Annotated in this window: 48 protein-coding genes and 5 pseudogenes (1 of these 53 running past the window's edge); 15 read left to right on the top strand and 38 right to left on the bottom strand. The window is 39.2% G+C overall.

Annotated elements, in window-relative coordinates:
- From WKU33_RS19100 to WKU33_RS11770, 4 genes and pseudogenes are all read right to left on the bottom strand, one after another.
- A pseudogene (locus WKU33_RS19100) lies at window positions 1-69 on the bottom strand (IS200/IS605 family transposase); the annotation flags it as partial.
- A gap of 294 nt (window positions 70-363) precedes the next feature.
- Window positions 364-1,317, bottom strand: a complete 954-nt coding sequence (locus tag WKU33_RS11760; protein ID WP_340454725.1) for a carbon-nitrogen hydrolase family protein — start codon at window positions 1,315-1,317, stop codon at window positions 364-366.
- A complete protein-coding gene (locus WKU33_RS11765) occupies window positions 1,295-2,812 on the bottom strand; it encodes a sodium:solute symporter family protein (protein ID WP_340454727.1) in 1,518 nt (505 codons plus the stop codon). The genes WKU33_RS11760 and WKU33_RS11765 overlap by 23 nt, the downstream gene beginning before the upstream one ends.
- Window positions 2,809-3,057: a hypothetical protein gene (locus WKU33_RS11770; protein WP_156856379.1), complete on the bottom strand. Its 249-nt coding sequence runs from the start codon at window positions 3,055-3,057 to the stop codon at window positions 2,809-2,811. The genes WKU33_RS11765 and WKU33_RS11770 overlap by 4 nt, the downstream gene beginning before the upstream one ends.
- A gap of 136 nt (window positions 3,058-3,193) precedes the next feature.
- On the opposite strand from WKU33_RS11770, the gene WKU33_RS11775 reads away from it, so the two are divergent.
- Complete coding sequence (locus WKU33_RS11775; RefSeq protein ID WP_336253081.1) at window positions 3,194-4,075, top strand: LysR family transcriptional regulator; 882 nt, start codon at window positions 3,194-3,196, stop codon at window positions 4,073-4,075.
- 103 nt (window positions 4,076-4,178) lie between these two features.
- On the opposite strand, the gene purU is transcribed toward WKU33_RS11775, so the two are convergent.
- From purU to WKU33_RS11800, 5 genes are all read right to left on the bottom strand, one after another.
- On the bottom strand, window positions 4,179-5,078 hold the full coding sequence (gene purU, locus WKU33_RS11780) for a formyltetrahydrofolate deformylase (RefSeq protein WP_156856377.1): 900 nt from the start codon (window positions 5,076-5,078) through the stop codon (window positions 4,179-4,181).
- Between the two features lie 151 nt (window positions 5,079-5,229).
- Window positions 5,230-5,568, bottom strand: coding sequence for a cupin domain-containing protein (locus WKU33_RS11785; RefSeq protein WP_336253082.1), 339 nt, complete (start codon window positions 5,566-5,568; stop codon window positions 5,230-5,232).
- A gap of 11 nt (window positions 5,569-5,579) precedes the next feature.
- Entirely contained in the window at window positions 5,580-6,860 is a 1,281-nt protein-coding gene (locus tag WKU33_RS11790; protein ID WP_336253083.1) for a TRAP transporter large permease, read from the bottom strand.
- On the bottom strand, window positions 6,857-7,327 hold the full coding sequence (locus WKU33_RS11795; RefSeq protein ID WP_336253084.1) for a TRAP transporter small permease: 471 nt from the start codon (window positions 7,325-7,327) through the stop codon (window positions 6,857-6,859). Before WKU33_RS11795 ends, WKU33_RS11790 begins: the two co-directional genes overlap by 4 nt.
- 229 nt (window positions 7,328-7,556) lie before the next feature.
- Window positions 7,557-8,558 (bottom strand): DctP family TRAP transporter solute-binding subunit, encoded by a 1,002-nt coding sequence (locus tag WKU33_RS11800; RefSeq protein WP_340454729.1) that lies wholly within the window; start codon window positions 8,556-8,558, stop codon window positions 7,557-7,559.
- Between the two features lie 340 nt (window positions 8,559-8,898).
- Here WKU33_RS11800 and WKU33_RS11805 point away from each other — a divergent pair, with 340 nt between their 5' ends.
- The 3 genes from WKU33_RS11805 to WKU33_RS11815 are packed head-to-tail and all read left to right on the top strand — an operon-like array spanning window position 8,899 to window position 12,391.
- On the top strand, window positions 8,899-10,050 hold the full coding sequence (locus WKU33_RS11805) for an aminotransferase class I/II-fold pyridoxal phosphate-dependent enzyme (RefSeq protein WP_340454731.1): 1,152 nt from the start codon (window positions 8,899-8,901) through the stop codon (window positions 10,048-10,050).
- A gap of 21 nt (window positions 10,051-10,071) precedes the next feature.
- Window positions 10,072-10,743 (top strand): GntR family transcriptional regulator, encoded by a 672-nt coding sequence (locus WKU33_RS11810; RefSeq protein WP_340454733.1) that lies wholly within the window; start codon window positions 10,072-10,074, stop codon window positions 10,741-10,743.
- A gap of 22 nt (window positions 10,744-10,765) precedes the next feature.
- Window positions 10,766-12,391: a M20/M25/M40 family metallo-hydrolase gene (locus WKU33_RS11815; protein WP_340454735.1), complete on the top strand. Its 1,626-nt coding sequence runs from the start codon at window positions 10,766-10,768 to the stop codon at window positions 12,389-12,391.
- A 37-nt stretch (window positions 12,392-12,428) separates the two neighbouring features.
- On the opposite strand, the gene WKU33_RS11820 is transcribed toward WKU33_RS11815, so the two are convergent.
- The gene (locus WKU33_RS11820; protein ID WP_340454737.1) at window positions 12,429-13,595 is read right to left on the bottom strand and encodes a YeiH family protein; all 1,167 of its coding nucleotides are present in this window, start codon (window positions 13,593-13,595) and stop codon (window positions 12,429-12,431) included.
- 207 nt (window positions 13,596-13,802) lie between these two features.
- Here WKU33_RS11820 and WKU33_RS11825 point away from each other — a divergent pair, with 207 nt between their 5' ends.
- Complete coding sequence (locus WKU33_RS11825) at window positions 13,803-14,915, top strand: Rpn family recombination-promoting nuclease/putative transposase (protein WP_340454739.1); 1,113 nt, start codon at window positions 13,803-13,805, stop codon at window positions 14,913-14,915.
- Between the two features lie 469 nt (window positions 14,916-15,384).
- Window positions 15,385-16,356: an NAD-dependent epimerase/dehydratase family protein gene (locus WKU33_RS11830; RefSeq protein ID WP_340454741.1), complete on the top strand. Its 972-nt coding sequence runs from the start codon at window positions 15,385-15,387 to the stop codon at window positions 16,354-16,356.
- A gap of 390 nt (window positions 16,357-16,746) precedes the next feature.
- Here WKU33_RS11830 and WKU33_RS11835 read toward each other — a convergent pair whose 3' ends face one another.
- The gene (locus WKU33_RS11835) at window positions 16,747-17,484 is read right to left on the bottom strand and encodes an SDR family NAD(P)-dependent oxidoreductase (protein WP_340454743.1); all 738 of its coding nucleotides are present in this window, start codon (window positions 17,482-17,484) and stop codon (window positions 16,747-16,749) included.
- An 809-nt stretch (window positions 17,485-18,293) separates the two neighbouring features.
- Here WKU33_RS11835 and WKU33_RS11840 point away from each other — a divergent pair.
- The 4 genes from WKU33_RS11840 to WKU33_RS11855 are packed head-to-tail and all read left to right on the top strand — an operon-like array spanning window position 18,294 to window position 26,350.
- A complete protein-coding gene (locus WKU33_RS11840) occupies window positions 18,294-19,778 on the top strand; it encodes a TIGR02677 family protein (RefSeq protein WP_188856146.1) in 1,485 nt (494 codons plus the stop codon).
- On the top strand, window positions 19,775-20,926 hold the full coding sequence (locus tag WKU33_RS11845; protein WP_340454746.1) for a TIGR02678 family protein: 1,152 nt from the start codon (window positions 19,775-19,777) through the stop codon (window positions 20,924-20,926). Before WKU33_RS11840 ends, WKU33_RS11845 begins: the two co-directional genes overlap by 4 nt.
- Before the next feature lies 1 nt (window position 20,927).
- Window positions 20,928-25,070 (top strand): TIGR02680 family protein, encoded by a 4,143-nt coding sequence (locus WKU33_RS11850; RefSeq protein WP_340454748.1) that lies wholly within the window; start codon window positions 20,928-20,930, stop codon window positions 25,068-25,070.
- Entirely contained in the window at window positions 25,067-26,350 is a 1,284-nt protein-coding gene (locus WKU33_RS11855; RefSeq protein ID WP_340454750.1) for a TIGR02679 family protein, read from the top strand. The genes WKU33_RS11850 and WKU33_RS11855 overlap by 4 nt, the downstream gene beginning before the upstream one ends.
- 568 nt (window positions 26,351-26,918) lie before the next feature.
- Here WKU33_RS11855 and WKU33_RS11860 read toward each other — a convergent pair.
- From WKU33_RS11860 to WKU33_RS11890, 8 genes and pseudogenes are all read right to left on the bottom strand, one after another.
- Entirely contained in the window at window positions 26,919-27,365 is a 447-nt protein-coding gene (locus WKU33_RS11860) for an OsmC family protein (RefSeq protein WP_156856363.1), read from the bottom strand.
- Between the two features lie 226 nt (window positions 27,366-27,591).
- Window positions 27,592-28,629, bottom strand: coding sequence for a lactonase family protein (locus WKU33_RS11865; protein ID WP_188856150.1), 1,038 nt, complete (start codon window positions 28,627-28,629; stop codon window positions 27,592-27,594).
- A 121-nt stretch (window positions 28,630-28,750) separates the two neighbouring features.
- Window positions 28,751-29,080, bottom strand: a pseudogene (locus WKU33_RS11870) (branched-chain amino acid transport system II carrier protein); the annotation flags it as partial.
- A 74-nt stretch (window positions 29,081-29,154) separates the two neighbouring features.
- Entirely contained in the window at window positions 29,155-30,678 is a 1,524-nt protein-coding gene (locus WKU33_RS11875; RefSeq protein WP_340454753.1) for a GGDEF domain-containing protein, read from the bottom strand.
- Between the two features lie 74 nt (window positions 30,679-30,752).
- On the bottom strand, window positions 30,753-32,345 hold the full coding sequence (locus tag WKU33_RS11880; protein ID WP_336252723.1) for a long-chain-fatty-acid--CoA ligase: 1,593 nt from the start codon (window positions 32,343-32,345) through the stop codon (window positions 30,753-30,755).
- 17 nt (window positions 32,346-32,362) lie between these two features.
- Window positions 32,363-33,211 (bottom strand): four-carbon acid sugar kinase family protein, encoded by an 849-nt coding sequence (locus tag WKU33_RS11885; RefSeq protein WP_373290795.1) that lies wholly within the window; start codon window positions 33,209-33,211, stop codon window positions 32,363-32,365.
- 9 nt (window positions 33,212-33,220) lie between these two features.
- A pseudogene (locus WKU33_RS19105) lies at window positions 33,221-33,392 on the bottom strand (NAD(P)-binding domain-containing protein); the annotation flags it as partial.
- Between the two features lies 1 nt (window position 33,393).
- A pseudogene (locus WKU33_RS11890) lies at window positions 33,394-33,972 on the bottom strand (family 4 glycosyl hydrolase); the annotation flags it as partial.
- 461 nt (window positions 33,973-34,433) lie between these two features.
- Between WKU33_RS11890 and WKU33_RS11895 the strand changes: the two are divergent.
- Window positions 34,434-34,880 (top strand): Hsp20/alpha crystallin family protein, encoded by a 447-nt coding sequence (locus tag WKU33_RS11895; RefSeq protein WP_340454755.1) that lies wholly within the window; start codon window positions 34,434-34,436, stop codon window positions 34,878-34,880.
- Window positions 34,881-34,931: 51 nt separating this feature from the next.
- On the opposite strand, the gene WKU33_RS11900 is transcribed toward WKU33_RS11895, so the two are convergent.
- The 9 genes from WKU33_RS11900 to WKU33_RS11940 form a co-directional block, all read right to left on the bottom strand.
- Entirely contained in the window at window positions 34,932-35,333 is a 402-nt protein-coding gene (locus WKU33_RS11900) for an ectoine synthase (protein ID WP_188856154.1), read from the bottom strand.
- 32 nt (window positions 35,334-35,365) lie between these two features.
- Window positions 35,366-36,625 carry a diaminobutyrate--2-oxoglutarate transaminase gene (gene ectB / locus WKU33_RS11905; protein ID WP_340454758.1) on the bottom strand — a complete coding sequence of 420 codons (1,260 nt, stop codon included), beginning with the start codon at window positions 36,623-36,625 and terminating at the stop codon, window positions 35,366-35,368.
- Window positions 36,626-36,662: 37 nt separating this feature from the next.
- Window positions 36,663-37,229 (bottom strand): diaminobutyrate acetyltransferase, encoded by a 567-nt coding sequence (gene ectA, locus WKU33_RS11910; RefSeq protein ID WP_340454788.1) that lies wholly within the window; start codon window positions 37,227-37,229, stop codon window positions 36,663-36,665.
- 786 nt (window positions 37,230-38,015) lie between these two features.
- A complete protein-coding gene (ilvD, locus tag WKU33_RS11915) occupies window positions 38,016-39,686 on the bottom strand; it encodes a dihydroxy-acid dehydratase (RefSeq protein WP_188856155.1) in 1,671 nt (556 codons plus the stop codon).
- 177 nt (window positions 39,687-39,863) lie between these two features.
- Window positions 39,864-40,538, bottom strand: coding sequence for a FadR/GntR family transcriptional regulator (locus WKU33_RS11920; RefSeq protein WP_156857964.1), 675 nt, complete (start codon window positions 40,536-40,538; stop codon window positions 39,864-39,866).
- A gap of 124 nt (window positions 40,539-40,662) precedes the next feature.
- On the bottom strand, window positions 40,663-41,397 hold the full coding sequence (locus tag WKU33_RS11925) for a plasmid pRiA4b ORF-3 family protein (RefSeq protein ID WP_340454762.1): 735 nt from the start codon (window positions 41,395-41,397) through the stop codon (window positions 40,663-40,665).
- Between the two features lie 79 nt (window positions 41,398-41,476).
- Entirely contained in the window at window positions 41,477-42,988 is a 1,512-nt protein-coding gene (locus WKU33_RS11930; protein ID WP_340454764.1) for a fatty acyl-CoA synthetase, read from the bottom strand.
- A 542-nt stretch (window positions 42,989-43,530) separates the two neighbouring features.
- Window positions 43,531-44,091, bottom strand: a complete 561-nt coding sequence (locus WKU33_RS11935) for a Uma2 family endonuclease (RefSeq protein WP_340454766.1) — start codon at window positions 44,089-44,091, stop codon at window positions 43,531-43,533.
- 150 nt (window positions 44,092-44,241) lie between these two features.
- Window positions 44,242-44,859: a flavodoxin family protein gene (locus WKU33_RS11940; RefSeq protein ID WP_336252733.1), complete on the bottom strand. Its 618-nt coding sequence runs from the start codon at window positions 44,857-44,859 to the stop codon at window positions 44,242-44,244.
- 430 nt (window positions 44,860-45,289) lie between these two features.
- Between WKU33_RS11940 and WKU33_RS11945 the strand changes: the two genes are divergently transcribed.
- Entirely contained in the window at window positions 45,290-46,249 is a 960-nt protein-coding gene (locus tag WKU33_RS11945; protein WP_340454768.1) for an ABC transporter ATP-binding protein, read from the top strand.
- Window positions 46,242-47,762 (top strand): ABC transporter permease/substrate-binding protein, encoded by a 1,521-nt coding sequence (locus WKU33_RS11950; protein WP_340454770.1) that lies wholly within the window; start codon window positions 46,242-46,244, stop codon window positions 47,760-47,762. The genes WKU33_RS11945 and WKU33_RS11950 overlap by 8 nt, the downstream gene beginning before the upstream one ends.
- 65 nt (window positions 47,763-47,827) lie before the next feature.
- On the opposite strand, the gene WKU33_RS11955 is transcribed toward WKU33_RS11950, so the two are convergent.
- The 9 genes and pseudogenes from WKU33_RS11955 to WKU33_RS11995 all read right to left on the bottom strand — a co-directional run bounded on the left by WKU33_RS11955 (window position 47,828) and on the right by WKU33_RS11995 (window position 56,140).
- Window positions 47,828-48,337 (bottom strand): type 1 glutamine amidotransferase domain-containing protein, encoded by a 510-nt coding sequence (locus WKU33_RS11955; protein WP_188856165.1) that lies wholly within the window; start codon window positions 48,335-48,337, stop codon window positions 47,828-47,830.
- A gap of 284 nt (window positions 48,338-48,621) precedes the next feature.
- Window positions 48,622-48,861: pseudogene (locus tag WKU33_RS11960) on the bottom strand (PfkB family carbohydrate kinase); the annotation flags it as partial.
- A gap of 613 nt (window positions 48,862-49,474) precedes the next feature.
- Complete coding sequence (locus WKU33_RS11965; protein WP_340454773.1) at window positions 49,475-49,711, bottom strand: hypothetical protein; 237 nt, start codon at window positions 49,709-49,711, stop codon at window positions 49,475-49,477.
- A gap of 224 nt (window positions 49,712-49,935) precedes the next feature.
- A complete protein-coding gene (locus WKU33_RS11970; protein ID WP_156857919.1) occupies window positions 49,936-50,718 on the bottom strand; it encodes a flagellar motor protein MotB in 783 nt (260 codons plus the stop codon).
- A complete protein-coding gene (gene motA / locus WKU33_RS11975; RefSeq protein ID WP_156857918.1) occupies window positions 50,711-51,496 on the bottom strand; it encodes a flagellar motor stator protein MotA in 786 nt (261 codons plus the stop codon). The genes WKU33_RS11970 and motA overlap by 8 nt, the downstream gene beginning before the upstream one ends.
- A gap of 333 nt (window positions 51,497-51,829) precedes the next feature.
- On the bottom strand, window positions 51,830-52,777 hold the full coding sequence (locus WKU33_RS11980; protein ID WP_340454776.1) for a nucleoside hydrolase: 948 nt from the start codon (window positions 52,775-52,777) through the stop codon (window positions 51,830-51,832).
- Window positions 52,778-52,787: 10 nt separating this feature from the next.
- Complete coding sequence (locus tag WKU33_RS11985) at window positions 52,788-53,729, bottom strand: nucleoside hydrolase (protein ID WP_336252743.1); 942 nt, start codon at window positions 53,727-53,729, stop codon at window positions 52,788-52,790.
- 184 nt (window positions 53,730-53,913) lie between these two features.
- On the bottom strand, window positions 53,914-55,017 hold the full coding sequence (locus WKU33_RS11990; RefSeq protein WP_340454778.1) for an NAD(P)/FAD-dependent oxidoreductase: 1,104 nt from the start codon (window positions 55,015-55,017) through the stop codon (window positions 53,914-53,916).
- Between the two features lie 196 nt (window positions 55,018-55,213).
- On the bottom strand, window positions 55,214-56,140 hold the full coding sequence (locus tag WKU33_RS11995; protein ID WP_156858074.1) for an alpha/beta fold hydrolase: 927 nt from the start codon (window positions 56,138-56,140) through the stop codon (window positions 55,214-55,216).
- A gap of 470 nt (window positions 56,141-56,610) precedes the next feature.
- On the opposite strand from WKU33_RS11995, the gene WKU33_RS12000 reads away from it, so the two are divergent.
- Window positions 56,611-56,853: an alpha/beta-type small acid-soluble spore protein gene (locus WKU33_RS12000; protein WP_268239576.1), complete on the top strand. Its 243-nt coding sequence runs from the start codon at window positions 56,611-56,613 to the stop codon at window positions 56,851-56,853.
- Window positions 56,854-56,904: 51 nt separating this feature from the next.
- On the opposite strand, the gene WKU33_RS12005 is transcribed toward WKU33_RS12000, so the two are convergent.
- The gene (locus WKU33_RS12005; RefSeq protein WP_156855036.1) at window positions 56,905-57,096 is read right to left on the bottom strand and encodes a gamma-type small acid-soluble spore protein; all 192 of its coding nucleotides are present in this window, start codon (window positions 57,094-57,096) and stop codon (window positions 56,905-56,907) included.
- 435 nt (window positions 57,097-57,531) lie between these two features.
- Between WKU33_RS12005 and WKU33_RS12010 the strand changes: the two genes are divergently transcribed.
- Window positions 57,532-57,671, top strand: the 5' portion of a protein-coding gene (locus WKU33_RS12010) for an agmatinase family protein (RefSeq protein ID WP_340454781.1). Its footprint extends 799 nt past the window's final position; 140 of the gene's 939 nt are visible here — the first part of the coding sequence; it begins with the start codon at window positions 57,532-57,534; its stop codon lies beyond the right edge, outside the window.

Consider the following 57,671-nt stretch of genomic DNA (forward strand, 5'->3'; position numbering starts at 1 on the left):
TCGAGGACAGAAAACGAAATGATAATGGATTAATGATACGGTTGTGTTTGTTCTTCTGTATTCGTTCATATACTTATTGTATTAGTTTTTCGTATAACTACAACAGAAACACAATAAATATAGAGCGGAACTTTCAGATACTTGAAGCACCACAAAACCTTATGGTTTTTGTGGTACTCCGTATCTGACCTCGCTCTCATCCCACCTCTAAAGGGGTGCTATCGCACCGTAGGGGGCTTTCCCGTTCGAAAAATCTGTAACTAACACCGAAAATGAAAATCTCCTGATGCTGTAACACCAGGAGATTTTTCTGATTATAAATTCGGATTCAACAAAACTCGAGGAATGACAAGCACTATAGCACTATTTTTTCCAAATTGTATTTTTCTGCTCTTGTTCATTCACAACAAGTTGAAATACATCCGGTCGCGCATAATGACCAACTACATCAAAGTCAAATTGAGCTTCTGCAATTTTTCCAAGGTCTATATCCGCGTATAAAATTTCTTCTTTACCAAGCACAGGCTCTACTAAAAATTCGCCTAGTGGGTTCACAATACAACTTCCACCCCGCGTCATTTCATTTGGCAAACCTTCAAATTCCTTACGAGATGAAATATCCTCAGGATACATATCTTTCGTGGAATATTGATTACATGACAGAACAAAGCATCTCCCCTCAACTGCAATATGTCGCATTGTTGAGAACCAAGTATCTCTCCCATCTGCGGTTGGCGCAATATAAATCTGTACCCCCTTCTCATACATTGCAGCACGAGCAAGTGGCATGTAATTTTCCCAACAAATAAGCGAACCAATCCTTCCATATGGGGTATCAAAAACGGGAAGTGTACTGCCATCTCCTTCTCCCCAAATCAGTCGCTCCGAACCAGTCGGCTTTAATTTTCGATGCTTACCGAGTAATTCTCCGTTTGGCCCGAAAAATAATGCCGTACAGTATAAAGTTCCTTGACTTGATTCGTTTTCCTTTTCAATCACGCCTATCACTACATATGCTTTTGCCTTTCTCGCTGCTTTTCCAATCGCCTCTGTTTCCACACTAGGTACGGTAATTGAATTATCCCAATACCTAAAAAAGTCTTCCCGTCCTTCGTCAGACCGTGATCCTACCACAGCCCCAAAGGACATCCCTCTCGGATATGCCGGAATGAAAGCTTCCGGAAAAACAATAATTTTTGCATTTTCTTGACCCGCTTCTTCAATTAAACGAATTGTCTTTTTTACTCCCCCCTCTTTATCCATAACTACAGATCCAGCTTGAACGACTGCTACTTTATACGGATTGTCTTTCGCCATTGTAATCATCCTTTCGTGTACTCTCAGAAGGGAAATAAATTTCCACCATTTCCCTATGATGTTTATATTTATCCTCTTCATTGCTATCTACTGTTAGCATACTAACAACCAAAAAGGTGATAGTTCCTAAAATAAAACCAGTTGTGGCCGGTCCAAACGGTAATGGAGATCCGAAAATATAGATAAGAACTAGTGCCGCTTCCCCAACCAGAATTGATGAAATTGCTCCAGCCAATGTTCCTTTCCTCCAAAATAATGGCCCAATTGCTGCTGGAACTAATTGTAAGACAATCCCGTAACCTAATGCTGCAACCGGAATGAGAAATCCTTGGGCGGCCGGAATAAACGCAAAAATTACAACAATTAACGTCATCAATAAGACTGTAATTTTACTTATAAATGTTGTGCGCTCAGGTGATACATCTTTATCAATAAAACGTACGTAAATGTCATTAACGAGCAAGCTCGCTGATGATAATAGGGCACTATTTATTGTCGAAATCCCAGCAGCAATTACTGCAGCTACAACGATAGCACCAAAGATAGGTGCATAAGATGAAAAGAATAAAGGGATAATCGTATCACTATTTTTTAAACTCAATCCTGGTACAAGGCCACGAGTGTGTGCTAGCATCCCGATAAACAATGCCCCAAGTGCCATCAACCATGAATTCCAGAAAGGGGTTATAATTGACGTTTTCGCCAAGATCATCGGGGATTTAGCGGAATAGAATTTCTGCCACATATGTGGCATAATCCAAAAACCAAACATTAACCCGACAGCCGTTTCCGCTATACCCGAGAAATCTCCTTTATTAACCAGAATATCTGGAGCCACAGACTGCAAGTTTACAAAGGCATTAAACCCACCCGCACTATAAATGAAAATGAGCGTGATTATAAGTAATGTAGTACCGAAGAAAAAGCCCATAAATGTATCTGCCCACGCTGCACCCCGGCCACCACTCAGCGTTACAATAATCCCGACAAAAACTCCCATTATTAATATTCCAATCCAATATGGAATTGCATTGTTCGTCAAGCTGCTCAATGAAAATGCTCCTCCAGTAATTTGAATCAACATATATGGAATGAGTCCTATCATTCCAACGAAAGCAAACAACAACCTCAAGAAAGGGCTTTTATAATACTTTTCCATCATATCTCCGGGCGTTACAAAGTCATGTTTACGACCGAGATACCAAATTCGCGATCCAAATAGCCAGATAAATAGTGCATGCACAACAGCCCAAGCGGCAAAAGCTGAAAACCAGACGCCATCCCTGTAGTGATTTCCAATGGAGCCAAGTAATGTCCATGTACTAAAGTAACTCGCCCCTGTAGTCATCGTCATTACAATCGTTCCAAGACTTCTATTCGCTAAGAAAAAATCACTTGGCGTTGCAATATTTGACTTTGAAGCTAAACCGCTAATCCAAAGTAAAATACCAAGAAAAAGAATTAACACAATTATCGTAATAACTACCTGACTCATACTTGGTCACTCTCCTCGTCTTTTTGCATCACCCGTTCCACATTTAAAGCAAAAGGCTTGAAGAACTTAAAATAAATAACAAATATGATAACCGTATTGATTAGATTCAAGAAAAGCACCCATGCTAAAGGTTGAGGCAAAAAACCGATAAACTTCAATTCATTCATAACCCCAAAGTTAGGTAAAAATGTTAAGAAATAAATAATAAAGAAGCCGGTAATCCATATTGCGTGTTTTTTTCTCATGATATTTCTCCTTCCTTTAAGTTCCTGGATTCATCTAGCTCTTTAAAGATTTAATTTTACATTCTGTAAATTATGAAGTAAAATACAAATTAGGAATTCAAATTATTCCTTTAAGGAATTGAATGAGGGCGATAATATGCAATTAAGGTCATTAGAAGTTTTTGTAACGGTAGCTGAACACGGAAGTTTTACAAAAGCCGCTGAAGCACTGTACATCGGTCAACCAGCCTTGAGTAAAACCATCCAAAAATTGGAACAGGAATTGGACGTACCATTAATTGATCGATCAAGCAGAAAAATTCAATTAACCAACGAAGGGAAATTACTTTATCACGAAAGCAAAAACATTCTAGAAAAAATCTCCATCATTCCAGTAGCTTTAAATAAAATTTCCCAGGAAATTATCGGAGAATTAAAAGTTGGTATTCCACAAATCATTGGATCTGTTTTTTTCCCGGAAGTGGCTTATCAATTTTTAAAAAGATATCCGAAAGTAATACTTCAAACGGAGGAACACGGGGGTGTCATAGTAGAAAACCTTGTATCACATGGAGACTTAGATGTCGGGTTTGTTGTGCTTCCTGCTGCCAACACACTAGATGCCGAACTCATTTATCAAGACGAATTCATCGTTTGCGTTTCATCATCCCACCCGCTTTCTAAAGTAAATGAAATCCGTCTAGCAGATTTGAAAGATGAAAAGTTCATCTTCTTTGATAAATCTTTTGCATTATACAACCTTATAAGAAATCATTGTCTGGAAGCAGGTTTTTCACCTGATATCGCCTTTCACAGCACGCAATGGGATTTAATATTGGAACTCGTTTCTGCACAACTTGGAATAGCAATCATCCCTAAGAAACTTAGTATGAAATTAAATGGTGTAGATATAGTAGATTTACGTATTAAAGACACAAAAATGAGTTGGGATATAGGAATCATCACTAAAAAGGGTGCTTACCAATCCCCCGCCCTAAAAGAATTCGTTAATATCGTCAAAGAAATTTATAGCATCTAAAATTGTTTAAAATCCAACCTATGCCTATCAAGAATACAAAAAACATCAGCTAGAAATTTGCTGATGTTTTTTGTTTAAAATTTAACCTTCAAACGAAAACCAATTAAAACACAATCGTCTTATTCCCATGCACAATAATCCGGTCTTCCAAATGCCACTTCACCGCTCGTGCAAGCACACTACGCTCAATCGCTTGTCCAATCTTCTTCATCGCTGCCACATCATCACGATGATCCACGCGGCCGATATCCTGTTCAATAATTGGACCTTCATCCAAATCATCCGTCACATAGTGCGACGTCGCACCGATCATCTTCACACCCCGATTAAACGCACGCTCATATGGATTTGCACCAATAAACGCTGGTAAGAAGGAGTGGTGGATATTGATAATTTGGTTATTGTACTCTTTCACAAAATCAGGCGTTAGAATCTGCATATAACGTGCAAGAATTACGAGATCCACATCATACTGCTTTAGAATCTCTTTTTGTTGCGCTTCCGCCTGGGTACGAATATCCTTGTTTGCTGGAATATAGTGGAACGGAATGCCACGGGATTCTACCATCGCTCTTACAACTTCATGGTTACTGACGACAACAGCAATATTCGCCATCAAGTCACCGCTCTCCCACTCCCACAAAAGTTCGAGCAGGCAATGCGGCTCTTTTGAAGCGAAAATTGCTACGTTCTTCAGCTCATGCACGTACATGATATCATAGTGCATATCGAATTTTTCAGCGATTGGAGTGAAATCCTTTTCCAAATCTGCTTTTTTATCCATCAAACCCGGACATTCGAATTCAATCCGCATGAAGAACTGTCCACCCTCTGGATCTAGGGTATATTGGTCTGATGTTACAATATTTGCCCCATGTTCATAAAGAAACTGGGATACTGTAGCGACAATTCCCGGCTGATCCGGACAACGGATTAGTAGACGTGCCCGATTTTCATTATCTTTTTGATACGCTTGAATTTTCTCCTCTGTATAGGTATGCATATATGTTCCTCTTCTCATCTAATTTTACCGTTATTACCTACTTTATGAAACTCAGATAAAAGCGTCAAGTAAATAAACAAAACAAGTGAGAAAGCGCCTGTCAGCACAACGTTTTAGTTTCAATAAAACGCAAGGTGCGACAGGCGCTTATTCAACTCCAGACAACCGCAATTATTTTTAATGGCTGGTCTCCTGTGTTAACCAAGCCGTGACTCCCGCCTTTCGTAATAAGGCAGAGATCACCTTTCGACACGACATGTTTTCCTTCATCATCCTGGAAGTTGCCAGTTCCTTCAATAATATAGTAGGCTTCCGCATCTTTATCATGCAGATGGAAACCAATCGAGCCTCCAACTGGTATGCTGACTTCTGCAAACATATCAAGACCAGCAATCTGATCTTCTTTTGTCAATTTACGAGATATATCCACGACACCATTTCCACCATACATATTTTCCAATGATTCTACCGTATCTGAACGTTTAATCATCTTATCACCCTTTAATTAAAAAGACTTGGCAGGAATGTAGAAATACTTGGTACAAAAATAATTAATAAAATAACAACAACAAGAATACCAATTACATGTAAAATATAAGGCAAGGTATCTTCAATCCCCATATTCCTATCCGTCACACTTGCTCCGGCAATTAAAGACAAACCTACTGGAGGCGTTACGTTCGCCAGTGCGAAGTTCATAATGAGCACCATTCCAAAGTGAATCGGATCAATTCCGTACTCCATCGCAATGGGCATGAATACTGGGCTCAGTAAAATAATAAGTGATGTTACTTCTGTCAACATCCCAAGAATGAGGAGGATAACCGACACAACTAATAAGAATTGCAGTGGCGTATTTGCAAACTGCAAGAAAAATTCTGAAATCATTGCAGGAATTTTATTTACCGTTAATACATATGTAAATGCATTCGCAACGGAGATAATTATTAAAATCGTTGCTGACGTTACTGCTGATGAAGCCATGGTTTTTTTAAACTTGGTAAATGTAAGTTCTTTGTAAAACATTGACAAGATAAAGCTGTACACAACAGCAAGTACTGCCGCTTCCGTAGCCGTCGCAAATCCGCTGAAAATACTTCCCAAAATAAAGATTGGTGTTAACAGCGGGAAGAATGCTTTCAGACTAATTCTAAAAAACTCTTTTCCTGTCATTGAAGGGGGCTTGTCCGCACCAAAGCCTTTCTTCCTCGACATAAAAGCGACGTAAATACAGAGAAGCACAGTAAGTACAATCCCCGGCAAGACACCCGCGATAAATAGATCTCCTATTGAAATATTTGCTGTAATTCCAAGGATAACCATTGTAATACTTGGCGGAATAATCAGCCCAAGCACCCCTGCCGGTCCAATAATACTTGCGATAAACGAATTGCTATATTTCTCTTCTTTCAGTCGCGGTACTAGAACTGAACCGACCGCATACGTCGTTGCAACTGTTGAGCCGGATACCGTTCCGAACAACGCACTTGTTACAACGGTTGTCATGCCTAGCCCCCCAGTTAAACGACCGACAAAGGCCCGAGCAAACTCCATTAACCTGCGGGTCAGGCCACCTTCTCCCATGATGTTCCCGGCCAAAATAAATAGTGGAATAGCAAGATAAGAGAAATTATTTACACCAGCAAACATTCGCTGTACAAGTATTTCTAGCGGAACATTTCCGAAAATCATCAATCCCGCACTAACAATACCAAGGATAAAAGCGATTGGCATTCCTAAAAATAGAAGTCCAAAAAAGATTGCTAGAATCAAAATAATCATACGCTTGGTTCCCCCTCTCCTGTAGGACTAAACATGTCTGTAATAATAAAATAAATGGAAAAGAGAGAACTAAGCGGAATCGCCAAATAGAATAATCCCATCGGCAACTGGAGCGTCGATGATGTTTTTGCCATAGCCATCATTGTTAATCCGAATCCATAGTAGACTAAAACCCCAAAGAAAAGAATCGTTAGAACATGAACAGAAAAATAAATAATTCTTTGCAGCTTCGGCTTTGCTCGTTTCACGAAAAATGTCACAGCTAAATGCATTTTTTCATAGATTGCTAAACTCGTACCTAAAAAGGTAAGCCAGACAACTAATAAACGAGCAAGTTCATCTGCCGCCGGGAAAGAAATACCCATCATTCTTGTAACGACTTGCAGAAACACAATTATTGTTAATCCAGTAATTGCTATTACACATAAGTAAACTAATATCTTTGCTATGATTTCTTTTGCTTTCATAGGTACCTCTTCCCCTTATTTTTCTAATGGTGCATAAAGTGAAACTTCATTCGGTGGGGAATTCCTCCCCCCCACTGAATGTTAGTTGAACAGAATCAGGTATTTACGGGCTGTATATCCTCCACTTAACATTTTGGTTTTCCCTCTTGTTTAGAGGTGGGGGGATTACAGTCCGTTAATACGTGATAAAAGAATAAAGGAAGAGAACTTTATCCCTCTTCCTCATCACTTACCAGCCAGACGCCTTACGATAAACATCCATCATTTCCTCGCCAAAAACGTCTTCTTCCCATTTCTCATATACTGGTAGCATTTGTTCACGGAATGTCTCTATGTTCACATCTTCATTCACTTGCATCCCTTGACTTTTTAGTTCTTGGATATACGCTTCCTGTTGTTCATCATTTTTTGCGTTCACTTCTTCTTGAATCCGTTCTGCTTCCGCTAAAATGATTTGCTGATCTTCTGAAGAAATTTCTTCCCACACATCCGTCTTCACAACGAGCATAACCGTGTTATAAAAATGTCCAGTCAAAGAGAAATAGTCCTGTACTTCATAAAGCTTCGGTAAAACAATATTTGCGAGCGGATTTTCCTGAGCATCAATCGCACCTTGTTGAAGCGCCCCGTACACTTCACTGAACGCCATTACAGTAGGCATTGCACCCATTTGCTCAAACGCGTCAATCCGAAGTTTTGTCTCCGCAACTCGAATATTAAGACCATCCATATCTCGAGGCTCCACAATCGGCCCCCGATTATTTGTAATATGCCTGTAACCCCATTCCAGATAGCCAATTTTTGTCATCCCTTGTTCGGCCATAATGTCTGCGAGATACTCACCAAATTCTCCTTTATAAGCTGCCCGCGCATGGTCGATGTCCTTCCACATATACGGCAGATCTTCAATCGCCATTCGCATATCCAGCGCCTGCATCGAGCCAACCATAATTGCTGCCGAATCCATAGCACCTAACTGCACTTGTTCAAGCATCTCTGTTTCCGAACCGAGCAAACTATTCGGATAGATATCAAATACGATGCGACCATCTGTTTTTTCTTCAACCTCCGCTGCCATATCTTCAATCAAATCAGATGCTGGTGTGCCTTCTGTTAAGGCATGCCCGAGCTGAAGTGTAACTGTATCAGCTTGATCGGCATTCGCGTTAGAACAAGCTGATAGTATAATGAACAGCGAACCAGTTAATAAAACTATCTTCCATTTATTCATAACATTCACTTTCCCCTCTTTTGTAGAAAACGAACGACCAGAAAGCATTAATCCTATGTATTACAAGCTGAAAATTAACGTTTGTCTATCATTTAATTTAGTGTGCTGAAATATTAGTATACTGTATACTACAATACATAAATATAAAAGTCAATACCATTCGAATAAACAGAAAACACTATATAAATAACATTTTACTGCCATGCTCCTGCATTTAACGGAGTCAAATTTATTTCTTGAGTTTACAAAATATTTTATTTAATGTATGATAATGACTAAACCTGTATACTGTATACAAGACCCGCACACGCACAGCTTTAGAATAAAGGAGATAAAATACATGCTAAGCAAAATAAACGCTCGCGTAAAAAAGATTTCCGTACCAGGCATTCGTGTCTTTGCAAATAAAGTCAATGAATATGAAAACGGCATCAATTTTACGATCGGTGAACCTGACTTTCCAACACCCGAAAATGTAAAACAAGCTGGAATAGAAGCGATAAAAAACAACTTAACCGGCTATTCCCACAATGCTGGGCTATTAAACGTCCGCCAAGCGGTCTCACGCTTTTTTGAGGAAACGTATCATTTTTATTACGATCCAGCAAATGAAATTGTTATAACAAACGGTGCTAGTGAAGCAATTGATTCGGTGTTGCGTACCATTTTAGTAAGTGGAGATGAAGTCATCTTGACCTCCCCGATCTACTCTGGATACGAATCGATTATCCATCTAAATGGCGCAAAGTCTGTCACAATCGATACGACAGACACTGGATTCGTTCTCGATCCCGAACGTTTGGAACAAGCACTAACAGATAAAACGAAAGCAATTATCCTTAACTATCCATCGAATCCGACCGGAGCCACACTTAGCCGCGAACAGATGGAAGGAATTGTTGCTGTTTTAAAAAAACATGATATTTTTATTATTTCTGATGAGATTTATAGTGAAAACACATTCCATAGCAAACATTGTTCGTTCGCTTCTTTCCCGGAGATCCGTGAGCAATTATTTCTCATCCACGGACTATCGAAATCCCATGCAATGACAGGCTGGCGCATTGGTTATGTGCTCGGAAGTAAAAATTTAATGGAGCATGTATTGAAAGTACATTTAAACAACTCGATTTGTGCTTCCCTACCAAGTCAATACGCAGCAATCGAAGCACTTACAGCTGCAAAGGAAGCACCTGCTGAAATGAACAAGGCTTACATCGAACGAAGAGATTTTGTATACAAGCAGCTAAAGGAAATGGGACTTGAGACAACACTCCCGACCGGAGCGTTTTACTTTTTCCCATCGATTCAATCAACTGGCTTAACTTCAATGGAATTTGCGACCAAACTATTAGAGAACGAACAGGTTGCCGTCGTTCCAGGAAGTTCATTCACAGGGAATGGTGAAGGATTTATTCGAATTTCTTACGCTAATTCAATGGAAAATTTACAAGAGGGCCTCGCAAGGATAGAGCGTTTCCTTAAGAAATAATGGAAGGAAAAGGAGAAAAAGATGAAAAAAGTAGTTCAACGTGAAACCCTGTCTGATCAAGCATACCGGATTATTAAACAAGCGATCACGGATGGGAGATTGAAAGATAAAGAATCGTTGCCAGAAGAAAAGCTCGCAAAAGATTTGGGAATCAGCCGCACCCCGCTTCGTGACGCCTTTGCACGACTCGCGGCAGAAGGACTGATCATTCAACAAAAGGGAGCACCGGCAATCGTTGCTAGCTTTACGAAAAAGAATTCTCTTGAATATATGGAACTCCGTAGTTTACTTGAGGTATACAATATTGAAAAGGTAACGGTAAAAATGAGTGACGAAGGAATTGAAAAATTGCAGGAAAATCTAGCAAGCCAGCGCACAGCAATTAATGAAAATAAGTATAACGAGTTTATTGAGCTTGATCGTGATTTTCATCTACTGTTGGCAGCTTGCAATGACAATGAGGAAATAAAAAAAGTCATTCATCGCATGAATACTGGTGTTAACCGAGCATTTCTTATTCTATCAAGCACCGTTCCTAAGAGTGCGGAGGATGCTTACAAGGAACATCAAGAAATTTTGCAAGCATTAGAACAAAAGGATGTCGTTACAGCGAGGAACAGTATGCTTGTTCATATGAGCAATGTTAAAAAACGTTTTTTAAGCTACTATGACCACGCGGAAAATAAGAATTAGCCTATACAGGGAGGTATCTATCATGCTTTGGCAAACGGAACAACAATTGGAAGATTTACTATGTGAAGTTGTTAGCTGGGATAGTCGGACTGGAACAGAAGGGGAAATCCAGTTTGCTGAAAAAATAAAAGGTAAGCTGCTCGAGTTAGAATACTTTAAGGAAAGTCCCACTCTCATTCAATTTCATGATGCAGGAAAAGAACGAAATGCCGTAACAGCTTTATACAAACAAGAAAACATCAAAAAAACAATCGTACTCATTAGCCACTTCGACACGGTACATACAGAGGAATTCGGTGCACTTGCTGATTTAGCTTTCCAACCACAGGAACTAACGAAAAAATTTAAAGAAATGCTTGATTCGTTACCAGAAGATGTACGATGTGACGTTACATCCGGTGATTATTTGTTCGGGCGCGGTACGATGGATATGAAGATGGGTATCGTTCTGCACCTTCATCTGCTTGAGCAAGCCATTCATGAAAAGTGGCCAGTTAACCTGCTCCTTGTCACCGTTCCCGATGAAGAAGTGAATTCGAGCGGTATGCTTGCCGCGGTTAAAGGACTTGTAGATACCCGAGAGCGTTATGATTTAAATTACACCCTATTTTTAAACAGTGAACCGAGTTTTTCCATGCAGCCACAAGACGAGCAGTATTATATTTATTCCGGAACGATTGGAAAAATCATGCCCTCAGCGCTTTTTTATGGGCGAGAAACCCATGCCGGCGAACCTTTGCAAGGAATCAATGCACACTATATGGCTAGTTTTTTGACGAAGAAAATGGAATATAATCAAGCGTTTAGCGAGGAAGTATATGGCGAGCGCACACCGCTTCCACTTTGCTTAAAAACCTATGATTTGAAAGCGGATTATTCCACACAAACATCCAACCACGTTGCAGCGCTTTACAACGTCTTTTTAATGAAACGAAATGCGAAAGAGACGATGACTTCTTTCCGTGAAGTCGCAACAAAGGCTATGGAGGAATGCGCAGAAGAATACAGACGTGTGTTAGCAAGGGAAGAAAATAGTGAGGAGCACTTCAACATAGATGTATGGGAATATGAAGAACTATTGAATTATGCTAGGGGTAAACTTGGCAAAGAAAAGACGGAGGAAATAATTAAAGAAACCGTCGCACTTCCCAATTTGGATCAGCGGGAAATTTCCATGAAAGTATGCGATCAAATAATGGCTCATTGCCAAGAACTTGCACCAGCATGCATTTTATTCTTTGCGCCGCCGTATTATCCGGCAATAAATTCTTCAGATGACCCGCTCGTTCAGGAGAAAATTCTGTTAACGAAGCAGCTGCTTCAAGATCATTTTAATGTAAAGGCGGAGCAAGTGCATTATTTTAATGGCATTTCTGATTTGAGTTATGTGAATTACGATAAGGATGATAAAGGCTGGGAATCTTATCAAAATAATACACCAGTTTGGGATTACTTATATACAATTCCATTTGATGAAATGCAGAAGCTCCAAGCACCGGTCTTAAATATTGGACCATTCGGGAAAGATGCCCATAAATTGACGGAGCGGCTTCATAAGCAAAGTGCTTTTGTGCATATCCCTTTTGTTTTGCGGAAGGTGGTGCAGACTATGTTTGATGGAGTGACTGCTGGAGTAGGAAAAGAGTGAAGATATGATCTTCACTCTTTTTTTGGGGTTAAACCTTCTAAAGCCTAACAAACCCGCCAAATAACCAAATCAGCACTCCACTAACCACTCCCACAGAAACTGCTGCGACAAATCCAATATAAAACGGCTTTAGCCCTAATCCTTTAAACATCTTGAAATTCGTTGATAGTCCAACTCCAGCCATCGCCATCCCAAGGAGATACGTCGTTCCAAATGAACTAAGATTTGTATAGATACTGCTCCAGCTATCAGACGCGAAAATACCAAATGCATTTCCTGTACTTTCCAATGTTGCATCCCCGATCGTTCGCATAATAGAAAGAATTAGAAATCCAATGACAAATAACGGAATGAATGTATACCATTTCGGCAACCTGTCCTCTTTATTTTCTGCCTGAACAGCCTGCTCCTTCGACTTGCTAAAAAATAAATAAGACACAAAAGGAATGATCGCAATGATAAATAGATTTCTCGTCAATTTCGTAACCGTTGCTGCATCCACCACTTGCGGCATCTGATAAAACTGATCATAAATTAACGCTGCTCCGGTCACCTGCGCTGTATCATGGATAGCGGTACCTAAGAATAACCCAGCCTTAATCGCATCCTCCGCAAATAAGAAATGAGCGAGAAATGGATACAACAACATCCCTGTTAAACCAAAGATGGTAATATTCGCTACCGCATAAGAAATTTCATTTTCCTTCGCCTTTATTACAGGAGATGTCGCCATAATTGCAGTGACACCACAAATGCTCGTTCCGCTTGCAATTAAAGTTGCCAGACGCATGGACTGATTCATTTTATTAGCTAAGAATAAGGTTACAAATAAACCGACAGATATACATGCAACAATGAGCGGGATTCCGAATGCCCCGAGTTTTAAAGCTTCCATCAAACTCAATCGGAGACCGAGTAAAATAATCCCTGCCCGTAAGATATATTTCATCGAAAAGGAGATTCCTTTTGTAAAAATATCGGAGAGCCCGATTGAATTTCGAATAATAATTCCAAGTATAATTGCAACAAAAATTCCTGAGACTGGTGTTTCGCTGCCTTCAGATAATAAACCGATAGCTTTTAAACCTGCCCCGATGAGCCGAGCACCGTACATCCCGCTGAGCATGATCAGAAGACATAATAGAAGACCGGGTAAAATATTTATTAAAAAATGTGGTTCTTTTCGTTTTATTACATTTTGCAAGGTAACCTACCCTCCCTCATATGCGCACTTTTTCTCCATCCCTTATTATCGCATAACTAAGATAGTTTCGACAAAAATTTTAAGGATGATAGAAATTAAAACAACGGAACACTTGTTCTTTCACTTTAATTCTGTTATGCTATAACTAGAATCACATCTCGGTAAGTCCTCGTTAAATTCTAAAAACTTCAAAAGGGATGTGTTATAATGGAATTAACAAGATCACTTCGCCAGTACCCCCTAGAAAACATCATACACGATACTGTAAGAGACGAACCAGCAGACTACGGCAAGAACAAATCAGATTTTTCAAGCATCAAAAAGTTTAAAGCACTAAAACGGATACCGCTGTCAGGCTTGATGGATTTAAAGATTGATTATGCTTTTAAACAACTTTTTGGTATCGAAAAAAATAAACAAATAACTATTGTGTTTTTAAATGAATTTTTACAGAAAACAGGACGAGATCCAATTAAAGACATTACTTTCATCAATATCGAAGCAGGCGGAGAATATATCGATGATAAGCAATCAAGACTTGACGTGTTAGTCCTCACCACTGCTGGTGAAAAAATCAACGTTGAAATTCAGTTTACCGACCAATATAATATGATTAAACGGTCTATTTATTATTGGTCAGGAGTCTACCGCAGTCAGTTGCGTTCAGGAATGGGATACGACGAGCTAAGCGATGTTATTTCCATCAACCTGTTGAATTTTAATATTTTTGACCAAACGGAACGGTTCCATACGATGCATCATCTATTTGAAGATGAAGAACAATTCAAACTAACAGGTGTCATGGAGTTTCACTATATTGAAATGCCGAAACTGTTGAAAGCTTGGAAAGAAGATCAACTGGACCCTTGGAATGACGTTTTAGCCAGATGGTTATTATTGCTCGGTATGATCGATCATCGAAATAAAAAATTCTATGAAGATATTTACCGTGAATTGGAGGAGATTGCAATGGAAGATAAGACACTTCAAAAAGCGTTTCATAACTGGGAAGAGCTCAGCATGACACCAGAACAGTATTTAGCTTATGAATCTCGCTTAAAGCATATTTTGGATGAAGAAGCGGCAAAGCGGGAGGCAGAGCTCCGAGCACAGGAAGCAGAGAAAGATGGTATGGAACGTGGCATGAAACGAGGAATGAAACGTGGAATAGAACAGGGAATGGAACGGGGCGAGGAAAAAGCTAAAAAATCAATAGCCCAACGTCTTCTTTCAGATGGTACAGAAATCCAATACGTAATGAATATAACAGGGCTATCAAAAGAGGAAGTACTTGAAATTCAAAAAGATATAGCTGAATAAGTTGTCTTCAGCTACCTATCCGCTCATTATGATGGCTCCCAATAGGAGATAATGCAAAAGACCACCTCAGTCCAAAAAGGACAGAGTGGTCTTTCATATTACATATTTCAGCATCTTTCAGGAAATACTAGACGTTTTATCTCAATGATTACTGCTGGAAAATCAAGCTTATATTCATTTTCACTTACGACAGTTCCTGATTATGTAAGGCACCAAGCTCTTTATCTTTCACGATTACTTTTCCATATGTAGGTGTTTCTAAAGCATTAACCAACAGCACCATAAATATCATATGATACTTCACCGAATAAAAATGCTAAAGCATCCCTTACTTCAAATTCCTAGAGTTAGGTTAGTGAAATTGTTCACATATCATACACAGCTTTTGGCTTATTAAGCGTATATAATAAAGATAGAATCAATGCTCACCGATGAGTAAAGTTTCTAGTAAACTTTAGGAGGTTATCTTATGAAAAATGTATTTGTACTTGGAGGAACTGGTCTATTAGGATATCACACAGTTATGGAGTTACTTGGAAGAGGTTATGAAGTTTCGACAATTGCTTTACCACCTATGCCATCAGAGGATATATTACCCGCAAAAGTCAATTGTCGGCTTGGCAATATAAATGAGATGTCAGATGAAGAAGTATTAAAATTATTTGAGGGTATGGACATGTTTGTATATGCAGCTGGTGTCGACGAGAGAGTTGTACCTGATGCACCTGCTGATGCTTTCTTTTATCGTGAAAACGTATTACCAACGCAACGAATTGCACGTCTTGCTAGAAAAGCTGGGATTAAACGATTTGTTATATTCGGATCGTATTTTGCTCATTTCGCAGAACAATGGACAGATTTGCCTTTAATGGAGCAATCCTATCCACGTACTAGAATTTTACAGGAAGAAGTTGCGATCATGGAAGGATCAGGAGTGATGGACGTTATGATCCTCCGTCTGCCATATATATTTGGAACAATGCCTGGTCGCAAGCCTTTATGGGAAATGTTTTTACCACAAATTCAAGGTAATGAATTTGTACCAGTTTTAGGTGGCGGTTCAGCAATGATTACCGTGAAACAAGTCGCAGAAGCAGCGATCGGCGCCTTAGAACATGGCGAACATGGTGGAACGTATGCAATTTCTGGAACGAATATGAAACATAAAGCCTTCTTTGAAATCATTGCGGAAGTATTAGGTCAAAAAAATACGGTTGTTCAAGTTGTCGATTTAGAGCAGATGAAGCCAGGATATATACAAGGTGATGAACAAGCTGCAAAAGAAGGGAAAGAACATGGTATCCATCTAGAATTAACGGCAGAGATACAAAACCGTGATGCTTATTTAGATCCAGCAGATACAATGCCAATTTTACAGTATAACGAAGATGATATTCATGCAGCTATTGTAGAAAGTATTAAAGCATGCTTAAAGCTTTAGTAACGAAATACTTAACATAAAGTGAAACTCATTCAGTTGGGGTTTCCTTCCCCCCTGAATGTTAGTTGAACAGAATCAGGTATTTACGGACTGTATATCCCCCACCTTAACATTTTGGCTCTCCCTCTTGTTTAGAGGTGGGGGTATTACAGACCGTTAATCCATGATAAATAGCGTCTACAAACCACTTAGATGTATCATCAGACACCTTTATCTTGGTTGAAAAATCAAGTATAGGTGTCTTTCGATATGCCACTAATTCTGATTCGATATATTAAAATACGCCCATTAACACTAAGGCATTATAAAAAAACTAGTTGAGTGGCCCCAGACGAAACAATTCTCTTCAGATCCTATTCACTAGCTCCTATAAGGTCCTATTATTTCCACCTATAATGCAGCCGCTCCCTCATCAATCGAAATTACCGCTCCATGAATATAAGATGATTCTTCGCCTAATAAAAATGCTACGACATCCCCTACTTCATTTGGCTGACCTAATCTACCCGTCGGTACTTCTTCGGCCATTGCATCAATCGCTCCCTGTGGGAATGCTCTTACCAGCGGTGTCTCGTTCGCCCCTGGTGCAATCGCATTAATACGAATATTATCCCCGCCATATTCGGCAGCAATTGTTTTGGTTAAACCAATAATCGCATGTTTTGTTGCAGAAAAAGCCCCAAGTGTTGGCTTGCCGACCATACGTCCTAAAGAAGCCATATTCACTATCACACCACCGCCAGTTTTCAGCATTTCATTCACAACAAATTTCAATCCATAGAAGACACCATTCAAGTTTACATTTACAATGGAATGGAATTCTTCAATCGAGCATTCCAGTGTGCGGACTCCTGAACCTGAGATACCTGCATTGTTAAAGAATAAATCTACTCTTCCGAATTTGTCTATTGTCTCGGCAACATAACGCTGAACATCTTCCACCATGCTCACGTCCGCTTCAACAAAAATTGCTTCCACTCCAAACTCCTCACATAGCCTTACCGTTTCTTCTCCGCTTTCCTTTGACAGATCAACAATAGAAAGGTTTGTTCCTTTCTCCGCAAGCTTTAAAGCTGTTTCCCTACCAAAGCCACTACCACCACCTGTAATGATTGCTGTTTTTATCATATGAAAACCCCCGTTATTATCGTTAATTAAATCGATTGTGAATTATTGAACATTGAAGTTTTATTATATCATTAACAACTTAAATAATCTATCTCTCTTATTTAGTTAACTTAGAATTTACTTATTTACTCAACATTCGCAGTCTGAAACAGTTATGTATTCCTTGGCTATCTGGAGGTCCGCAGTCCCGACACCTCTCGCACCTGCTGAGCGGCTAGTGAGCCTCCTCTGGCAACTGTCAGTTTTATTTTCCCATTAACGTTTCATCTGGCTTAATGGGAAAACAACTGGGGGTTATTCTCCCTTTAGCATATTCTTCTTACTTTAACGGGAAAACAACTGAGGGTTATTCTCCCTTCAGCATGTTCATCTTACTTTAATGGGAAAACAACTAGGGTTTATTCTCCCTTCAGCATATTCTTCTTACTTTAATGGGAAAACAACTAGGGTTTATTCTCCCTTCAGCATGCTCATCTCACTTATCGGGAAAGTATCCGTCCGCCGGGCAACTGAACGGTAATCAGGGCACTAAAATAATAGCCGAGCAAGATACTTACGTTGAATGAAAGCATTCATTCATTTTGAGAAGACTTTTTTAATTAATAATGGCCAGGTACAACATCGAAGGTTAGGAGCGCTTAATTAGAATGATTTACTTTAATATTTTCAGAGTGCGAAAGTTGAGTTATTTACTTATTAGGGGCAACCTCTTCTCCACTGATTCCCACAACAATTCGACAGAATTCGAGTAGTGACATATACCTGAACCATGTTAGAATAGAACTAACTATGAACCGAGTGGTGATAATATGTTTAAACGTGTAAAAGAAGCAACTTATTTGACGGCTGAAAAGGCGTGGAGCTACCGGGCAATTCTCCGTTATTTTTTTATTCAGCATGAAAGAATGAGAGAATTTCTTTTCCCAGAAGAAATCTATGAATACCTTATTCAATATGACGAATTCAAAGACTATCCAATTGAAGCCCTTCACATTGACCTCGACACGCTGGTGAAATGGGGAAACCTCATAGCTAGACAAGAATTGGGTAAATCGCGAACCGTTGAAGAATTTAAAAAGAAGCGATTTCGTTACCAATCCACACCTTATACCATCGAATTTGAGAGAATGCTCATCCAGCTTGAAGGCATGGGAGAAGTATTTGGCGGCTCTCTTGAAAAATCCCAATTTGAACGCCTTTATCAATCCCTTGCAAAAATTGAACGTATTATCAAAGGAAACTTAATGGAAAAAAATGAAGAATGCGCTCAACTTTGGGATGATACTCTTTCCTATTTCCGGCAAATTACCCAGAACACATCCGACTATATTGCCTACCTAAATAGTGAAGAAGTTGAAGAGCAAATGCAAACGGAAGCTTTTCTCGTTTACAAGGATCAGTTTACTACCTATTTAAGAGACTTTATTATAGCGCTGCAAGGAACATCCCTGCAAATTCAGGATATTTTACTTGCAATCACAAAAAGTGAACTGCGCGCCTTTCTTCAAAAGGTCATCCAGCATAAAGATCAAGTTTTCCGCTTTGAGCAAGAACAAGAAGAAACAGATCCATATAAAGAACAGGAGGAAAAATGGGCAAGCATTAAAGATTGGTTTCTCGGGAACGAACACGGGGAAAGTCAATACGAAATGTTACAACAACGTACAACCGAATCCATTCGTCGGATTACTCGAGTAGTTCAGCGACTTGGGGAGAGACATCAATATTTCCGGAGCAGGAAAAAGGATTACCTTCATCTCGCAAAATGGTTTAGCTCATTGGAAGACTTGGAGGAAGCACATCAGCTTTCCTCTGTAGCCTTTGGTGTCTTACATACTCGTCATTTCCACATCGATCACATCCCAACGGAAAACATTTATACCGACGTCTGGGACGAGGAACCAATGGAACACGAAACAAAACCGATCACACGGAACTACCGGGAAAAAACAAGACCTGGTGCAGTTACCAGTAATACCAAAAAGAAAGAAGAATTAAAAAAACAATATTTAGAACAGAAGCAACAGGAGAAGAAACTAATCGAACAATATATTGAAGGAAACGAAATCCACATTGAAAATCTTCCGCTTGTTGAATCCCATGTTAGAAAACTGTTACTCTCCTGGATCGGTAAAGCGATGGTTCGCAAAGATCGGACGATAAAAACAGAGCTTGGTGTAAAGGTACGTGTAGTTATCCGTGATGGTCGAGTTTTACTACGAGCAAAAGACGGCGTCCTCAAAATGCCTAATGTAACCTTTCAATTTATAGATCTGGAGGGATCAGCATCATGAATCAGACCGGATTTGATGAAGAAACAATTGAAGCTTTAAGCATATTATTTGAACAGTTTTGGGTGTTACGCACGAAAGAACCTGCTACATACCAATTCATCCGTGAACGGGAAAAAACATTGAAACGATATATTTCCGATAAATTGGGATTTGACTTAATCGTTCACCAACATTTTATCAAATTGGAAAAAATACCAGTTACTCCAAAAGGATGGATGGGAATTCAAGATTTTACTGAGCCACTTGATTATGCAATTTTTTGCTGTGGATTGTCTTTCACCGAACAGCGATCCGTTGAGGAGCAATTTTTATTATCCGATATTACGGAAGAAATCGAGGATCTCTATCCAGGAGATTTTCCGCTGGATTGGACGAATTATCAGCAGCGTAAATCACTTGTACGTGCACTGAAGAAAATGGTTGAACTCGATATTATTAAAGTTGTCGATGGCGATATTGAATTGTTTGCAGGTAATGAGGAGCATGAAGTTCTTTATGAAGTGACAGTTTACGCCCGCTATTTCATGCGCTCCTATCCAGATGATTTGTTCTGCTACCAAACAACAGAGGAAATACTCGAGAGCGAATGGCTGAGACATCAAGATGATGTGCGTCGTAAACGGGTATACCGGAAACTGCTTTTCTCCCCCGCTGTCTATCGCGAGAGCGAGGAAGATCCTGATTTCGGTTATATCCGGAGCTTCAGAAACAGACTGCGTGAAGATTTAGAAGCACATACACCGTTTCAACTAGAGGTATTTAAAAATGCAGCTATGCTCGTCATGCCGGAACGAAAACAGCGCTATACCCTATTTCCTGACCAGAAAGCAATTATGAATGTCGCGCTCCATTTTCAAACGTATCTGCGTGGTGAAATAGGGGCTTATTCCATTAATGCACTTGGTGAAGTCAAATTAACGATGGCAGAATTCAGCCAAATAACAGGAACGGTAAAAGGGATTTACGGACAGGGCTGGAGTAAAAAATATCGAGATATGTCCTATAACTTGATCGCTGAAGAACTTTTACAGCTCTATAAAGATTGGGAATTAGCGACAGTCGAAGCCGATTCAGACATGATCATATTAAAACCTGCCATTGCAAGAATGGTCGGGCATTATCCTAAAGACTTCGAGGTGAACAATTAAAATGAATAAATGGAAAATGAACCGTGCTGGGTTACTGAATTTCTGGTATTACGATGAAGAAATTTTTAATTTTTCTAATGGAAAACTATTGCTCCGAGGTAGTAACGGTTCCGGAAAATCCGTGACCATGCAAAGCTTCCTCCCTGTACTTCTCGACGGAAGAACATCGCCTGACCGTTTAGATCCATTCGGTTCCAAAGCAAGAAAGATGGAAGATTATCTTTTAGGTGAAAAAGAGATCGTCAATCGGGATGAACGGACCGGCTACCTATTTATCGAATTTAAACGGGAGCACACCGAGCAATATTTAACAATTGGGATTGGCTTACAAGCAAAACGCAATAAACAGATGAAATTCTGGGGGTTTGTCATAAATGATAACCGTAGGATTGCCATCGACTTTCATCTGTATAAATTGGAGCGGAGCGCGGGTGAAGAACATAAACTCCCTCTCTCCCGCGTTGAACTCGAAAATCTTCTTCAAGATGGAGGTCATGTTGTACAGACGAAATCAGAATATACGAAGCTCGTAAATAAATATCTATTCAACTTTGAGACAATCGAAGCTTATGAAGACTTGATTAAGCTGCTTATCCAGCTTAGAAGTCCGAAGCTTTCCAAAGACTTTAAACCGACCGTCATCTATGAAATTTTAGAAGCCGCTCTTCCCCCATTGTCCGACGAAGATCTGCGTCATCTGTCGGATACGATTGAACAGATGGATCAGACAAAACAGCAGATTGAACAACTAGACCGGGAAGCAGTTGCCATCACCAGCTTAAATAAATTCTATCAAACGTATAATGAATATATACTCGCCGAACAGGCACATGAATATTTACAAGCCGAAAAACGTTTGGCAAAAGAGCAAGAAAATGAACAGGAAACCAAATTGAAACAAGAACAGCTAATAAATGAAATCGAGCAGCTGGAAGTAGACAGGAAAGAACTAGAATTAAAAAAATCCACCTATATGGCGCAAGAAAAGCGATTACGCTCCCATAAAATTTGGAACTTGGAAGAGGAACGTGCGGAAATAGAAAATAAACTTACACAAGAAACTGCGATACACCGCAGAAAAACGGATCAACTGCAAACAAGGCGAAATCGAGAGCATAATCTAAGAATAGATTTACAGAAACTAGAAACAACTATTGCAAGTCAAGAAAAAGACATCAAAGACAAGCTGACCGATCTTGTAAATGACGCGGAAGAAGCTGCGTTTACGGAATCTCATCATATAAATGAACAAGATTTTAAACGTCACGGGCAAGCAACCTTTGATTTCAGCTTATGGAAAAAAGAAGCAGGCAACCATTTGTCGAATCTTGAATGGATAGAAGAGAAATTAAGAGAATTTGAAGCATTAAAAGAGAAATACCAAGAAAAAAACAAACAATTGGCAGATGAAAATAAAAAATTGGATGACGCCCTGTATCAAGAACAGGAATGGGTACGACTTTTCGAAGAGGATAAAGAGATAAAATTGAATGAAATCCACACTTGGGTAAATGAAACATCTTGGCTTGATATTCCAGATGAAGTTATGCAGGAAACTGCTCGTGCGTTGCAAAGTTTATATGAGGATACCTCCTATGAAACGATAAAGGAACCATTCCGCCAAGCAACATATCAATATGAACAGAGCCAACGAGAAAAACTGTCTGAGCTTCGTTTCATGCAAAATCAATTAATAGAAGAGCTCGAAGCAAAGGAAGCAGAACTGGCTGAATGGAAGTCGAAAAAAGATCCCGAGCCAGCTACTGACCCGTTAACGAAAGAAGCTAGGCAGCAACTAACAGAAATGGGGATTGCCTACAGCCCGTTATATGCAGCGGTTGAATTTCATGATGATGTCGAACCGTCACTTCAGAAACGGATTGAAGCTGCATTAATTGATAGCGGTATGCTGAACGCATTGATTGTAGAAAAAGATATCGAAATAAAACATGATAAAGTACTGACTGCGGATCCGCAGATGATGGCTTACACGCTCGCTAATTATTTAAAACCTGACCTTGATTCAAACAGCAAACTAGCAACGAGCTTAGTTGATGATATATTAAGAAGTATTTTAATCGATGAAAGCGGTGAAACTCATTTCTCCGTAGATGAACAAGGTAACTATAAAATAGGACTTCTCAAAGGGCATGCTCTCCCGGTGGAAAATGTTCGGTATATCGGTAAAAATGCAAGAAAAAGATACCAAGCAGAACAAATCGAACGCATCCAGGAAGAAATCTATGCTTTACAAAACGAAAAACAATCCCTGGACAGCAGAATCGAACAAATAGAAACAGCAATTAAACAAGCGAGCACGCGACTTGCTGCTTTTCCACCCGACAAAGACTTAGCTGAAAGTTTCAACCAGATTAAAGATGTTCGATTAACGATCAATCACCATAATGGACAGATCGCAATATTAACTACTGCAATCCAGACAATATATGCGGAATATACAACTGTAAAACGTACCATTGATGAAAAAACGAGGAGTTATAATTTAGAAGTGAGTCTCTCTTCATTTCAAGAAGCAATCGTTGTAATGAAGCGTTATGAAAAAGATTTATCCGAAACAGAGAAATCACATATCCAGTACATTAACTTTTCTCTTCAATATCAGGATAAACAAGATCAACTTCGCGAATTGACAGAAGAAATATTGGAAATTCAAGGAGACATCAACATAGCAGAAGACTTGATTAAAGGGCTCGAAGGAAACTTAAAACAAATCAAACTCGAACTTGAAAAACACGGAGAAACGGATATTCGTAAACAGATCAATGAAGTACAAGACATGTTAAAAGAAATCGATCATGCCCTCGATAAAACGAAGGAAAAGCTGCCGGTTAAACGAACAGAACGAAAACAGATCGATGAACAGCTCACACATGTCCGACAAACCGTTCAATTCTGGTTGCACCTGAAGGAAACTTGGGAGAAGTCTTTCTTAAGCGAATTGCATCGGGAATTCGTACTTTCTGGAAATGATCAACCTGCACATGAGGCTGCTAGGAAAGTTACAAACGAATTTGGACATCTTTTAAAAGAGAAAGAACGTCCTAAAATTTTAGAACAGCTGACAAAAGAATATTATAAACAGCATGGCGACTTAATGGAATATCGTCTGAACAGCTTCAGTGCACCCTACCAGACACCTGAATGGATGAATATCGAGACAAGCGATGAGCAGAAACTTCATATTGATAATTGGAAACAAAAAATGTCCCGGCAGCTTATTGAATTGAATCATCTTGGAAAACAGATGAGTCCTTCGATGCTTAAACAGCAAATAGAAATGGAACAAACTCGTCAAGAAAGTTTCCTTGACGATCAGGACAGAGCACTATATGAAGAAATCCTTTTCCATACCGTTGGGCAAAAGCTGCGTGCACGAATCCGCCGAGCAGAGCAATGGGTGAAGCAAATGAAAAAATTAATGGAATCTCGCGACACCTCATCCGGCTTATCCTTCTCTATCCAGTGGAAGCCCCGAACAGCCGATTCGGAGACTGAGATGGATACAGTTGATCTTGTCCATCTACTAAGACAGGATGCCAAGCTTTTAAAAGAAACAGATAGAGATAAAATTATTATGCATTTTCGCTCCAAAATAGAAAAAGCAAAAGAAGTAGCCGAAAATGAAAATGAATTACAGACATTCCTTCAAGTGTTGAAAGAAGTGCTTGATTATCGTAAATGGTTCTCCTTTGTTCTCTATTTCCGCCGTGAAGGAGAGAATAAACGTGAACTGACAAATAATCAGTTTTATAAATTCAGTGGTGGTGAAAAAGCGATGGCGATGTATATTCCTCTGTTCACTGCTTGCTATTCGCGCTACTTGGAGGCTGATCCGGAGGCACCCTATATAATATCGCTAGACGAAGCTTTTGCTGGAGTGGACGAAAATAATATTAGGGAAATGTTTGAGATTGTGGAGCAATTAGGTTTTGATTATATGATGAACTCGCAAGTGCTTTGGGGAGATTATGATACGATCAGTGAGCTTTCCATTTATGAACTTCTAAGACCGAAGAATGCAGATTTCGTCGGCGTCATGGGCTATTACTGGGATGGAAATAAACGCATCGAACTTGATAAAATAGAAACAGATGAAGAAAGCGACATGAAGGTGACACAATGATGATGAAAGAAGCTTTAGCTTATTTTAGCGACGGAGATTATTTTCGTCGCTTGTTTTCTCTTTTTAAGAAAAAATATGAATCTCTTGGCAGAATTGGCGGTACAGTTAGATTAGAATATTTTTCAGATGAAGAATTAGATGCACTCGCACGATTTTTAGGTGTAACAGATAAAGAATTAAGAAGGAAGGGCAATGTTTCCCTTGAGAAATTTGAGCAACAGCTACAATCAACGAGATTTGAAGGAGTCCATTTAAAAGCGTTACTCGAAGCGTATTTCGGGGAAACCCTTCTTTCAAAAAAGGAAATGAAAGAGAAACAAGATGAAGAGACCCGGCAATTTTTCATTCAACTGAATGATAATTTCCCTGCACTACGTGATTGGCTAAACCATGTCAGAAAAAAGCCGGCTGATACATACTGGATTTATCGGTTAATAGAAGAGTCTAAACCTCGCTTTATAAAATGGATGGAACGCTTGGAAAAAGCAATTACACATTTACCTGAGCAATATGAACGACTACCGTTGTTCAGTCAACGTATCACTCGTGATCCACATGCATTTGACCAAAATACAAACTTAGGACGACTGTTTATTCATATGCTGTCCATTTACTCCATGAACGACGGGAACGTATTTATTCCATCGACCAGCGAAGGGATAAATGATTTGCTATTATCTCATCGAATTTTAAGGGATGATATAACGAATTATGTTACATGCGCGAACATCATTGGTGAAACAGAAAGTGGTATTCATCCAATGTGGCAGGCAGCCGCAGAAACACATAGCGTCATGAATGTTCCACTTCGGGAATTAGTCGATTTATCACATGCTTACCCAGCTAACCATGGATGCGATGTTTGGATTGTTGAGAACTCGGGTGTCTATTCAAGCTTGATTGACGAACTTCCAAGTGTTCCATTGCTGTGCACGCATGGACAATTTAAATTAGCAGGTCTTGTTCTAATCGACTTACTCGTGCAAGAAGGATGTACAATCCATTATGCAGGTGACATTGATCCAGAAGGTTTAAATATAGCGGAACGATTATTGCTCCGGCACCCAAGTAATGTGCGGATTTGGAAAATGGATCTGGAATCGTACAAAAAATCGATCACAGAGGTAGAACTATCCACCGAGCGTATCCAAAAGTTAGCTTCGATCACATCCTCTGCATTAATACCAGTCGCGAATGAATTAAGAAGAAAGAAAAAAGCAGGTTATCAGGAAGCATTGGTTCCTGATATGATGCAGGAATTAATGATGTATTTAGGATAGAGATTAATTTTTATGGCAGCAAGGATATTTTTAGAGGATAAATGATTTTTTCAGGTAAAAAAGCTTTCTTTCCAATAGATCTATTACGAACTTGGAAGAAAGCTTTTTTACTATTGTTTTTTCTTCTTAAAAATTACTCTACATCACTGTACAAGAAGACTTTAAATAATGCTTGATGAGCTTACTATAATAAATGTGCAGCTTTACTGGACGGCGGAATCGAACAAGGAAAGTTTTTCACAAATTGATAAGACCCCTCTGCGTGAACGAACTCTAATCTTAGTTTCTTCGAGGGATTAAACTACCTTTAATTGCATGAATGAACTCTAATCTAGTTTCTTCGAGGAATTAAAGCACCTCTAATCGACCGAACGATTTCTATGCTGACTTATTCAGGTGATTAGAACCCCTCTAATCAACCGAAATGAAGTCGAATCTAGGACAAACGGGCGATTAAAGATGAAACGCTCTATTCTACTCGAAAAAAATCTTGGAATCGCATTCACAATTATAATGAATTACTAGTTTCACTCACTATACCAGAGGGTTTCTTACTGTAAAAGGTGAATTATTTATTTTCAATAATAACTTTATTCAATTTCATTGTTACTGGGTTCGCAATGGTGTCACCAACGGGACAGGTTGCTTCGATAAACTCAATGAATTTTTCAACTTTTTCTCGTGGTTCGTCTGTGTCGATATGAATATTATAACGAATTTCTGAATAACCTTTACGAACATCAGATATCCCCATAAATCCGTCTGTATCAAGGTCACCTTCCAGCTCTACCCAAAGATTATGGAACGTCATATCATGTTTTCCAGCAAACGTTGCGGCGGTAATAGCTTGACAAGCACCAAGTGCTCCTAGAATCATTTCCACCGGATTCATTCCCGTATCTGTCCCGCCCAAACTTTTAGGCTCATCAACCGTAATTTCAAAATCCCTAGATTTCACCTTCACTTGAACACCTTTTTCCAGATGTGCAGTTGCTTTAAATATACTCTGGGGCATGATGATAACCACCTTTTCTTTAATATTTTTCCTTTCAATTATATTGTACACCTTTTCACATTGATAGTCTGTAGACAAATTGTGAAATATTGAACAAAAATAATGGAAAAGGTAAAAAATCAAATATAATACTTGATTTTTTACCTCGATTATCATCGGCTGGCATGTTTCCACTTTTTCTTGTCATAATTAGGAAACGTGCCAAGCTTTTTAGTTACGCAATCAATTAAGCATGCAAGAATTTAACGCAGACCGCTTCTGGTGCTTCTACATCTTTCTGCAGTAGGGTTAGTTTTCCTGTTTCACTATCTCTTTCAAACAATGTTAATGTGCCACTTTCCTGGTTTGCAGCTACAATAAATTGCTCACTAGGATCGAGTACAAAATCACGCGGCCAGTTTCCTTCTGTATGTGTATACTTAACCAGCTCGACCGAATAATCCGCTGCAATTCGGTAAACGGCGATGGAATCATGGCCTCTATTACCTACGTACACAAATTTCCCGTCGGAAGATAAATGGATTGCGCTTCCTTGGTTATTTTCCGTAAAATCTTCTGGAATTGTTGCTACATACTGGACTTCTTCAAATGATCCCGTATTCTCATCATATTTAAGCACAATAACCTCATTGCTTATCTCTGTCATTACATAAGCATAGGGAGCTGTCGGGTGGAATGCAATATGGCGCGGACCACTGCCGGCTTTTACAGTTAACACATTAACTTCTTGTAATTCATCTCCATTCGGGGAGTAAGTTGTAATCGTATCACTGCCGAGATCCACAACTACAACATATTTCTCATCTGGCGTATATCCTGCAAAGTGGAGATGCGGTTTTTCCTGACGCTCATGGGGGCCGCTTCCTTCATGAGTTACAGACTTTGGAGCCTGGATGGAGCCATCTTCGTTCGTGAGGAATGTTTCCACTTGTTTTGTATGGTAATTCGCCGCGACAACTAAACGGTTCCTACTATCGACACTCACGTGGCAAGGCGGGGCACCAGCTGTTACTTCACTGTTTAATTTTTCTAAGTTGCCATTTGAAACAGAAAAGGCCGCAATACCTCCCTCCTCACCTTCCTGAGAAACAGCATAAACATAATCATTATTATGACTTACAGCTAAGTACGTCGGATTATTCAATTTAACCGCCACTTCTACGTCTGTTATCTTTTTCTGTTCGGTATCCAAGGTGAAACGATAAATTCCTTCACTCGTTTTCTTTGTGTAACTACCGAGATAACCTGTATATTTTTTGCCCACTTAAAATTCCTCCTTCAATATTGCCAATAATTCAAGTTACATCATACACTACCATAAGCATGACGGCTTTGTCCTCTAACTAGTATTATATATCTCTACTCCCAAAGCTGTCTCGTTCAACCTAGCTTACTTTTTTATCAAGAGCCACTGTCTCCTTGTGACCTGTCACAAACCGGTCCATAACATATCCAACAATTGCACCGGCAAACGCTGGAACAATCCAGCCTAAACCTAGATCAAAGAACGGAACAAACCCGATGATTTGTCCTACATTTTCTAAAAGGAAAAAAGCACGCACAAATAAAATAGCTAGAGCAACAAGTAAAATTGGTGTGAGCAATTGTCCCACACGGTCAACTATCTTCTTAGGATTTAAAGAAATATAATAAGCAATAGCAAAAAATAATAGGGCAAACAGTATAAGCGGTCCACTACCTTCATTGGTAAAATAGGGTTGAAAACCTAATTACATACGGTATATTGGGATTTGCCGGAAGAGTAGGATAGTTGTTTCCTTTTATATTTCTACCCATACACCCGATACTGATTCTTCCCTCTTCCCTTTGACTCATACAATGCTCGGTCTGCCCGCTTGTAAATCTCACTCACGTCCTTTACTTCATCATCAACTAGCGCAATTCCAATGCTTGCTGTTAAATCAAGACCTCTTGTTTTGTAATACTCTGTTACAGCTTCATTCACTGCAGTGATAACTTGTTTTGCGACTAATTCTGCTTTATCTCGGTTCGTATTTTGAAGTACAATCGCAAATTCATCCCCGCCTAATCGATAAGCCTTCCCCTCTGAATGGATAGTCGACTGAATAGAAGTTGCCATGTTTTTCAATAATTCATCCCCATCTGCATGTCCGAACAAATCATTAACAGACTTGAAATGATCCAGATCAATCATTAATAATCCTGTTTCACCTTCACTCTCACACAAAACTCCATCTAAATCCTCTTCAAATGCCGCCCGATTCCTTAAGCCCGTCAAGCTATCATGGAACGCCATGTACATCGGACGGGACACCCATTTTGAAATAATAAGAGCGATTATAATTGTTATAACTAAAATAAATGCCAGTTGCAGAATAAATGATTCCTTGTGCCTTTTAAGAATAGATTCAAGTTCCTGTTCGTTATAAGCTATTTCAACCACTTTATTCTGTGTCGAACCAAAATCATAGCCAGAATCGTAGGGCACGTAATGATAAATGACTGCTTCGCCCTTATCGTTTAAGGTGCGAACTTCAGTAGTTTCTCCTTCAGCTAATGTTTCTTCAAAAGCGGCTCTCCGCTCCGGCGATAATTTCGACTCTTCTGCAGGATCCCCCAATGCAAGACCACCTAGATTCAGTATATTTATTTCATTAATCGATGGGTAACTTTTTTCCAAATCATGGGTCACTGTTAGGAAATTAAAATCCTTGAAAATATCCCCTTCCTGCAAGGAATAACTAAGCTCAATGATATATTCTTTATCAGGAGTCGCCATGTAGCTGTATTTAGTTATCTCGCCGGTTGCTTGAGCAATGTCCATTCCATCGTGGTAGAATGCACCAGCTTCCCTCCGAGTGTCAAGTATCTTAGCAAGCTTGCCACAACATTCATTAAAATCCATCCCGATATCATTCTCAATCGAACTATGTGAAATGACATTGTCCGGATTAATGAAATACACGTCCATCTCGTATTTCTTTTTTAAATTTTGTATATCCCACGTATCGACGGCTGGATTATTTTCATAAAGCTCTAACATTTCCCTTGTATTCGCTTTCATCTTCTCCGCTACATCGTTATCAAAATAATAATAGGCTTTATCTATTGTATTTAAGGAATACTCTACCGTAGCCTCAATGCTTTCCAATTGAAATGCATTATTTTGAATAGCCTGGTCTGATATTCTTTTATGATTGATTGTTGCAATAACAAAAGCTATTACTGCAGCAAAAATAACCATCGTAACGACTAATTTAATACGAAAGCTGCGCCACATGAAGATTCGTTCCTCCATTCCCTTTATAGAAGCTGCAAATATATAGTTCATTTGTATGATATACTTTTTAACTAGGGAATTCAAGTAGAGATGCCAGTTACTACCTTTAAAATAACAAAGACTTTCTAATTCACAAACCTTCCACTCTTACCTACTGACTCCCAATAATCATGCCGCAGCCGGACTTTTTGTATTTTTCCTGATGCAGTTTTAGGAAGCTCATCTACAAAGGTAACACCTGTAATTGCTTTAAAATGAGCAAGTTTAGCTCTAGAAAATTGAATCAATTCTTCTTCCGTAACTTCTGCTCCCTCTCGCGATACCACAAATGCGTAGGGTGTTTCGCCCCATTTTTCATGTGGGACAGCAATGACAGCCGCTTCTAAAACCATCGGATGTTCATATAAGGCTCCTTCTACTTCTATTGAAGAAATATTCTCCCCACCAGAAATAATGACATCTTTTTTCCGATCAATGATTTCGATATTTCCTTCTTCATCTACATTGGCCATATCCCCAGTATATAACCATCCGTCACGTATCGTTTTTCTTGTCGCTTCTTCATTTTTCCAGTAACCTTTCATCACCCCGTTGCCTCGAACAATAAGTTCACCGACTTCCTTAGCATTCCAAGCAACTTCTTCACCTAATTCATTAACAACCCTTATCTCTGTTCCAATCATTTGAACACCAGACTTCGCTTTTATCCGGTATTGTTCTTCTTGTGGAAGATCTTGAAAATGAGAACGAATCGTTGAGATAGTAGTTAAAGGAGTGGATTCCGTCATACCGTAGACTTGAATAAACTCCCAGCCCAATTCCTCTTCTACCCTTGTAACAAACGATGGTGGAGGCGCAGAGCCAGCAATAACCACCCGTATATTCTGGTTAAATATAGGAGTATTGTTCTCATAATACTGTAACAAAGAATTTAAGACTGTCGGTGCCATATGCATCACGGTAACCCCATGCCTTTCAATCGCTTCAACAATACTTTCAGAAGACGCCTTTCTCAAACAAACTTGGGTTGCACCGTTTGCTGTATAATAAAAAGGAGAGCCCCAACCATTTACATGAAACATTGGTAACACATGAGCCAGCACGTCCTCATCGTCAACCCTTAAATGATGCATACTCGTTAAAGCGTGAAGATAATTATTGCGATGGGTTAACATCACTCCCTTTGGATTACCAGTAGTCCCGCTCGTATAAAGCAAGCTGCAGATATCCGTTTCCTCTACGTATTCCCGCTCAAATTCCCTATTTGAATAAGAACGTAAAAACTCGTCATAGTCCCGTTCGTCACAGCTTCCGTCATGATAATGAACAATAATATCTACTACGGTATCCAGTTGATCTTTGATTGGTGCGATTAAATGATATAATTCCTGATCAATGAATAATATCTTAGATTCACTATGATTTAGTATATATAGGTAATCTTCTGATGTTAAACGGATATTTAGAGGTACCATAACTGCTCCAAGCTGGAAAACCCCATAAAATCCTTCCAACATCTCAACCGTATTTGGTGCAAGATATGCCACTTTGTCACCCTTTGTCACTCCAAGCTCGCTAAGACCACGTGATAATTGATTGACACGTTCGTTTAGTTCGCGATAGGTATATACACGATCATCATTAATGATTGCTTTCTTATCCCCGTAAAGTTTGACAGCTCGATCTAGAAATTGAGTCAGAATTAATGGTACTTCCATATTTATCCCCCTCATTATTAACAGAAAATTTTATTATCATCATAACACAACAGAAACGGCCTAACAGCATCTAATTTTAATAATTCATTCAGTTGCTGAGTTGTTTTATTTACATGGGAGCCGACGATAATTAATCCACCTGATTTCTTGCTTCCAAGGATCACCTGCTCACTGGACAATAAATCTTTATCTGAAATATGCCCAATTATTTTTGTAAAGGATGCTGCCGTCCGATATAAAAATTGCTTACCGTTTTCAATTGCTTTTGTAAGTGCAATTGAAAATACCTTTAAATCATCATCAGAAATAGCATTAACAATAACTTTATTAAAACCTTCAATTCCCATTAATTGTTCTGTGATTTTTTCAATATCTACTGCGCGTAAATCGTCAAGTGCGATATAGGTTACATCTTTCTGTTTAAATCGGCCTTGAGATTTTTCTTCCACATATTCGCCAAGATGACTTTTCGTAAAGCCAAATGTCCGATCCTTTGCAAATTCAGTTTCAGCAGCCGGAACTAATGCACCGTCTTTCTCCACGTAGTGAATGTTCTCAATCGTATATCGTCCACCTTCTTTGAAGAACGGAATGATAATTTCACCATCAGCGCTGTTTCCAAGTGTTGCATTAATCGTTTCTGTTTCAAGCGGGAAATGTCCCCGAAGCGTAGAATCACTTCTACTAATAATAAGAAAAGGCTTATTAAATTGCTTCGATACTCTTTGAACCCGATTCGTAATATCTTTATGGACCTGCTCCGTCTTCTCTTTTGAAAATGCCCGTGAATTCGTTAAAATAAAAAACATTTTCTCATCCGATTGGAAACCATCTAATATCGACGCTTCATCCCAATTTGTATACACATGAATACCGCCTGACTTACTTGCCAAAACAACCGCTTCGGATAGTGCAGCTATATTTACGTTAACAATAATTTGATTTGCCAATTTCAGCACCATTGTCACCTACATAAACAATGTTTTCCCCCATTGCTTCAAAAAGCGGCCGAACCTTATTAAAATGTTCCTCCGCACCTCCAGCCATGAATTCGTTCTGGCTCAACACCTAATTGGTCGGCAATCCCCATTTTCATTCCGACTGGGACATTACATAGACCGACGATTTTCTTCCAATTACTATGGCGGAGAACTGCTTCCGTCACCATTCCTGCTGGGTTGGTGAAGTTAATTAGCCATGCGTTCGGACAGAGTTCTTCCATATCTTTAACGATATCTAAAATAACTGGAATCGTCCTTAAACCTTTGAATAGTCCACCTGGCCCATTAGTTTCTTGTCCAATTACACCATATTTTAAAGGAATACGTTCATCTTTCGCACGCGCTTCCAGTAAACCGACACGTAACTGGGTTGTTACAAAGTCTGCATTTTTCAATGCCTCCCGGCGGTCTAAAGTAAGATGTACATCGATTGGCAATCCAGCTTCTTTAATCATTCGCTTAGCTAAGTCACCAACGATTTCCAGTTTCTCTTTTCCTTCCGGGATATCGACTAACCAAAGCTCACGAACTGGCAAACTAACATACCGCTTAATAAACCCTTCGACTAACTCCGGAGTATAGCTTGATCCTCCCCCTATCGTGACAATTTTAACGCCTTTACTCATAAAATGACCTCCTAATACTAAAACCTCTCATTCTTCCTTTGACAATTGATTCCTTATGCATACATAACGGTTTCGGCAATAAAAAAACCCGAACTGTATGAAAACGCACGTACAGCGCTTCCATATCAATTCAGGTTATGCCCAATTAAGGTTACATCCCTTAAAATTAAGTTAACTTATTTAATCACAATTATAATTTACCATACTTTATGGTTAGTGTCAACGTTTACATTAAAAAATTACTCCACAGCCCAATTTCCATTTTTTTACTTAATCTGTTATACTAAGGCCTGTGTCTTGCCGGCACTCTACTATTAACTCCCCACTCTATTTATTGATTCAGCATCAATAAATAGAGATTGAGAGAGCCGGCAAGGCACATTTTGTTTTTCTCGGATGTTTAAACATTGGACAAGAGGGTATACATATATTGGAATAAATGATTTAAGGAGGAATGGAATATGTTTGATCTAAGACCGTACAGCAACAGAAGTCAGAATATGATGGAGCAATTTTCGAAAGCATTCGAGGATATGTTCAATCGAGACTTCCTTCCGTCTGGCAAGAATCATTTTCAGTCACTCAGAACAGACATCACGGAAAGCAAGGATGCTTACGTCGTGCAAGCTGATCTTCCAGGATTCTCCAAAAATGACATTCAAATCAATTTAGAAAACAATCAGCTTACCATCCGGGCAAAGCGTGATGATCAGATGGAAGAACGGGATGAAAACGACCGAGTGATCCGCCAAGAACGCCATTTTGGAGAGTTTGTGCGCTCCTTCTACGTAGAAAATATCGATCAGGATAAAGTGGAAGCTAGTTTGGAAGATGGTGTCCTGAAAGTTAAGCTGCCAAAAGCAAATCCGGATGATAGCGGCTCAGCGAAACAAATTGAAATTAATTAACCCTAAAAAAGGAAGGGAGATTCGAAAAAATTCCCCTTCCTTTTTTGACGTTTATTTTTGAATATCCTCCAATGTCAACGCCGGATAAATCCCATCCTCATCATGCGTTTCTGTCCCGACAAGCGGTGGATTAAATACGCAAACCATGCGCATGTCTGTTTTCGTACGTACTTCATGTTTGTCATTTTCATTCAGTACGTAAATCGTTCCTGGCTTCAGCTGCCAAACTTTACCGGTTTCGATCTGCTCAATCTCCCCTTCCCCTTCTATGACATAGACAGCTTCGATATGATTTTTATACCAGAAATAGTTTTTCGTACCGCCCTTAATTACCGTATCATTTACACTGAATCCTAATCTATCATGTGCGGAAACAAATCTGCGGCTTCTCCAATTCCCATCTGCTACATCATCTTTCGTCCCTACAATATCTTCAAGTGATCTTACAATCATGTTTTACTTCTCCTTTTGCGTCTATTTTAAAATTAAGCAAGTACATGCTTGATACTAGCTTCTAGAATTTCTAATCCTTTGCTTAACCCTTCTTCATCTATTATTAATGGAGGAAGGAATTTCACGACTTCATCTTTCGGTCCAGATGTTTCGATGATTAAACCGCGCTTGAATGCTTCAGCACAAATTTCTTCCGCAAGTCCATCGACATGCACTGCGATCCCTTGCATCAGTCCTCTCCCCCGCGCTTCAGCCTTTAATTCTGGATATTTTTCAACAATGGATTCGGCAGTATCTTTCAAGAAGTCTGCACGCTCCATAATATTTTCGGAAAAATCATCTGTTTCCCAGTAAGTTAACGCTTCTGTTGCAGCGAGGAATGCCAGGTTGTTTCCACGGAATGTTCCATTATGCTCACCTGGTGTCCATTGGTCATATTCCGGCTTAATCAATGTGATTGCCATCGGTAGGCCGATTCCGCCAATTGACTTAGACAGGCAGACAATATCAGGGTTAATTCCAGCTGGTTCGAAGCTAAAGAATGTTCCAGTTCTTCCGCAACCCGCTTGCACGTCATCAATAATCAATAGAATATCAAAACGTTTACAGATTTCCTCGATTCTTTTCAGCCACTCCATCCGAGCAGCATTAATGCCGCCTTCCCCTTGCACCGTCTCTAGAATAATTGCAGCCGGCAAATCAACACCAGTACTGCTTCCTTCTAAATAACTTTCCAAATAGAGAGTCGTGTCTTGATCATCAACGAATTGATCAAATGGCATTGACACTGTGTGGTTTAACGGAATTCCCGCACCCTTTCGCTTCGTTGAATTACCTGTTACGGAGAGAGACCCGATCGTCATGCCATGGAAAGCATTTGTAAAACTGATGACCGTTTCACGTCCTGTTACTTTTCTCGCAATTTTAAGTGCGCTTTCTACCGTGTTTGTCCCGGTTGGACCTGGAAACATAATTTTATAGTCGAGGTTTCGAGGTTTAAGGATGGTTTCCTGAAACATTTCAAGAAACTTCTTTCGCGGAGTCGTTCCCATATCGAGGCTATGCAGAATCCCATCATCCTGTATGTACTCGATTAATTTATCTTGCATCGTATCGTTGTTGTGCCCATAATTCAATGCACCCGCCCCGGCAAAGAAATCAATATACTCATTTCCATCTGTATCCCATAATCGATAGCCCTTCGCTTTTTCAAAAACCGTCGGCCATCCGCGGCTGTAACTCCTTACTGCTGATTCCAATTCTTCAAAAGTTTTCATTTTCTCGTTATCCATTACTGCAGTTGTCAAAGTACTCATCCCTTATCATTTTTTATTTATTCACAGGCCCTATTCTGTAAAGCCATTCTTCTTCATGAGTTTCATCTTCAGCCTCTGGAAAGATTTCCGATTCAAAGTATTTACTGATCTTATAATTGGCTTGATGTTTCCTCGCAAGACCAATAAATAAATTATTCGAAGCTGTATTCGACGTTGTTACAGTAGTTTCAATATACTGAATTTCTTCGCAAGACTTACGCTCTAAAAGCTGATTCAGCATTCGAGTTGCCAACCCTTGTCCCCGCTGTGATGCGTGAACAGCGACCTGCCAAATAAATAATGTGTCGGGATTATCCGGATGAATAAATCCAGATACAAATGCAACAGGCTTTCGAACATAACCTCTCTCTTCAATCGCTACAATGGATGTCTCGGAAAATATCTCACACCACATAATATAGCTGTAAGAAGAATTCAAATCGAGGTTGCTAGTCTGCTTAATCAGTTCCCAAACAGCTGCCCCATCTTCCTTGTTCGGTTTCCTAAAAAGAAGTTCCTTTTTAACAATTGGCTTCTCAGCCGTTTCTAACGTTTTAATGCTCCCACCACCTAATTTAATTTTTAATTTTCATTCTTTTAAAGCTTAACGTTAATAAAAAGTTACGTCAAAACGGATAAAACAGGATATAGTGGGATTAAACATGGTTAAGCTGGATTAGCTTACTGTGGCCTATAGATGTCTATAAATAACTGGTAAATAGTTGCTGATTGTCTGCATAACTGCGGATTCTGTTTTTCGTCTTCATTAAAAAAACAAGATTGGTGCTTGATCTAGAGCCTTTTATCGGGGCATTTAATTTTGTTTGATATTTTTTGTAATGTTTTCTTATCGTTAGCTGGTGCGGGACAATTGTATATCATAATGGTGCTCCTGCAGTCCATACTGTAGTACAGCCTTAAAAATTTCACTTGACTGCTCTTGGTCCAAAAGGAAGAGCTCCCCCAATCTATCATAGGTACCTCTTTACGTTATAATTCATTTGGTATTTAAGTATTTGCACACCCTCGTTTTTAAATAACCATCCAAATTCGATAAAGTTCGGCATTTTACGATTGATGACAGCATTTAGGAAGTGTATTAACCACTTCACCTCGTTTAAATAAGAGCTTTATCAGTGGAAATTAGAAAAGTTCATCCATCTATTACGTGACATTGGGGTCGGAACAATTGTCTCCCGGGATGGGGTAAGTTTTTTATCGGGGGAGTGTGTGAATTCCTTTAGTTGTTTAAAAAATTTGGTTAAAAAAGAGGAAATAAACATTTGGTTTCCAAGAGACCAAACGTCTATTTCCTTAGGCTTTGATGCTTTACGATTAATCCATTAAGGTAATTTATTGCATCAAACTATATACTCATTACGCCACCTTTAGATGCATTAGTTACCAACTTCGAATACCTTCCTAACCATCCTTGTTTAATCTTCGGTTCGAATGGTGGCAGGTTTTTCTTTCTTTCTGCTAAAACTTCATCTGTTAGGTCAACGTTGATTGTACGATTTGGTAGGTCAATCGTAATCATATCTCCGTTTTCAATTAATGCAATTGGGCCACCTTCTGCAGCTTCAGGTGAAATATGTCCGACTGAAATTCCGCGCGATGCACCGGAAAATCGGCCGTCTGTGAGAAGTGCAACAGATTTACCAAGTCCGCGTCCCATTATAGCAGAAGTTGGAGCGAGCATCTCCGGCATACCCGGCCCGCCTTTGGGTCCTTCATAACGAATAACGACAACATGCCCTTCTTTTACTGTACCGTTATCAATCGCTTCTTGCGCTTCATCTTGTGAGTTAAAAACAATGGCTTCACCAACAAACACTTTAATGCTCGGGTCTACCGCACCAACTTTAATGACGGCACCCTCTGGCGCTAGGTTACCGAAAAGGATCGACAGTCCACCAACTGGGCTGTATGGATTGTCTTTCGTACGAATAACTTGATCATTAGTGATTTCATAATCGCTAACAAGCTCCCCCATCGTTTGGCCTGTAATCGTCAAGCGTTCAGGGTGCATGGCGCCTGGAGTCTTCGTTAGTTCATTAATAATCGCACTGACGCCACCTGCTTTGTTTATATCATCCATCGAGATGTCGGATGCAGGCATGATTTTTGCAAGATATGGCACGCGTTCTGCGACTTTATTAATCTCTTCCAACGAATACTCAATACCGGCTTCATTCGCAATTGCTAATGTATGTAAAACTGTATTGGTGGAACCACCCATTGCCATATCCAATGCAAATGCATCATCAATCGCTTCTTTTGTAATCAGGTCACGAGGTTTAACGTCTTCTTTCACCATGCGCACGAGATGTTTAGCAGCTTCATAGATTAATTCTTTCCGCTTTTCACTTGTGGCGACAATCGATCCGTTCCCAGGAAGTGCAAGCCCTAACATTTCCATTAAACAGTTCATCGAATTGGCTGTAAACATTCCTGAACAAGAGCCGCATGTCGGACAAGCATTTTGTTCGATGAATTCGAATTCTTCTTCTGACATTTTACCAGCTTTCACCGAACCAACACCCTCAAAAACGGATGTTAATGATAAATTCTTCCCATCTTGGCTAACCCCCGCTTCCATCGGTCCGCCGGAAACAAAAACAGAAGGAACGTTGGTACGAGCCGCTGCCATTAGCATTCCGGGTGTGATTTTATCACAGTTTGGAATGTAGAAGACACCGTCAAACCAGTGAGCATTAATGACCGTTTCTGCACTGTCAGCAATTAGTTCCCGACTTGGGAGAGAATAACGCATTCCAATATGTCCCATAGCAATCCCATCATCGACACCGATTGTATTAAATTCAAATGGAATACCACCGGCTTCATAAATCGCATCTTTTACGACGTCAGCAAATTCACGCAAGTGCACATGTCCTGGAATAATATCAATATAAGAGTTACATACCCCGATAAATGGCTTTTGTAAATCCCCGGGTTTTACTTTTCCAGTCGCATATAAGAGACTGCGGTGTGGACCACGATCAAGTCCGATTTTGATTTTATCACTTCTCATTTTATTCACCCTTTAAAAAAATTTAAATATTATTTTTATTTTAAATGTTGAGTTGTCTGCTGTCAACAACGTTGTATGACTTCGTTATGAACTTTAAAGCGTTTATAAAGTGAAGGATTACAGACCGTTAATGGGTAATAAAAAATAAGAACCCCTATGACTTCAATCATAAGAAGTTCAATCCAATCCCAGTGCTTTCATCGCATGTAAAATATGAATCTTCATTGCACTTCTTGCCCCTTCTGGGTTGCGGTTTCGCATAAAGTCCATAATCATACGATGATCACTGATTGTATCTTTAATCGCCATTTCTTTTTCATTCGTTAAAATAACGCCTTTTGCAATCGCTCGTTGAATGACAGGCATTAGTCTTTCCATAAATGCATTGTGTGTCGCTTTCACAATGCATTTATGGAATTTATGCTCCACTTCTGTGCGATCTTCGTTGTTTTTTACTTTTTCTTCTATTAATAAACCATAATCAATAATTCGTTTTAACTCGGCTTCACTCGCTCGAATCGTTGCAAGGTAGGCAACCTCTGGTTCAAAGATGAGACGGATTTCATATAAATCTTTCGTGTCGATTTTAGCATCGGCAAGGAAGCTTAAGGATTCGATATTGTTGATGTCAACGTCATCTTTGACATATGTACCTTTTCCACGGCGGATTTCTAAAATGCTGTTTGTCACAAGAATGCGGATTGCTTCCCGTAACGTTGTCCGGCTGATATCAAGTTCTTCGGATAGCTCGATTTCGTTTGGTAGTTTATCTCCTGGTTTAAAACGTTTTTCTATAGAAATCATCGCAATAATATCGTCTGCAATATGGTCAGATAATCTTTTTTGAACCATATACTTTATCACCCTGTTTTGTTTTCTTACTAGTATAGCATATAGGTTATAAAAGCAAATTTCGATAAGTGACAGGAAGCAATAAAAGTTTTATGATAAGTAAGAAACATGCGGAATCGATTTCTTATTTCTTTCTATACTTATCATTAACCACCACATACCCAACATGGTTAATCTTATCCCACTCTGTCTTCTTGTAATTGAGCATCTTAAGCATGTGATTAATCCATTCAAAGTCATATTCTCTAAAATTGAAAGAGTCCGCCCAAGCTTTGGTATCTTCATGATCAGGATGATTTGGATTCCTGTAAATTTCAAGAAATTCATAAAAATTGTCCATCCCGCCCACATCTTCAGGTGGCGCAGTTCCCGCTCCATCCAGAAGGGTAGGATAACCAAAATAGTAATCATCGACTATTTTTTCAAGTTTAATTGTGAAATTCCAATTATCGCCGTAATCATAGACATAGTTAATTTCTTTGTATTTTTCCAAGTATCCATCAATTTTTAAACCACTAGGTTTCCGAACTTCTGCCTGCTCCCTCCCTTGATATTTTTGCTCGAATACCCGCATATTATCTGGCATTGTCTCTAATCGTTTTTTGAAAACAGCCTTGTTCTTTTTATAATTCTGATACTCCAGATATGCTTCTTCATTATTCGTTACTTTTATATTTTCTTCTATCAAGTTAAATTCATAGAGGTGATAGCCATCTGAAGGATAGCCTCCCTGAAAATTGGTCACAGTTTGGATCGAATCATGCAATCTTTTATAAGTTGCGTCCGCTGGCATAATGACGCTTCTCCAAATTAATGGATTGGATTCTTTTAGTTCTATAGTTATAATATATGCTTTCATTTTGTTGATACGCTCCTTGCTTGATTCTATTATTAGTGATTGTATCATCACCTCTCCCTCGCCTATTAATAGAATTTAATTAGTTCCGAGAATCTGCAACAACACGCAATTGCCGCTTCAGTATCTTACCACTAGCATTCCGCGGCAATTCCTCTACTATTTCCACTTGTTTCGGAACTTTGAAGTTCGCTAAATGAGCCCTTACATGCTCGAGGATTTTTTCTTTTGTAATCGGAGCTTTTACAACGACAAAGGCAGACACTGCTTCAATCCACTTTTCATCCGGCACACCGACAACAGCAACTTCAGCAATCTCAGGCAGCTGATAAATACAATCCTCAATCTCCCTTGAAGCAACAAGCACCCCACCGGTGTTAATAACATCCCTCACACGATCAACCACTTCGATAAAGCCATTCTCATCCTGCTTAACGAGGTCACCAGAGCGGAACCATCCATCGACAAAAGCATCTTCTGTAGCTGCGGGCTTGTTCCAATAACCAAGGCAAAGTTGAGGAGAGCGGTAAGCAATTTCACCAAGTTCACCGATTGCGACACGATTACCCTCTGAGCCCACGACTTGTGCCTCAACGAACAATAGAGGTCTGCCTGCTGAACCTGGATGGTCTGCATGCTCTTCTGGACGCAGGACCGTACAAGCTGGCCCCATTTCAGATTGGCCGAACACATTATAAAAACCGAGTTTCGGCAAATGATTTTGCAACCTTTCAAGAATTGGTCCAGGCATAATCGAAGCACCGTAATACGCTTTCCGCAGCGTATCAAGCTCACGAACGGCGAGATCTGGATGATTCGCTAAGGAAACCCAAACGGTTGGTGCGGCAAAGAAGGAAGTAATCGCTTCTTGTTCCATCGTTGCGAGCACCTCTTCTGGAACTGGTGCAGGCAAAATCTTATTCCAGCCCCCCACCATTAGAGCAGGCAGCAAGAACACATGCATCTGTGCTGAATGATAAAGCGGCAAACTATGGAGCGCCCTGTCCGACTCCTCAATGTCCAACCCTTGAATACAACTCATATAATGGTAAATCAAAGCACGATGTGTCATAATCGCACCCTTTGGATCAGACGTTGTCCCCGACGTGTAGAGAAGCTGCGCAACATCTGTATCTTCCACAGCGAACTCATCATCCTGCAAGCTTTTATCATCGTCACTCAGAGCCCACGTAAGGATTTCTTCTTCAAAAAGCAAAACACTCCGATCACGATTTGACTTCGTTTTAGTGATTGTCTCTGCTAATTCACGGTCAGCAAAGATAAGAACCGGGCCCGAATCGCTAAGAATATAGTCAAGCTCATCTCCATGTAATTGAAAATTTACTGGGACATGGATGGCGCCTAAACGGGCGGTTGCTAAGAATAAAAGTACATACATATCGGAATTTCTTCCATAAGCGGCGACACGGTCCCCTTTTGTAACACCTTGTCCATGCAAGCCCTGCGCAACACGTGTAACTGCTTTATCCAGTTCTAAGTAACTCCATTCCCTGTCATCAAAAATAATAGCAGTGCTCTTTGGGACACGCGCGGCTGTACGTCGGATCGTTTCAGCTATAGTGCTTGTTCTCACGGTTCATTCATCCTCTCTAATTTGGTGGTAGTTTAATAGCATAATAATAAAATCTCATCAGGAACTACAGGTAAGACTTTTTCTCTGTCCACTACAAGAGATTGCCCCATAATACTGAACTTCTTCGGATGCAAAGAAACAAACTGCCACTCCAATATCCTTTAGTTCACCACAGGGATTCTGTCTGTTAACCTAAACATATTAGTTAGTTTGCTCTTTTAGCATTAAAAATAGAAACTTTTTTACCATTATCGGATCGTTCGCAGACTTTTTTCCAATCGTTGCAAGGTCGACAAATTTCGCTATTATTTATTATATTAGTAATTCAACCCTCGAATGCTGTATGTGTGACTACTCTGAAAATTACAGGTAAATGTTCACCTATGTTCCGATGGAGTGGTATGGACCAAAAGAAGAAGAGATAGAATCTACATACTACATGAGAAACAAAGTAAGTATATATGTCACTCAGTTGCTCACCGTCAAGAATAGCATCCCTCCCCTTAACACATTAGACACGAGATATCCTCTCCAGCCTATATTTAAAAAATCAAATCTAAATCGATGAACAAATCATCGAATATATTCACCTTTACTTTATCTTGCTTTGAAAATATTCCCTTTTTGACAAATTCCTTGTTCTCCAAAAAATAAACTTCAACTAAATCATAAGCTGGATCCACTATCCAATACTCTTTAACACCACTATTTTTATAGCGATTAAATTTTGTCACCTTATCTTTTTGAGCAGTTGACTTAGATAATATCTCAATAACTAAATCTGGAGCTCCCGCAATATGACTTTCTTTCTTTTTACTTTTATCGCAAATAACAGAGATATCTGGACGAACCCACTCTCTTATTTTCGTAACGTCCTCTAGACCCTCTAAGGAAACATCAATTTCAGGTATCACTTCGCACTTCTTCCCACGTAGATAAATGTTAAATTCTGTTACGAGTTCCTTTGCAATTGTTTGGTGCTTCACACTTGGAGAGGGGGACATATTATAAAGTTCGCCATCAATTATTTCGTATTTTATATTTTCATCTATGCTTAAATATTGATCATAAGTTAACATATTATCTTCTTTTCTTAAAGGCATCGTTTTCTACCTCCTCTTGTATAGTATACTACACTTTATTTTCATTTTATTCTACACAATTTAAAGTTATCTTCTGCCCTCCTTCATAACAACAAATAACCCCCAAAGATATTCGTTCTAACCTTTGAGGGTCAATCTCCAAAATTTCACTTACTCACTCACATTTCCCTCCGCAGGGATCGGATTATCCTTCAGTATCTTCGCTAAGTGAACAAGATTATGACTTGCAATCTGTGCATTTTTTTGTGTGAATTCATTATTTTTACCTTTTGCTTCAATGTAAGATGGACCTGGACCGGCATCCCCCACCCAGTAGGACAGTGGATTAGGTGGCAAGGAGAATCCAAAATGTCCTAAGCTGAAGAGAATATCTCTCGCCGCATGTTTGGCACCATCTTCATTACCAGTCACTACAGCCCCAGCAACTTTATTATAGTAGACGGGTTGTCCTTTATCATTCGTTTCAGAACCAGATCCACTAATTCGTTCCAGAACCATTTTGGCAACACTACTCTTTTCACCAATCCACAAAGGTGTCCCAAAGAGTAGAATATCAGCATTTTCTATTTTCTCCGCAATTACTGGCCACTCGTCCCCATCGCCCATATCGGCCTCAACGCCAAATGCTATATGATAATCTACTACTCGAATCGTTTCTGTTTCTATTTGTTTTTCTCTAAAGACATTGATGAACTCTTCTAACAAAGCATCAGTATTGGACACTTCATTAGAGGGTTTTAGGGAACAGTTTAAGATTAATGCTTTCACAAAGACACTTCCTTTCTTATATTCTATAGTTTCTGTTCCCTATTTTCTTACTGTATAATCGTTTTTAAATCACTCCATTTGACAAAGAAACTTCCGTAAACGTTCTGCTGCAAGACAGTCAGCTCGATCTCCCTGGGGCTGGTAGCAATCATTTCCATCCGTACAGGCATCTCCTCAACTGGACGGTAAATAATTCTGAGATTAAGCGATTTTGATTATATGCGTTAACAGATTTTTATATGCCTTTATCACACACACATAAAACAACACATGAAATTATCGACTAATTCTCTCAACGACAGATTAGGCACCTGCCTGATTCATCACTAGCTGACAAAATCTGCCCCCTTTTTCATTGAGCTTTCACCAAACTCCCATTACACTAATATAAAGTCAACCCAACCCCTATACAGAAAGGATAATTTTCCCAATGATTTCTTTTGAAAATGTTTCAAAAAAATATAATGGCGACACGCCTGCAGTAGATTCCATCAACTTTACAGTTAATAAAGGGGAATTTTTTGTATTAATTGGTCCAAGTGGCAGCGGAAAGACAACGACATTAAAAATGATCAATCGCCTCATTCCTCTGACAACTGGAACCATTTATATGAATGGAAAAAGGATCAGCGACTATAAAATAGATGAACTTCGCTGGAATATCGGTTATGTTTTACAGCAAATTGCGTTATTTCCCCATATGACGATAGAGGAAAATATTGCAATCGTTCCCGAGTTAAAACAATGGAACAAAGAAAAAATCCGCAATCGTGTAACTGAATTATTGGATATGGTAGGTCTTGATCCTACTATTTACCGGAACCGGAGACCTGATGAGCTTTCTGGCGGCGAGCAGCAACGAGTTGGCGTTGTCCGTGCTTTAGCAGCCGATCCGGAAATCATCTTAATGGACGAACCATTCAGTGCATTAGACCCGATCAGTCGGGAAAAATTGCAGGAAGATATCATTCATTTGCAACGTACCATTAAGAAAACAATTGTATTTGTTACACATGATATTCAAGAAGCATTGAAACTAGCGGACCGGATTTGTTTAATGAAGGCAGGGAAAATCATTCAGTTAGGTACACCCGAAGAACTAATAAATAATCCAGCGAATAACTTTGTCCGGGATTTCGTTGGAAGCGCCAGTCATCCGGGGACAGATTTTGATTTAGAACAATTTATTCATCCCCTTCCGAATCTGACAGGACAGGAAGCTCCAACTATTTCCACTTCAGCTACATTGGCTGAAGTGTTAGAGCGGTTATCCAACCATGATTCCCTTTCCGTAGAAAAAAACGGAGTTCCGATTGGTGTTGTGAATCGGCAAATCATGATCGATTATTTCTCCCAACATTTAACGAAAGGGGGAAATAATGATGAATAACTTGATCGAAGTATTCCAAAACCGCCAGCATGAACTATTTCAAGCGCTCATCGAACATATTCAGATTTCGTTTATTGCGCTCTTTTTTGCTGTCTTAATTACTGTACCACTCGGTATTTATTTAACGAAAAAGATTCGTTTTGCTGAGAGTATTATTGGGATTGCTGCGATGCTGCAGACGATTCCTTCCTTAGCATTACTCGGACTGTTCATTCCATTGCTAGGGATTGGTAAAATTCCCGCTATTATTGCCTTAGTAATCTATGCCTTACTTCCTATTCTTCGCAACACGTACACTGGAATTAAAGAAGTGGATTCCTCTTTAATTGAAGCGGCGATGGCAATGGGAATGAACACAAGGAAAAGATTGTTGAAAGTGGAATTGCCGCTTGCAATGCCAGTGATTATGGCAGGAATTCGGACGGCGATGGTATTAATTATTGGAACTGCAACCCTTGCTGCATTAATCGGAGCAGGAGGTTTAGGAGATCTGATCCTGCTTGGAATCGATCGAAATAATTCCGCACTTATTTTACTTGGAGCAATTCCAGCAGCAATACTTGCTATATTATTTGACCTCGTGTTACGCGGCATCCAAAAACTTTCGTATAAAAAGACACTCGTTACAATTGGGATCATCGTTATCTTCACTTTCGGTGTCTCCGTGATTCCCAATTGGTTCGGTGGAGACGAAGAAGCAATTGTAATTGGGGGTAAATTAGGTTCCGAGCCAGAGATTTTAATTAATATGTATAAGATTCTAATAGAAGACGAAACCGATTTGAACGTAGAATTAGAACCTAGCCTTGGGAAAACAACTTTTTTATTCAATGCTTTGGAATCAGGAAATATCGATATTTATCCAGAGTTTACAGGAACGGCAATAACGCAATTTCTAGATGAGACCCCAGTAAGTAATGATAAGGAAGAAGTATACGAACAGGCCAGGTCCGGCTTACTAGAGAATAACGATTTAGTCTTGCTAGAACCGATGGATTATAATAATACGTATACATTAGCTGTATCTAAGGCCTTTGCCGAGGAGCATAACGTAAAATCAATCTCTGATTTACAGGGATTAGAAAACGAGGTAAAAGCCGGATTCACTTTGGAATTTACGGATCGCGAAGATGGGTATGTTGGTATTCAAGAACTTTATAATCTCGAATTCCCTAATCTCGTAACAATGGAACCGAAGCTGCGTTATACGGCGATTGAGCAGGGAGATATTAATGTATTAGATGCCTATTCTACTGATAGTGAGTTGAGACGCTATAATCTTACCGTATTGGAAGACGATCTAGAATTATTCCCTCCTTATCAAGGTGCCCCTTTGCTGAGAAGTGAAACGCTCGAGGAATATCCTGAACTGGAAGGTATCTTAAATCAGTTAGCCGGGAAAATAACGGATGACGAGATGCGGGAGATGAATTATCAGGTGACTGTCGAAGGAAGAAGTGCTGCGGAAGTGGCGCGGGAGTTTTTAGAGAATGAAGTGCTCCATACAAACTAAAGCAGAAAATCGGTTTCTTCACTGTTAGAAACCGATTTTCTATGTATTCCTTGATTAATTAAAGTTTAGGATAATTTCGCTAAAATTTCCCGAATAAAAGCAGGTTCATCCTTAGGTGTACGTGAGGTAATCAAATTTTCACTAACTACAACTTCTTTATCGTGGTAGGCCGCACCTGCTAGTTTTACATCATCACGAATTCCGATGAAGCATGTTGCTTCCTTTCCTTTTAGAACGTCAGCACTAATCATGACCTGTGGTCCATGACAAATACCAGCAATTAATTTGTCGTTTTGATTGATTTCCTTCACAAAGCGAACAACGTCATCATTTACACGCAATGCTTCCGGAGCACCTCCACCTGGTATAATAACCGCATCAAAATCGTCAGCCTTTGCCTCAGATGCCCCAAGATCAGCAGTATAGGAGATTGTTCCTTTTTTCCCATCACAGCGTGCACCTTTTTCCAAACCAATAATGACTGTTTCGTGCCCTGCTTCTTTAACAGCTTCATATGGATTTTTCATTTCAGAATCCTCAAAGCCACTTGCTAAAAGAAATGCTACCTTAGCCAAATTAACTACCTCCAGTTTAAATTTATTTACAAGGTTATTTTAATTTACGAGCAAGAAATTAGCAAAACAACTGCTTCAGGTAAAACCGGATTATAGTAAACTTTATTATAAAAAGTGATTGCGTATGCAGGCGAATCATTATATATGTTGATGCTAGTATAGTTTCATGGACACATCTAAGTTAAATTTTATACAATGAATTTCAAGGAGGATGTGTCCAATGATTACAAAAAATAATGGTAAACGATATAACGATGATTTTAAAAAAATGATTATCGATCTTTATCATTCTGGAAGTTCTGTAGGATATCCTTTCCAAACTGATCATCCCCAACCGCACCAATCATGGTAACTTCAGCTCCTAATCTTGCAGCGGCTATTGCTTGATTGGCGCCTTTACCACCGTGATAAGTTTTAAATTCTCCACCTAAAACGGTTTCACCTTGTTCAGGGAATTCTTTAGCAGTCGTGACCATATCAATATTAATACTTCCCACGACACAAACTGCCGGTTGCTTTTCCATATGATCACCTCTCTCTCGTAATTAGTTGATTTTATATTTTTCCGATGGGATCTTTTTATTCGGTTTTCCTATGTTTTGGATATATCCACGTTGTAAAAAGCCGTTTAAAATTAATTATCTTACTGTACTTCATCTAAATAGCCTTCAAGCCTTTCAACATACCCCCTGGAAACAGCTGCTATTTCGGCGACATCAAGGATACTTTAACCATATGTGTAACGGGTTACATATAGATGAAAAAACTTGGGTTCGCATATTTGTGTAACCCGTTACATATAGAATAATACTGTTATAAAAAAATGTCAAATTATTTTTTAAATAAAAAGGCAAAGTTATATTAAAGTCACAAGTTATTTTGCAATTTTGCTAGGGAGGAAATATATTTTTCCGCCCCAGTTTGGCCAAATAATAGTGGAGAAACAGCACATTCCTATACAGATGATGATGAACTCCTTTATCAGTAGGTACAGATGTATCGAGCATTTTTCTCCCAATTTAACTTTTTATTAAAGTGAAAAATCCTTAAGTTCCAGTTTTCTTAATTCAAGGCTGTTCAGTAATGCAAAATCCCACTCATCACATTTACATGTTGAGTGGGATTTTAAGAGTGGGCTCACTCTCCATTAATAATCTTCCTATACTCTTCTTCCGACATATTCAAAGATTCTGCAGAATACTTTGTCCCTTTTTCCTCATATACTTTTCTAAAAGATTCATCCAGCTCTTCTGCAGTAATAACGCCTTTTTCGATTAATAGATTTGCAAGTGCTTCTGTTGCCACACGCTCTTTAACAATTTGCCCAAAAATCCTGCCCATCGTAGCATTTAACTCGGTTTTGTCTTCATACATCTTAATTCCTCCTACCAAAAAATGAAACCGCATTTAGTGGGGTATTACAGAACGTAATGCCTGATAATATACGACGAAAGAGATTAGAAGAAGTTATCTTGCATGCTACTATTTTTCGTCCTTTTAGTCAAAGTGCCGATTCAACTATAGGGAGACAGTCCACCAACAAATAAATCTCACTTGCTTTCTCCAATCGATTTTAAACTCCATTTCCGTGAATTTGCTTAATTTTCTTCAACATCTATTTCGTAGTTAGGCAAAATAAGAACCTCTACTCGTCTATTTTTCTCCCGGTTCTCTTCACTCGTGTTCGGCATAATTGGATGGTACTCACCAAATCCCTTCGCACTAAAGCGAGCTGGATCATGTCCTCCATTTTCCAAAATTAATCCCATGAAGTTAACGGCTCTTATTACACTTAATTCCCAATTCGAAGGGAATTCTTCGTTGTGAATCGGCCGGTCGTCTGCATGTCCGCTTATCTCAATATGATGAGGCGGATCGGTGTTTAACAACCTTGAGATTTCGGTTATGATTTCCCTGCCGCCCTCATTAACTTCAGCGCTCCCCATATCAAACGTGACATCATTTAAAATCGTGACCATTAATCCTTCATTGCTTAATTCTGTTGATAGTGCATCAGTTAGTTCATTTGTTTCGATATAACCATTGATACTCGCTTGAAGTTTTTTAAGATTTTCTACTTCTCTCATACCTTCACTTAAGTCTTCTTCATTTGCCTCATTATCTTCTTTACTTCGGTCTTCATCTATGGCAGTTTCTGAAGGATCCTCCGCTGGGCTTTGTTCCAGTATAATGGATCCACCGCCAGAGAATTCACTTTTAAAAACTTTGGAAAGCTGTTCATACTTTTGGGCGTCTATTTCGCCCATGGCAAATAATACAATAAATAATGCCACAAGCAATGTCAGCATATCAGAATAGGGAAGCAGCCATGAATCATCTGATTGAGCTTCACTCTTTCTTCTGCGTCTCCGGCTACTCATCTTCTGTCACCTGCTTTATCTTGGCAATTTCTTTTGAAGTGAGGTACGAACTCAACTTATCTCTCATCGCCGCCGGAGAATCCCCATTCACGACGGAAAGAATCCCTTCCACAATAATTTCCTTTCGTTGAATCTCTTTTTTCGATTTCTGTCTTAATTTATTTGCAAACGGGTGCCATAATACATAACCTGAAAAAATCCCTAATAAAGTTGCAACAAAAGCCGCTGCTATCGCTTCCCCCAAGATTTCCATATCATCCATATTACCAAGTGCGGCAATTAATCCAATAACAGCACCTAACACTCCCAGCGTGGGCGCATACGTACCAGCTTGCGTAAAAACTGCTGCACCTTCTTCATGTCTCGTTTCCATTGCATAAATTTTCTCGAGCATGACTTCACGGATGAACTCCGGTGAATGACCATCAACGGTCAATTGTAGTCCGGAAGAAATAAAGTCATCATCCCATGCTTCTATTTCAGTTTCTAAAGATAACAAACCTTCCCTACGAGCTTGATCGGACATCTTTGAAAACTTTTCAATAAGCACTGGTATATCATCTTGTTCCTCTTCTTTAAGCAATATTTTAAAATAGGAAGGAATCTTTTTAATCGTGCTTACAGGAAATGCTATCAATACAGATGCAGCCGTTCCTACAAATATAATGAGAAGTGCTGCCGGATTAATTAAGGCTCCCGCACCAACACCTTTTAAAACCATCCCAACAGTAACCGCAATAATTCCTAAAATAATACCAATAATTGATGTTTTATCCATCTCTGTACCTCCATCAAATAACTCTATAATACTACATAACCTATATCGGTCTTTTGTACTGTTTTTGAAGGTAATATGGAAAAGAAGAAATAATTAATTTATTAGGTAAACATTTTTACTAGTTAGTTTTATTATCTTATCTTTATGATTTGATTGAAACCGAGGTGGCTATGGAGAAGATTAAAAACGCAATGTCTAGGAATTAATATTGGAGCTATGACGCGGAAGTTTTTGGAGGCATCGAGGTTATGGAAGTTAATTGAAACATTAAGAACGTGTATTAAAAGGCGTATGCATAGAAACTTGCCATACGCCTTCTTGAAAGGAAGAATTTTATTGAATCGTTTTTAAAACCTGTAATAGGATCTCTTTATACCTGGCTCGATCAACAGCTTCACAAACACGAACATTAGGTTGTTTCCCACTCCTATTATTAATATCAACCAAGCTGTAACCTCTTGTCAGTTCACCTTTCGTTTCAACAGCTACATAATACGCATTAGATGACGTCATGATTTCTTCATTTGCTGCAATCGCTACTAATATCGTATCCGGATGTGTTGTACCATTCAGACGATGAACCTTTGCATTGAAATCTTTCACTACTTTATTAATTTTAATAAAGAAATCGGACCCGGTTGTATTCAACTGTTCAATCTCTTTATGGTCATCATTGTCCATTAGAGAATATTTTGTGCAAATATCCCAACCAACCATTGTAATCGGTATACCTGAATGTAAAACAATATTTGCAGCTTCAGGATCTACCCAGAAGTTATATTCAGCAGCAGCCGTAATATTGCCTAATGTGTTATTTGTTCCATCCATGATGTAAATATGTGGGATGTCCTTTATAATTGTAGGATCCTTTTTAATTGCCATCGCAATATTGGTTAGTGGTGCAATAGCTAATAGAGAGACTTCACCAGGCATTTCTTTTACTTTTTCAATGATAAAATCAACCGCATGTTTTTCCTCTGGTCGTTGCTTTGCTTTTTCAAAAAAGGCATCGCCCATTCCATCCCTGCCATGGACATCTTCTACCGTACGATGTTCTTCTTCTCCTGTTGCGAGGATAGGGCCCTCGTATCCCTTATAGACAGGAACATAATAATCTTGATTGGAAACCTGAATAGAATATAAAGCATTCTCTACTTGTTGATCAAACGCAACATTTCCACCTGTAATTGTTACACCTTCGACTTTAAAATAATGTAATGCTGTTAATAGAGCAATTGCATCATCACCAGCTGTATCTGTATCTATAATAATTTTTCGCATTCTTTACACCTCAATCTTGTTGTCTTGCTAGCTCTGTAATGTATTCAAAAAATGCATCGCGGTCTACTTCATAAACTAAATTGACCGGTCTTCCATTCTCTGAAATAACTGTTTTACCTTGACTCGCCCCTTCAGTATGAACAATACTCTTCACTACCTTTTGCTTGACTAGATCCGGTTTCCCAATGCTTGCTGCGGTTAGCACATCCCAGAGAAAATAAGTCGAGTTCGTCTGAAAATGTACAAGAGGAGGTACCATCGCATAACATTGTCCAAGAAAATCGATTCCGATATTCGTTCGCTGCGCCGCCCAATAATTTCGAATATCTACTGTTAAAGGAACCATATTGGTACTTTCTAACGCGACTAGATCAATTTCAATTTTACTATCCCAAACAACTTTGACAGCATCCGGATCCCAAAAAGCATTCCACTCAGCTGAACCATCATGTTCCGGCTCTTCGACATTTCCTTTTTCTAAAAATGTACCACCCATCCAAACTAATTTTTCAATATTGGATTCAATATCTGGCGCAACATATAATGCTCGAGCAAGATCTGTCAGTGGTCCAATAAACACCAATGTTACAGGTTCATCGCTTTCACGAATGTGTTTAATCAAATGTACATGCGCCTTAAGTTCTGAAACACTAGTGTTGATTCTTCCCGATTCATTCAAGATTGGTAACGCATCGATAAAAAATGCGTGCATACGCCAATCTTTAGGAAAAGAATGTTTCCCACGAGAACTAGAGGCTGCTACATCTATCCCTTTATTATTCCCAAACCGATCAATAATTTTTCGGCTAGCATATAATGCCGGCTCCAAATAACAGTCTGCCGGGATAACACCAACGCCTAATAAATCTACCTCTTCCATCTGGAGTAATAGAAATAAGGATACGAGGTCATCCACACCTCCATCGTGATTGAGGTATACTCTTTTTGTCATTATGATTAACTCCTTATCAGTTCATAATAATTCATTTAATTGATTTCCTGGAGTAAGTTTATTTTTCGCACCTAAATCTACATTAATACAGTTATCATTATTCTCACTTAGCAGAATAATACCTACTCCGCTACATACATCGTCCTTACAAAATAATATAGGATGTGGTAAGCTTCAACATCAATTACCTCATCGGATCATACGGTCCTAAATCAATATCAATCTCTTCTCTCAGCGCCATCTTTCCAGCCAATGCTCCCACATAAGGCCCCATCGTCAACCCAGAAGCCCCCAACCCTGTTGCAACAATGACATTATCCAAATTGGGAACTTCGCCTAATAAAGGTTTATTATCCGGACTCATTGGCCGAAACCCTATCCGGATGTCCTGCAATGTTTGACTTTGGAGACCTGGCGCGACTTTCAATCCTTCATTCAGTACTTCCTGAATCCCACCTGCCGTTATCCGATAATCATAACCACTTCCAGCTTCACGTGTCGCACCAAAAGCAATTCGATTATCATCAAAAGGAACAATATAATGACTGCTATCTTGTGGAAGAATAACCGGCCAATTTGAAGTATCTTCATTCACAGCCAAATGGACAATTTGCCCGCGCTGGGGTTCCAATTTGATAGAAGTACCGACAGATTGCAACAAGTCATTTGTCCAAGCACCAGCTGCAATAATAACTTGATCAGCTGATAAATTTCCGCTGCTCGTTGAAACCGAAACCAGCTTGCCTTCTTTTTTCAGTGCAGCTTTTTCCTGTATAACTTTTCCATTATTTTTCTTCACGCCTTCTACTAAAGCGCTAGCGAGCAATCTTCCATCCAAGCGAGCGGCACCTGATAAATAGAGCGCATGCAATTTTTCATTTATTGGCGGGAAATATTTATTGGCATGTCCAGCTTGTAATACGTCAATATTTCCAATTATAGGAAATGCCTCTTTTTTCTTTTCTAATTGCTCCTTCAATTTACGAATGACCTCTATGTCTTCACTCGTTGCAATTGCACCTGTCTGCCGATAACCAGTGTTCGTCTCCCCCAGTTCTTTAAGAGATTCGATCAGCTCTGGATAATACTGGGCTCCCCTGCTTGCTATCCTGAACCAATCAGAATCATTATACCGTGAAATCCATGGACAAATAATCCCTGCGCCAGCTAAAGTCGCCTTCCCTTCGAATTCCTCATCAATCAACGTGACATCAACATTTTCATTCTGCGATAAATAGTAAGCAGCACAAGCACCGACGACTCCCGCGCCAATAACAATGACTTTCATGTTTTTCCCCCTTGTATGATTTCCGTATTGTCAAAAGATCCTAGTTAAAATGAATCTTTCATACTTTCTTCTATATATGGTTCGCTTCTCTTTGTCAATAGGATGTATTTTAACTGGAAAAAAGTTTTCACTGGATATAGATAGGGAGAAGCGCGCTAACACTTCTCCCTGCAACCGCCTCTGTTAGGTACTCCTTTTATATCGTACCATTTATAAAATCAATAATCCCCTCCACTACTTCATCACGAATATCTCTGTAATTATGAATTTCGTGTCGGTAACCGGAATACAACTTAGTTTTTACAAAGTTACCCGTCTCTGCAAGCCAATTGGAGACTTGATACACGCCCTCCCCATATAAACCTACCGGATCAAAGTCACCTGCAATATTATAAACAGGAATAGAGGAAGGGACCTTCTCTGCCCATTCCGTACCAATAATTGTTTCCATCATTTGAACAAAGAAATAGAGGGAGCGAATATTTGGTGTTGAAGTAAAATTGTTAAACGGATCATTCGCATGGTCTGTCACAACGTCAGGGTCGCCACTTATCCAGTCATTTGGACTATTTGGGTTCTCTATCCGCTCTGTCATCCAGCCAAATAAGCTTTCAAGATAACTATCTTCGACAACTTCACCATCCCCCTCATCGATACGCTTTTTCATTTCTTCAGATATCTCTTTTAAATTCGGGAAAACACCAGATGTTCCACATAAAATAAGTCCAGAGATTCCTTCCCCATATTTGGTTGCATATCCTCTTACAATCATGGAGCCCATACTATGTCCGAACATGAAATATGGAAGTCCGTCATACTCTTTCTGAACAATTTCTCGTAATTTGTGCTCATCTTCTGCCATCGTCATGTAGCCCTTATCGCCCCAGTCATTCCAATTGCCTGAATCATACGCCGTTTTCCCGTGGCCAACATGATCATCTGCTGCAACTATAAAACCCGCTTCATTAAGCACAAGAATCATATGTAAATACCTGCGCGAATGTTCACCAAAACCATGGACAATCTGGACAATTCCTCTCGGCTTACGAATTGGCGTGTAAATCCATGCTTTTATAGTGTCCTTTTCATTAAATGATTTAAACTGGACTTCTTGTATCGCCATGATAGATACCCTCCTATGATCAGAGTTTGATAGATAATGGTCTTTTCTAGATGTATCGGTTCTCTCTGAACCAATCATTTTACCGAAATGATATACTTATTTGGAATCGATGTCAAAGTAAACTCAAGAAGGAAGCTGTGAAAGTTCATCCAATCGTTTAGCCAGTCTTTCACCACTTATACCAGAATGATTTAATTTTTAATATAATCTTCACACAACTTCAAGTAAAGTTTACCTATATTACTTTGCATCATAATCTCCTTTCCATGTGAATTCCACTCTACCGTATTTCGTGCTTTTTAAATTTAAAAAAACAGCATAAATGCCCCCGACAAGCAATTATCCCCTTAAAGAAACATCACTATATTATCCATATTAGCCACTTTAGATTTTGATAACAAATAATTGAAAACCTTTAACAGGATAAACCAAAATTTTTCGGAAATTCTATTCATAAGGAGGTGTTTTACGTGGCAAAGAAAAATCTCAGTCAGTTTAAAGGACGTGTAATGAAGGAAGCTGGATATGACGTAGATCTTAATAATCCAGAATCGATAAAATACGAAGTTGCTGAAGAACAAGGCGTACCTTTACAAAAAGGAAATAACGGACATCTTACCTCTGAGCAAGCAGGAAAAGTTGGCGGACCAATCGGTGGCAATATGGTTAAAGAAATGGTTAAAATGGCAAAAGAGCAGATTGCAAACAAATAATTAAGACTCTCCTGCTGGTTTTAACACATGAACCAGCAGGATTAGCTTTTTTTATTGTCCTTGTTGATTCTTTTTCCGAACTTGTTCAGCGTTTGTATTGCTATAAATTTCAGTTCCATGGCCACCAGTAGTCCTTGCAATATACTCTTTTGCTTCGTTATATGACATACCAGAATTTTCATTTGCCCGTTTTACTTCTTCAATATTGGTACCGGATGCTGTATATTTTGTATTATTTTCCATAAAGTCACCTCGCTTTTTTCGGTGAACTTAGTTTTTGCGGAGATGTTTTATTTATAAAGGAAACATTTACCTATAACCATTGACTGAGAATGGGTATAAATCGATTTTAGTATTATCTAAAAAAGCCGCATGAATTGGTTGTTATCCCATTTCATGCGGTTTATCATTTTTTAAATGAAGACCTCTTCAAAAACCTCACCATTCAACGGACGAATTCCCTCATATTTCCCTTTCTCAATCATATAAATATTCTTATTCCAAGCCAATTGGTAGGGATATGAGCCTTTCCGAGTTTCATCTCCTTAATGGAAGGGAAACCAGATATTTAACAAGCAATACTTATTGATGAAACAGCCAACCAAACAAGTATGATGCAGGTGAATCGTTACACGTGAATCAGCCTGCTCCATTATTCAAAAAAGGAAGGGATATACGTTGAACAATTATCTTTACGGAAACACACCAACTTTTCTCGGAGCAAAGAATCTTTCTTCTTCTCTCGATTCATTAGGAGACATTGATGCTATTGTATACGGAGTTCCATGGGAGGGTGCAGTTACATGGGGCGATTACAC

The organism is Oceanobacillus sp. HCA-5259 (assembly GCF_037892815.1).
In the GTDB taxonomy this organism is placed as follows: Bacteria; Bacillota; Bacilli; order Bacillales; family Amphibacillaceae; genus Oceanobacillus; species Oceanobacillus indicireducens.

Bases quoted from the DNA above. Each gene is read 5' to 3' on its own strand.
- WKU33_RS11760 (WP_340454725.1), bottom strand. From the start codon at position 1,317: ATGGCGAAAGACAATCCGTATAAAGTAGCAGTCGTTCAAGCTGGATCT.
- WKU33_RS11875 (WP_340454753.1), bottom strand. From the start codon at position 30,678: ATGAACTATATATTTGCAGCTTCTATAAAGGGAATGGAGGAACGAATC.
- motA (WP_156857918.1), bottom strand. From the start codon at position 51,496: ATGGATAAAACATCAATTATTGGTATTATTTTAGGAATTATTGCGGTT.
- WKU33_RS11785 (WP_336253082.1), bottom strand. From the start codon at position 5,568: ATGATTAAACGTTCAGATACGGTAGAATCATTGGAAAATATGTATGGT.
- WKU33_RS11815 (WP_340454735.1), top strand. From the start codon at position 10,766: ATGCTTTGGCAAACGGAACAACAATTGGAAGATTTACTATGTGAAGTT.
- purU (WP_156856377.1), bottom strand. From the start codon at position 5,078: ATGCATACCTATACAGAGGAGAAAATTCAAGCGTATCAAAAAGATAAT.
- WKU33_RS11860 (WP_156856363.1), bottom strand. From the start codon at position 27,365: ATGCCCCAGAGTATATTTAAAGCAACTGCACATCTGGAAAAAGGTGTT.
- WKU33_RS11840 (WP_188856146.1), top strand. From the start codon at position 18,294: ATGTTTAAACGTGTAAAAGAAGCAACTTATTTGACGGCTGAAAAGGCG.
- WKU33_RS11980 (WP_340454776.1), bottom strand. From the start codon at position 52,777: ATGCGAAAAATTATTATAGATACAGATACAGCTGGTGATGATGCAATT.
- WKU33_RS11900 (WP_188856154.1), bottom strand. From the start codon at position 35,333: ATGATTGTAAGATCACTTGAAGATATTGTAGGGACGAAAGATGATGTA.
- WKU33_RS11935 (WP_340454766.1), bottom strand. From the start codon at position 44,091: ATGCCTTTAAGAAAAGAAGATAATATGTTAACTTATGATCAATATTTA.
- WKU33_RS11965 (WP_340454773.1), bottom strand. From the start codon at position 49,711: ATGTATGAAGACAAAACCGAGTTAAATGCTACGATGGGCAGGATTTTT.
- WKU33_RS11805 (WP_340454731.1), top strand. From the start codon at position 8,899: ATGCTAAGCAAAATAAACGCTCGCGTAAAAAAGATTTCCGTACCAGGC.
- WKU33_RS11765 (WP_340454727.1), bottom strand. From the start codon at position 2,812: ATGAGTCAGGTAGTTATTACGATAATTGTGTTAATTCTTTTTCTTGGT.
- WKU33_RS11855 (WP_340454750.1), top strand. From the start codon at position 25,067: ATGATGATGAAAGAAGCTTTAGCTTATTTTAGCGACGGAGATTATTTT.
- WKU33_RS11925 (WP_340454762.1), bottom strand. From the start codon at position 41,397: ATGAAAGCATATATTATAACTATAGAACTAAAAGAATCCAATCCATTA.
- WKU33_RS11880 (WP_336252723.1), bottom strand. From the start codon at position 32,345: ATGGAAGTACCATTAATTCTGACTCAATTTCTAGATCGAGCTGTCAAA.
- WKU33_RS11795 (WP_336253084.1), bottom strand. From the start codon at position 7,327: ATGAAAGCAAAAGAAATCATAGCAAAGATATTAGTTTACTTATGTGTA.
- WKU33_RS11835 (WP_340454743.1), bottom strand. From the start codon at position 17,484: ATGATAAAAACAGCAATCATTACAGGTGGTGGTAGTGGCTTTGGTAGG.
- ilvD (WP_188856155.1), bottom strand. From the start codon at position 39,686: ATGAGAAGTGATAAAATCAAAATCGGACTTGATCGTGGTCCACACCGC.
- WKU33_RS11830 (WP_340454741.1), top strand. From the start codon at position 15,385: ATGAAAAATGTATTTGTACTTGGAGGAACTGGTCTATTAGGATATCAC.
- WKU33_RS11995 (WP_156858074.1), bottom strand. From the start codon at position 56,140: ATGGCGATACAAGAAGTCCAGTTTAAATCATTTAATGAAAAGGACACT.
- WKU33_RS11920 (WP_156857964.1), bottom strand. From the start codon at position 40,538: ATGGTTCAAAAAAGATTATCTGACCATATTGCAGACGATATTATTGCG.
- WKU33_RS11850 (WP_340454748.1), top strand. From the start codon at position 20,928: ATGAATAAATGGAAAATGAACCGTGCTGGGTTACTGAATTTCTGGTAT.
- ectB (WP_340454758.1), bottom strand. From the start codon at position 36,625: ATGGATAACGAGAAAATGAAAACTTTTGAAGAATTGGAATCAGCAGTA.
- WKU33_RS11790 (WP_336253083.1), bottom strand. From the start codon at position 6,860: ATGATTATTTTGATTCTAGCAATCTTTTTTGGACTTCTATTTTTAGGA.
- WKU33_RS11810 (WP_340454733.1), top strand. From the start codon at position 10,072: ATGAAAAAAGTAGTTCAACGTGAAACCCTGTCTGATCAAGCATACCGG.
- WKU33_RS11895 (WP_340454755.1), top strand. From the start codon at position 34,434: ATGTTTGATCTAAGACCGTACAGCAACAGAAGTCAGAATATGATGGAG.
- WKU33_RS11800 (WP_340454729.1), bottom strand. From the start codon at position 8,558: ATGAATAAATGGAAGATAGTTTTATTAACTGGTTCGCTGTTCATTATA.
- WKU33_RS11970 (WP_156857919.1), bottom strand. From the start codon at position 50,718: ATGAGTAGCCGGAGACGCAGAAGAAAGAGTGAAGCTCAATCAGATGAT.
- WKU33_RS11985 (WP_336252743.1), bottom strand. From the start codon at position 53,729: ATGACAAAAAGAGTATACCTCAATCACGATGGAGGTGTGGATGACCTC.
- WKU33_RS11770 (WP_156856379.1), bottom strand. From the start codon at position 3,057: ATGAGAAAAAAACACGCAATATGGATTACCGGCTTCTTTATTATTTAT.
- WKU33_RS11825 (WP_340454739.1), top strand. From the start codon at position 13,803: ATGGAATTAACAAGATCACTTCGCCAGTACCCCCTAGAAAACATCATA.
- WKU33_RS11990 (WP_340454778.1), bottom strand. From the start codon at position 55,017: ATGAAAGTCATTGTTATTGGCGCGGGAGTCGTCGGTGCTTGTGCTGCT.
- WKU33_RS12005 (WP_156855036.1), bottom strand. From the start codon at position 57,096: ATGGAAAATAATACAAAATATACAGCATCCGGTACCAATATTGAAGAA.
- WKU33_RS11945 (WP_340454768.1), top strand. From the start codon at position 45,290: ATGATTTCTTTTGAAAATGTTTCAAAAAAATATAATGGCGACACGCCT.
- WKU33_RS11775 (WP_336253081.1), top strand. From the start codon at position 3,194: ATGCAATTAAGGTCATTAGAAGTTTTTGTAACGGTAGCTGAACACGGA.
- WKU33_RS11950 (WP_340454770.1), top strand. From the start codon at position 46,242: ATGAATAACTTGATCGAAGTATTCCAAAACCGCCAGCATGAACTATTT.
- WKU33_RS11845 (WP_340454746.1), top strand. From the start codon at position 19,775: ATGAATCAGACCGGATTTGATGAAGAAACAATTGAAGCTTTAAGCATA.